Annotated in this window: 52 protein-coding genes, 3 tRNA genes and 2 pseudogenes (2 of these 57 cut by a window edge); 28 read left to right on the plus strand and 29 right to left on the minus strand. The window is 61.5% G+C overall.

Annotated features, from left to right (window positions below; translation table 11 throughout):
• The 3 genes from LOY69_RS19660 to LOY69_RS19670 all read left to right on the plus strand — a co-directional run.
• Positions 1–415 carry the 3' end of a 2-aminoethylphosphonate--pyruvate transaminase gene (locus LOY69_RS19660; protein WP_265073464.1) on the plus strand. Its footprint begins 695 nt before the window's first position, so 415 of the gene's 1,110 nt are visible here — the last part of the coding sequence; the start codon falls outside the window, past its left edge; the stop codon is at positions 413–415.
• A gap of 102 nt (positions 416–517) precedes the next feature.
• On the plus strand, positions 518–1,345 hold the full coding sequence (gene phnX / locus LOY69_RS19665; protein ID WP_110652855.1) for a phosphonoacetaldehyde hydrolase: 828 nt from the start codon (positions 518–520) through the stop codon (positions 1,343–1,345).
• A gap of 198 nt (positions 1,346–1,543) precedes the next feature.
• On the plus strand, positions 1,544–2,098 hold the full coding sequence (locus LOY69_RS19670; protein ID WP_265073465.1) for a cytochrome b: 555 nt from the start codon (positions 1,544–1,546) through the stop codon (positions 2,096–2,098).
• Here the strand turns inward: LOY69_RS19670 and LOY69_RS19675 are convergent.
• Both LOY69_RS19675 and LOY69_RS19680 read right to left on the minus strand, forming a co-directional pair.
• Positions 2,089–3,018 carry a 1-aminocyclopropane-1-carboxylate deaminase/D-cysteine desulfhydrase gene (locus LOY69_RS19675; protein WP_265074913.1) on the minus strand — a complete coding sequence of 310 codons (930 nt, stop codon included), beginning with the start codon at positions 3,016–3,018 and terminating at the stop codon, positions 2,089–2,091. The genes LOY69_RS19670 and LOY69_RS19675 overlap by 10 nt on opposite strands.
• A 75-nt stretch (positions 3,019–3,093) precedes the next feature.
• Positions 3,094–5,133, minus strand: a complete 2,040-nt coding sequence (locus LOY69_RS19680) for an NADPH-dependent 2,4-dienoyl-CoA reductase (RefSeq protein ID WP_102881826.1) — start codon at positions 5,131–5,133, stop codon at positions 3,094–3,096.
• Between the two features lie 209 nt (positions 5,134–5,342).
• On the opposite strand from LOY69_RS19680, the gene LOY69_RS19685 reads away from it, so the two are divergent.
• Both LOY69_RS19685 and LOY69_RS19690 read left to right on the plus strand, forming a co-directional pair.
• Complete coding sequence (locus tag LOY69_RS19685; RefSeq protein WP_265073466.1) at positions 5,343–6,473, plus strand: carbon-nitrogen hydrolase family protein; 1,131 nt, start codon at positions 5,343–5,345, stop codon at positions 6,471–6,473.
• A 3-nt stretch (positions 6,474–6,476) separates the two neighbouring features.
• Positions 6,477–7,517 carry an AraC family transcriptional regulator gene (locus LOY69_RS19690; RefSeq protein WP_102864660.1) on the plus strand — a complete coding sequence of 347 codons (1,041 nt, stop codon included), beginning with the start codon at positions 6,477–6,479 and terminating at the stop codon, positions 7,515–7,517.
• Positions 7,518–7,866: 349 nt separating this feature from the next.
• Here the strand turns inward: LOY69_RS19690 and LOY69_RS19695 are convergent, their stop codons facing one another.
• On the minus strand, positions 7,867–8,718 hold the full coding sequence (locus LOY69_RS19695; protein ID WP_265073467.1) for a DUF2242 domain-containing protein: 852 nt from the start codon (positions 8,716–8,718) through the stop codon (positions 7,867–7,869).
• 92 nt (positions 8,719–8,810) lie between these two features.
• Positions 8,811–9,710, minus strand: a complete 900-nt coding sequence (locus tag LOY69_RS19700; protein ID WP_265073468.1) for a LysR family transcriptional regulator — start codon at positions 9,708–9,710, stop codon at positions 8,811–8,813.
• A 123-nt stretch (positions 9,711–9,833) separates the two neighbouring features.
• Here LOY69_RS19700 and LOY69_RS19705 point away from each other — a divergent pair, with 123 nt between their 5' ends.
• Positions 9,834–11,039, plus strand: coding sequence for an MFS transporter (locus LOY69_RS19705; protein ID WP_265073469.1), 1,206 nt, complete (start codon positions 9,834–9,836; stop codon positions 11,037–11,039).
• 58 nt (positions 11,040–11,097) lie between these two features.
• Here LOY69_RS19705 and LOY69_RS19710 read toward each other — a convergent pair whose 3' ends face one another.
• On the minus strand, positions 11,098–11,976 hold the full coding sequence (locus tag LOY69_RS19710; RefSeq protein ID WP_265073470.1) for a sterol desaturase family protein: 879 nt from the start codon (positions 11,974–11,976) through the stop codon (positions 11,098–11,100).
• Between the two features lie 66 nt (positions 11,977–12,042).
• Here LOY69_RS19710 and LOY69_RS19715 point away from each other — a divergent pair, with 66 nt between their 5' ends.
• Positions 12,043–13,008 carry an AraC family transcriptional regulator ligand-binding domain-containing protein gene (locus LOY69_RS19715; RefSeq protein WP_265073471.1) on the plus strand — a complete coding sequence of 322 codons (966 nt, stop codon included), beginning with the start codon at positions 12,043–12,045 and terminating at the stop codon, positions 13,006–13,008.
• Between the two features lie 69 nt (positions 13,009–13,077).
• Here LOY69_RS19715 and LOY69_RS19720 read toward each other — a convergent pair whose 3' ends face one another.
• The 9 genes from LOY69_RS19720 to LOY69_RS19760 form a co-directional block, all read right to left on the minus strand.
• The gene (locus LOY69_RS19720) at positions 13,078–14,949 is read right to left on the minus strand and encodes a SurA N-terminal domain-containing protein (protein WP_265073472.1); all 1,872 of its coding nucleotides are present in this window, start codon (positions 14,947–14,949) and stop codon (positions 13,078–13,080) included.
• A 226-nt stretch (positions 14,950–15,175) separates the two neighbouring features.
• Positions 15,176–15,448 (minus strand): HU family DNA-binding protein, encoded by a 273-nt coding sequence (locus LOY69_RS19725; protein WP_011062271.1) that lies wholly within the window; start codon positions 15,446–15,448, stop codon positions 15,176–15,178.
• A gap of 148 nt (positions 15,449–15,596) precedes the next feature.
• Positions 15,597–17,993 carry an endopeptidase La gene (gene lon, locus LOY69_RS19730; protein WP_102864652.1) on the minus strand — a complete coding sequence of 799 codons (2,397 nt, stop codon included), beginning with the start codon at positions 17,991–17,993 and terminating at the stop codon, positions 15,597–15,599.
• A 162-nt stretch (positions 17,994–18,155) separates the two neighbouring features.
• Positions 18,156–19,439 (minus strand): ATP-dependent Clp protease ATP-binding subunit ClpX, encoded by a 1,284-nt coding sequence (gene clpX / locus LOY69_RS19735; RefSeq protein WP_102864651.1) that lies wholly within the window; start codon positions 19,437–19,439, stop codon positions 18,156–18,158.
• Positions 19,440–19,551: 112 nt separating this feature from the next.
• Positions 19,552–20,187 (minus strand): ATP-dependent Clp endopeptidase proteolytic subunit ClpP, encoded by a 636-nt coding sequence (gene clpP / locus LOY69_RS19740; protein WP_011062274.1) that lies wholly within the window; start codon positions 20,185–20,187, stop codon positions 19,552–19,554.
• A 92-nt stretch (positions 20,188–20,279) separates the two neighbouring features.
• A complete protein-coding gene (gene tig, locus LOY69_RS19745; RefSeq protein WP_115580527.1) occupies positions 20,280–21,590 on the minus strand; it encodes a trigger factor in 1,311 nt (436 codons plus the stop codon).
• Between the two features lie 412 nt (positions 21,591–22,002).
• Positions 22,003–22,087 (minus strand) — tRNA-Leu (locus LOY69_RS19750).
• Between the two features lie 57 nt (positions 22,088–22,144).
• Positions 22,145–22,220, minus strand: a tRNA-His gene (locus LOY69_RS19755).
• A gap of 32 nt (positions 22,221–22,252) precedes the next feature.
• A tRNA-Arg gene (locus LOY69_RS19760) sits at positions 22,253–22,329 on the minus strand.
• A gap of 280 nt (positions 22,330–22,609) precedes the next feature.
• Between LOY69_RS19760 and folD the strand changes: the two genes are divergently transcribed.
• Together folD and pbpG are read left to right on the plus strand one after the other, a co-directional pair.
• The gene (gene folD, locus LOY69_RS19765; RefSeq protein ID WP_102864649.1) at positions 22,610–23,464 is read left to right on the plus strand and encodes a bifunctional methylenetetrahydrofolate dehydrogenase/methenyltetrahydrofolate cyclohydrolase FolD; all 855 of its coding nucleotides are present in this window, start codon (positions 22,610–22,612) and stop codon (positions 23,462–23,464) included.
• Between the two features lie 292 nt (positions 23,465–23,756).
• A complete protein-coding gene (gene pbpG, locus LOY69_RS19770) occupies positions 23,757–24,695 on the plus strand; it encodes a D-alanyl-D-alanine endopeptidase (RefSeq protein ID WP_102881833.1) in 939 nt (312 codons plus the stop codon).
• A 50-nt stretch (positions 24,696–24,745) separates the two neighbouring features.
• Here the strand turns inward: pbpG and LOY69_RS19775 are convergent, their stop codons facing one another.
• Complete coding sequence (locus LOY69_RS19775) at positions 24,746–25,420, minus strand: PA2778 family cysteine peptidase (protein WP_265074914.1); 675 nt, start codon at positions 25,418–25,420, stop codon at positions 24,746–24,748.
• 224 nt (positions 25,421–25,644) lie between these two features.
• Between LOY69_RS19775 and LOY69_RS19780 the strand changes: the two genes are divergently transcribed.
• Positions 25,645–25,815 carry a hypothetical protein gene (locus LOY69_RS19780; protein WP_162884075.1) on the plus strand — a complete coding sequence of 57 codons (171 nt, stop codon included), beginning with the start codon at positions 25,645–25,647 and terminating at the stop codon, positions 25,813–25,815.
• A gap of 79 nt (positions 25,816–25,894) precedes the next feature.
• Here LOY69_RS19780 and LOY69_RS19785 read toward each other — a convergent pair whose 3' ends face one another.
• Positions 25,895–26,650 (minus strand): TerC family protein, encoded by a 756-nt coding sequence (locus LOY69_RS19785; RefSeq protein ID WP_102881835.1) that lies wholly within the window; start codon positions 26,648–26,650, stop codon positions 25,895–25,897.
• Between the two features lie 30 nt (positions 26,651–26,680).
• On the minus strand, positions 26,681–26,929 hold the full coding sequence (locus LOY69_RS19790) for a hypothetical protein (protein WP_102881836.1): 249 nt from the start codon (positions 26,927–26,929) through the stop codon (positions 26,681–26,683).
• A 134-nt stretch (positions 26,930–27,063) separates the two neighbouring features.
• On the opposite strand from LOY69_RS19790, the gene nhaR reads away from it, so the two are divergent.
• Positions 27,064–27,969, plus strand: coding sequence for a transcriptional activator NhaR (gene nhaR / locus LOY69_RS19795; RefSeq protein WP_265073473.1), 906 nt, complete (start codon positions 27,064–27,066; stop codon positions 27,967–27,969).
• On the opposite strand, the gene LOY69_RS19800 is transcribed toward nhaR, so the two are convergent.
• On the minus strand, positions 27,970–29,127 hold the full coding sequence (locus LOY69_RS19800; protein ID WP_110596159.1) for an MFS transporter: 1,158 nt from the start codon (positions 29,125–29,127) through the stop codon (positions 27,970–27,972).
• A gap of 350 nt (positions 29,128–29,477) precedes the next feature.
• Between LOY69_RS19800 and sstT the strand changes: the two genes are divergently transcribed.
• Positions 29,478–30,710: a serine/threonine transporter SstT gene (gene sstT / locus LOY69_RS19805; protein ID WP_102881839.1), complete on the plus strand. Its 1,233-nt coding sequence runs from the start codon at positions 29,478–29,480 to the stop codon at positions 30,708–30,710.
• A 91-nt stretch (positions 30,711–30,801) separates the two neighbouring features.
• On the opposite strand, the gene LOY69_RS19810 is transcribed toward sstT, so the two are convergent.
• Together LOY69_RS19810 and LOY69_RS19815 are read right to left on the minus strand one after the other, a co-directional pair.
• Positions 30,802–31,311 (minus strand): DUF1993 family protein, encoded by a 510-nt coding sequence (locus LOY69_RS19810; protein WP_102864642.1) that lies wholly within the window; start codon positions 31,309–31,311, stop codon positions 30,802–30,804.
• Between the two features lie 71 nt (positions 31,312–31,382).
• Positions 31,383–32,411, minus strand: coding sequence for an AraC family transcriptional regulator (locus LOY69_RS19815; RefSeq protein WP_102881840.1), 1,029 nt, complete (start codon positions 32,409–32,411; stop codon positions 31,383–31,385).
• Positions 32,412–32,588: 177 nt separating this feature from the next.
• On the opposite strand from LOY69_RS19815, the gene LOY69_RS19820 reads away from it, so the two are divergent.
• Together LOY69_RS19820 and LOY69_RS19825 are read left to right on the plus strand one after the other, a co-directional pair.
• Positions 32,589–35,108, plus strand: coding sequence for a flavin-containing monooxygenase (locus tag LOY69_RS19820; protein ID WP_265073474.1), 2,520 nt, complete (start codon positions 32,589–32,591; stop codon positions 35,106–35,108).
• Positions 35,109–35,329: 221 nt separating this feature from the next.
• Positions 35,330–35,980, plus strand: coding sequence for a YceH family protein (locus LOY69_RS19825; RefSeq protein ID WP_110596161.1), 651 nt, complete (start codon positions 35,330–35,332; stop codon positions 35,978–35,980).
• A gap of 39 nt (positions 35,981–36,019) precedes the next feature.
• Here LOY69_RS19825 and LOY69_RS19830 read toward each other — a convergent pair whose 3' ends face one another.
• On the minus strand, positions 36,020–36,838 hold the full coding sequence (locus LOY69_RS19830) for a shikimate 5-dehydrogenase (RefSeq protein ID WP_110652863.1): 819 nt from the start codon (positions 36,836–36,838) through the stop codon (positions 36,020–36,022).
• 255 nt (positions 36,839–37,093) lie between these two features.
• On the opposite strand from LOY69_RS19830, the gene LOY69_RS19835 reads away from it, so the two are divergent.
• The 3 genes from LOY69_RS19835 (at position 37,094) to LOY69_RS19845 (ending at position 38,186) form a co-directional block, all read left to right on the plus strand.
• Positions 37,094–37,453, plus strand: a complete 360-nt coding sequence (locus LOY69_RS19835) for a hypothetical protein (RefSeq protein ID WP_102864638.1) — start codon at positions 37,094–37,096, stop codon at positions 37,451–37,453.
• Positions 37,454–37,700: 247 nt separating this feature from the next.
• Entirely contained in the window at positions 37,701–37,895 is a 195-nt protein-coding gene (locus tag LOY69_RS19840) for a hypothetical protein (RefSeq protein WP_102864963.1), read from the plus strand.
• A gap of 108 nt (positions 37,896–38,003) precedes the next feature.
• Positions 38,004–38,186, plus strand: a complete 183-nt coding sequence (locus LOY69_RS19845; RefSeq protein WP_102881843.1) for a hypothetical protein — start codon at positions 38,004–38,006, stop codon at positions 38,184–38,186.
• Here the strand turns inward: LOY69_RS19845 and LOY69_RS19850 are convergent.
• The gene (locus tag LOY69_RS19850) at positions 38,183–39,244 is read right to left on the minus strand and encodes an AI-2E family transporter (RefSeq protein ID WP_102881844.1); all 1,062 of its coding nucleotides are present in this window, start codon (positions 39,242–39,244) and stop codon (positions 38,183–38,185) included. The genes LOY69_RS19845 and LOY69_RS19850 overlap by 4 nt on opposite strands.
• Before the next feature lie 158 nt (positions 39,245–39,402).
• Here LOY69_RS19850 and yegQ point away from each other — a divergent pair, with 158 nt between their 5' ends.
• Positions 39,403–40,728: a tRNA 5-hydroxyuridine modification protein YegQ gene (gene yegQ / locus LOY69_RS19855; protein WP_102881845.1), complete on the plus strand. Its 1,326-nt coding sequence runs from the start codon at positions 39,403–39,405 to the stop codon at positions 40,726–40,728.
• Between the two features lie 48 nt (positions 40,729–40,776).
• Here yegQ and LOY69_RS30610 read toward each other — a convergent pair whose 3' ends face one another.
• The 3 genes and pseudogenes from LOY69_RS30610 to LOY69_RS19865 all read right to left on the minus strand — a co-directional run bounded on the left by LOY69_RS30610 (position 40,777) and on the right by LOY69_RS19865 (position 43,949).
• Positions 40,777–41,598, minus strand: coding sequence for a methyl-accepting chemotaxis protein (locus LOY69_RS30610; protein WP_372342511.1), 822 nt, complete (start codon positions 41,596–41,598; stop codon positions 40,777–40,779).
• Between the two features lie 84 nt (positions 41,599–41,682).
• Positions 41,683–42,456: pseudogene (locus LOY69_RS30615) on the minus strand (cache domain-containing protein); the annotation flags it as partial.
• Between the two features lie 176 nt (positions 42,457–42,632).
• Positions 42,633–43,949, minus strand: coding sequence for a Na+/H+ antiporter family protein (locus tag LOY69_RS19865; RefSeq protein ID WP_170003402.1), 1,317 nt, complete (start codon positions 43,947–43,949; stop codon positions 42,633–42,635).
• A 1,487-nt stretch (positions 43,950–45,436) separates the two neighbouring features.
• Here LOY69_RS19865 and LOY69_RS30620 point away from each other — a divergent pair.
• Positions 45,437–45,583, plus strand: a pseudogene (locus tag LOY69_RS30620) (HAMP domain-containing protein); the annotation flags it as partial.
• A 102-nt stretch (positions 45,584–45,685) separates the two neighbouring features.
• Positions 45,686–46,441, plus strand: coding sequence for a methyl-accepting chemotaxis protein (locus LOY69_RS30625; protein WP_372342512.1), 756 nt, complete (start codon positions 45,686–45,688; stop codon positions 46,439–46,441).
• A gap of 296 nt (positions 46,442–46,737) precedes the next feature.
• On the opposite strand, the gene LOY69_RS19875 is transcribed toward LOY69_RS30625, so the two are convergent.
• Genes LOY69_RS19875 through LOY69_RS19890 form a run of 4 tightly spaced genes read right to left on the minus strand, consistent with a single transcriptional unit; the run spans position 46,738 to position 49,338 of the window.
• On the minus strand, positions 46,738–48,051 hold the full coding sequence (locus LOY69_RS19875; protein ID WP_110596166.1) for a sensor histidine kinase: 1,314 nt from the start codon (positions 48,049–48,051) through the stop codon (positions 46,738–46,740).
• Complete coding sequence (locus tag LOY69_RS19880; RefSeq protein ID WP_102864630.1) at positions 48,048–48,716, minus strand: response regulator transcription factor; 669 nt, start codon at positions 48,714–48,716, stop codon at positions 48,048–48,050. The genes LOY69_RS19875 and LOY69_RS19880 overlap by 4 nt, the downstream gene beginning before the upstream one ends.
• A complete protein-coding gene (locus tag LOY69_RS19885; RefSeq protein ID WP_102864629.1) occupies positions 48,716–49,030 on the minus strand; it encodes a PepSY domain-containing protein in 315 nt (104 codons plus the stop codon). The genes LOY69_RS19880 and LOY69_RS19885 overlap by 1 nt, the downstream gene beginning before the upstream one ends.
• Complete coding sequence (locus tag LOY69_RS19890; protein ID WP_123394635.1) at positions 49,030–49,338, minus strand: PepSY domain-containing protein; 309 nt, start codon at positions 49,336–49,338, stop codon at positions 49,030–49,032. The genes LOY69_RS19885 and LOY69_RS19890 overlap by 1 nt, the downstream gene beginning before the upstream one ends.
• A gap of 161 nt (positions 49,339–49,499) precedes the next feature.
• Here LOY69_RS19890 and LOY69_RS19895 point away from each other — a divergent pair, with 161 nt between their 5' ends.
• From LOY69_RS19895 to ddpC, 8 genes are all read left to right on the plus strand, one after another.
• Entirely contained in the window at positions 49,500–50,579 is a 1,080-nt protein-coding gene (locus LOY69_RS19895; protein ID WP_123394636.1) for a patatin-like phospholipase family protein, read from the plus strand.
• 128 nt (positions 50,580–50,707) lie between these two features.
• Positions 50,708–51,064, plus strand: coding sequence for a 6-carboxytetrahydropterin synthase QueD (gene queD, locus LOY69_RS19900; protein WP_011062303.1), 357 nt, complete (start codon positions 50,708–50,710; stop codon positions 51,062–51,064).
• A gap of 35 nt (positions 51,065–51,099) precedes the next feature.
• Positions 51,100–51,606 carry a nucleoside 2-deoxyribosyltransferase gene (locus tag LOY69_RS19905; protein WP_123394637.1) on the plus strand — a complete coding sequence of 169 codons (507 nt, stop codon included), beginning with the start codon at positions 51,100–51,102 and terminating at the stop codon, positions 51,604–51,606.
• Between the two features lie 141 nt (positions 51,607–51,747).
• Complete coding sequence (locus LOY69_RS19910) at positions 51,748–52,608, plus strand: MurR/RpiR family transcriptional regulator (RefSeq protein ID WP_110596169.1); 861 nt, start codon at positions 51,748–51,750, stop codon at positions 52,606–52,608.
• A gap of 32 nt (positions 52,609–52,640) precedes the next feature.
• Positions 52,641–53,198 carry a D-alanyl-D-alanine dipeptidase gene (gene ddpX, locus LOY69_RS19915; protein ID WP_102881853.1) on the plus strand — a complete coding sequence of 186 codons (558 nt, stop codon included), beginning with the start codon at positions 52,641–52,643 and terminating at the stop codon, positions 53,196–53,198.
• 149 nt (positions 53,199–53,347) lie between these two features.
• Positions 53,348–54,925 (plus strand): ABC transporter substrate-binding protein, encoded by a 1,578-nt coding sequence (locus tag LOY69_RS19920; RefSeq protein WP_123394638.1) that lies wholly within the window; start codon positions 53,348–53,350, stop codon positions 54,923–54,925.
• Positions 54,926–55,043: 118 nt separating this feature from the next.
• The gene (locus LOY69_RS19925; protein WP_102881855.1) at positions 55,044–56,060 is read left to right on the plus strand and encodes an ABC transporter permease; all 1,017 of its coding nucleotides are present in this window, start codon (positions 55,044–55,046) and stop codon (positions 56,058–56,060) included.
• Position 56,061: 1 nt separating this feature from the next.
• A protein-coding gene (gene ddpC, locus LOY69_RS19930; protein ID WP_102881856.1) for a D,D-dipeptide ABC transporter permease crosses the window boundary here: on the plus strand, positions 56,062–56,637 show its 5' portion. It continues 324 nt past the right edge of the window; 576 of the gene's 900 nt are visible here — the first part of the coding sequence; its start codon is at positions 56,062–56,064; its stop codon lies beyond the right edge, outside the window.

The following is a 56,637-nucleotide window of genomic DNA, read 5'->3' on the forward strand; positions in this document are numbered from 1 at the left end:
GGCCAAGACCGGCCAGTGGCGCTTCACCCCACCGACCCACGTGGTCGCTGCGTTACATGAAGCCCTGCTGCAGTACAACGAGGAAGGCGGCCTGCCGGCACGCCATGCGCGCTACGCCGACAACTGTCGGACACTGCTGGAAGGCATGGGGAACTTGGGCTTGCGCAGCTTTCTGCCGGAAGCAATCCAGGCGCCGATCATCGTCACCTTCCATGCCCCGCAAGACCCGCGTTACCAGTTCAAGGATTTCTATGAACGGGTCAAGGCCAAGGGCTACATCCTCTACCCGGGCAAGCTGACCCAAGTCGAAACCTTCCGCGTGGGCTGCATCGGTCACGTCGACCGCCGCGGCATGCAGGCCGCCGTCGCCGCCATCGCCGAGGTACTGCAGGAAATGGAAGTCGAGAACATCTGACTCCCCGCCGTGCCTGCAGGAGCGAGCTTGCTCGCGAAACAGGCGATGCGATCCCGAACCTTTTTTCGCGAGCAAGCTCGCTCCCACACAGGCATTGAAACCATGAACTACAGCAACCCTTCTCAGCTGCAAGCGGCGATCCTCGACTGGGCCGGCACCGTGGTGGACTTCGGCTCCTTCGCTCCGACGCAGATCTTTGTCGAAGCCTTTGCCGAATTCGATGTGCAGGTGTCTATCGAAGAAGCCCGCGGCCCCATGGGCATGGGTAAGTGGGACCATATCCGCACCCTGTGCGACCTGCCGGAGGTGGCCGAGCGCTACCGCAAAGTCTTCGGCCGTACGCCCACCGATGCCGACGTCACAGCCATCTACGAGCGCTTCATGCCATTGCAGATCGAGAAAATCGCCGAGCACTCGGCACTGATTCCTGGCGCCCTGGAAGTGATTGCCAAGCTGCGCGAGCAAGGCATCAAGATCGGCTCCTGCTCCGGCTACCCCAAGCAGGTGATGGACAAGGTGGTGGCCCTGGCCGCCAGCAACGGCTACGTCGCCGACCATGTAGTGGCCACCGACGAAGTGCCCAACGGTCGCCCCTGGCCGGCCCAGGCCCTGGCCAATGTGATCGCCCTGGGCATCGATGATGTTGCCGCCTGCGTGAAGATCGACGACACCGTGCCAGGGATTCTCGAAGGCCGGCGCGCCGGCATGTGGACCGTGGCCCTGATCTGCTCGGGCAACGCCCTGGGCCTGAGCTATGACGGCTTCCGTGCCCTGGCCAGCGACACCCTGGCCAGCGAGCGCAAGCGCATCCATAAACTGTTCGAGGCTTCGCGCCCGCACTACATGATCGACACCATTGCCGATCTGCCTCAGGTCATCGCCGACATCAACCAGCGCCTGGCCCGAGGAGAGATGCCCCAGAGCCACTGATCAGGCCCCAGCTCCACAACTAAACGGCGGCGCTCCTGGCACCGCCGTTTTTTTATCGGGCATTGCCCCGCCAGGGCCCTGGCAAGGGCGATAAAAGCCCCTGTCGACTCAGGCAAACCCTCGGATAGCGGATTACAGTTACAGCACTCCGTCATGCAAGAACGGAGGCTTCAGACCTGATGACCGAGGATGTCCCGTATGCTCTGGAAAAACACTGAGTCTCGCTACAGCAGCATGACGATCACCCTGCACTGGTTGATGCTGGTGCTCTTGGCGGTGGTTTACGCCTGTATCGAATTTCGCGGCATCTTTCCCAAGGGCAGCGGCGCTCGCACGCTGATTGTCGAAGCCCACTTCATGCTCGGCCTGACGGTGTTCGTTCTGGTCTGGCTGCGGCTGTTCGCGCGCACCCAGGGCGTAGCACCGAAGATCGTGCCCAACCCGCCGCAGTGGCAAAGGCTGCTGGCGACGCTCATGCACTGGGCGCTCTACCTGTTCATGATCGCCATGCCGCTGCTCGGTTGGCTGACCACCAGCGCCAAGGGGCATCAAGTGATGTTCTACGGTTTCGATCTGCCGCTGCTGGTGGCAGAGGACAAAAACCTGGCCAAACAACTCCAGGGCTGGCACGAACTGCTGGGTACCTTCGGCTACTGGCTGATCGGACTGCATGCCCTGGCCGGGCTCTATCACCACTACGTGATGCGCGATAACACCCTGCAACGCATGTGGCGCAAAGCGGATCAGGCCTGATCGGCGAATCCACGGCGGCCTTGCAAGCCGCCGGTATGCACGAAGATCAACCGGCTACCCGCGGCAAAGCGCCCGGCCAGGACCTGCGCCTGCAAGGCCAGCAGGGCCTTGCCGGTGTACAGCGGTTCCAATGGCAAGCCGCTGTATCGCTCACTCAGTTGGATGAACTCCCGCAACTCTGCGTCGACCTTGGCAAAACCGCCACGACTGCTGTCCAGCAGCTCATAACGGCCACTGTTCAGCCCGGCCTCCTGCAAAATATCCGCAACCTGCTGCGCCACCCCGTGATCCGCAGGCACCGCCAGTGCGCCATACACCGGGTGCGCGCCAGCCTCCGCCAGCACCAGCCCGGCCAGGGTGGTGCCAGTACCGACGGCCAGCCACCAACCGTGATAGTCGCTCCAGCCCAAGGCCGGTAACTGTTGCTGCACCTGTTGTAGCAACGGCCGGCAGCCTGAAGCCCCCGCCAGGCCACCGCCCCCTTCGGGCACCGGATACAGCTCGGGGTACTGCGCCTGCCAAGGCGCCCAGAAACCGGGGGCATGGCGCTCCCGGTAACCGGCGTAACCCAGCCAGTGCACCTGCATGCCGAAACGCTGCAGGTCGCGCACGGTCGGGGTGTCTTGTGGATGGCCGCGCAACAGCCCGACCGTGGGGAAGGCAAAACGCCGACCGGCAGCGGCCAGGGCGTGCAAATGATTGGAATGGGCACCGCCCAGGCTGATGATGCCGGCGGCACCACACTGGCGTGCGGTTGCCAGGTGTCCGGTCAGCTTGAACCACTTGTTGCCGCTGATCAGCGGATCGATCAGGTCCAGGCGCAGCACCGCCACCTCGACCCCGGCTTGAGACAGCCAGTCCAGGTCCAGCCGTTGCAGCGGTGCCTGGGGCAGCCAATCGAAGGAATCGGGAAAGGACATCGGCGTCAGGTTCAACATGCAAAGAGGCGCAGTCTACCAGTGCGCCTCTTTGCCCGCTGCGTGTCGCTGACGCCGTTACAGCTGTGCCGCCAGGCGCGAGCCCTGATTGATGGCACGCTTGGCGTCGAGCTCCGCGGCCACATCGGCGCCGCCGATCAAGTGCACATTCTGCCCGGCGGCCAGCAGGCCGTCCTGCAGCTCACGCAGCGGGTCCTGACCGGCGCAGATGACGATGTTGTCGACCGGCAGCACCTGGGGTTCTCCTGCCTCGCCAATGCGGATATGCAGACCGGCGTCGTCGATCTTCAGGTACTCGACGCTGTTGAGCATCTGTACCTGCTTGTTCTTCAACCCGGTGCGGTGAATCCAGCCGGTGGTCTTGCCCAGGCCGTCGCCGACCTTGGTTTTCTTGCGCTGCAGCAGGAACACTTGGCGGGCCGGTGCATGGGGCTCAGCCTTGATTCCCGCTACGCCACCACGGGCTTCGAGCTGGGTATCGATGCCCCATTCCTTCCAGAACGCTTCACGGTCCTGGCTGGTGGCCACGCCCTGGTGCACCAGGAACTCGGAAACGTCGAAGCCAATGCCACCGGCACCGATCACTGCCACGCTCTTGCCGACCGGCTTGCGCTCGAGCAGCACGTCCAGGTAGCTCAGGACCTTGGAATGCTCCACCCCGGGAATCGCCGGCACACGCGGGGCGATACCGGTGGCCAGGATGATTTCGTCAAAACCGCCGGCCACCAGTTGCTCCACATCCACCCGAGTGTTCAGGCACAGCTCGACATGACTGGTCTGCAGCTTGCGCTTGAAGTAACGCAGGGTTTCATAGAACTCCTCCTTGCCCGGCACCCGCTTGGCGATGTTGAACTGGCCACCGATCTCGCTGGCGGAGTCGAACAGGGTCACCTGATGGCCACGTTCAGCGGCCACGGTCGCGGCGGACAGGCCTGCCGGGCCGGCCCCCACTACGGCAATCTTCTTGATCTGCGTGACCGGCAGGTAGTTCAGCTCGGTCTCGTGGCAGGCACGGGGGTTGACCAGGCAACTGGTGAGCTTGCCGCCGAAGGTATGGTCCAGGCACGCCTGGTTACAGCCGATGCAGGTGTTGATCTCGTCGGCGCGACCGGCGGCGGCTTTATTGACGAAGTCTGGATCGGCGAGGAACGGCCGAGCCATGGAAACCATGTCGGCATCGCCCTCGGCGAGGATCTGCTCGGCGATTTCCGGGGTGTTGATGCGGTTGGTGGTGATCAGCGGAATGCTCACCGAACCGCGCAGCTTGGCCGTGACTTTGCTGAATGCGGCGCGAGGCACCTTGGTGGCGATGGTGGGAATTCGCGCTTCGTGCCAGCCGATCCCGGTATTGATGAGGGTGGCGCCGGCCTGTTCGATGGCCTGGGCCAGTTGCACGATTTCTTCCCAGGTGCTGCCGCCTTCCACCAGGTCGAGCATCGACAGGCGGAAGATGATGATGAAGTTCGGACCGACCGCCTCACGCACCCGGCGAACGATTTCCACCGGCAGGCGCATGCGGTTTTCGTAGCTGCCACCCCAGCGGTCGGTACGGTGGTTGGTGTGGGCCGCCAGGAACTGGTTAATGAAATAACCTTCCGAGCCCATGATTTCGACGCCGTCGTACTCGGCTTTCTGGGCCAGGGTCGAGCAGGTGACGAAGTCGCGGATCTGCTTCTCGATGCCTTCCTCGTCCAGCTCCTTGGGCTTGAACGGGTTGATCGGCGCCTGGATCGCGCTGGGGGCGACCTGCTTGGGGCTGTAGGCATAACGCCCGGCGTGGAGAATCTGCATGCAGATCTTGCCACCCGCCTCGTGCACCGCACGAGTGACGATCTGGTGCTTGAGGGCCTCTTCCTCGGTGGTCAGCTTGGCGGCGCCGGAATACACCCCGCCCTCGTCGTTGGGACCGATACCGCCGGTGACCATCAGGCCCACACCGCCGCGGGCACGCTCGGCAAAATACGCCGCCATGCGCTCGAAACCGCCGGGCTTCTCTTCCAGACCGGTGTGCATGGACCCCATCAGGGTACGGTTGCGCAGGGTGGTGAACCCCAGGTCGAGGGGGGCCAGCAAGTGCGGGTAAGGTGCGGCAGCCATGGTGTCACTCCAGATCGGGCAATCACGGAAAGTGTGGAAGCTCTGCGTCTTCCATCGGTAGTGCTCCACAGACTAAGAGCACAGTACCCGGTGCTCAATGACCGTAACTGACAACTTATTGATCCAAACGCACAGCGCCCCTTGGCAAGCGTCGGCCCGGGCCCTACCCTAGTCGACGACTCCTGCACACGGCCGCTGACTGTTTCCCCATGCGCAAACTTCTCTACATCATCCTCACTCTGGCCCTGCTTGCAGCCGCCACCCGCTACGCAATCTGGACTCGCGACCGTCCAGAGGCGCACTACCTGTCGGACCTGCGCATCCAGCTCGCGGTAGATCAAGGCGTGCCAGCCGATCATGGCAACCTGCTGGCGATTCAGCCTGAGCTGTTCCCCACCGACTACCAGAACATCGAACGCCTGCATCGCAAGCTGGCGGCCTACTTGCAGCAAGCCACTGACAAAGGCCTGGTCAACGCCAAGACCATCGTCGTGCTACCGGAGCATATCGGCACCTGGCTGATGGTCAGTGGTGAAAAGAACGAGCTGTACCAGGCCGCCTCCTTGAAAGAAGCGATGAACTGGCTGGCCGTGAGCAACCCCTTGCCGTTTCTCAAGGCGCTGATCAGCGCCAGGGGCGACAGTCGCCTGGACGATGCGTATCTGCGCATGAAGGCGAAGAAAATGGCCAAGGACTATCAGTGGCTGTTCGGCGGCCTGGCCAAGGAGTTCCAGGTGACCCTGGTGGCCGGCACCATCATTCTGCCGGAGCCCAGTGTCAGTCAGGGCACCCTGCAGATTGGCAGCGGCGCCCTGTACAACAGCAGCCTGGTGTTCGGCAGCGATGGCCTGCCCATGGGCCAGCCCCAGCGGCAGATCTATCCGACCTATGCCAAAAGCGGCTACCTGAAGGGCGATACCGATACAGCGCTACGGGTGATCGATACCCCCGCCGGACGGCTCGGCGTACTGATCGGCAGCGACAGCTGGTACCCGGAAAACTATCGCAAGCTCAATGAGCAGAGCACTCAATTGGTGGCGGTTCCGGCCTTTGTCATGGGCCGCGACGGCTGGGACAAACCCTGGCGCGGTTACAAGAGCATCGCCACCCCCAGTGAAGTCAGCCTCAAGCCCGAGGAAGCCAGCGAAGGCGAGGCCTGGCATCGCCTGACCCTCACTGCCCGCCCGCCCAGCAGCCTGGCCAGTGCCGGGGTCAGCGTGTTCCTGCGTGGCCAGTTCTGGGACCAGCGCAGCAGCGGCCAGAGCTTTATCAACAGCAATGGCCAGACCTTTGCCGACGAGGGCACCCAGGGTGCTCGCTTGCTGAACATCTGGTTGTAGTCGATGAAGACGCCGCCGATGCGCCTGGGAGACCTCTCGGTGGGGTTCGTCCACAGCCTGGTGGACGCGGTACGCAGTCATGGGCTGGACCCGACACCGTTGCTGGAACAATACGCACTGGACGCCGCCAGGCTGGGGGAAGCCGGAGCACGCTTGTCGATCCCCCGCTACATGCGCCTGGGCCACGGGGCGATCCAGCTGACCGGTGACCCGGCACTGGGTCTGCGCATGGGCCGCCTGAGTCGCCTGAGCCAGATGGGCCTTGCTGGGGTGACTGCCGCGCAAGCCCCTACCGTGCGCGAAGCGGCTCGCTGCCTGACCCGTTTCGAGGCCTTGTACGGCTCCAACTATCGCGGCCAGTCGAGCTTTCACGAAGACGCCAACGGTGCCTGGCTGCGCTTTTACTCCATCAGCCCCTACAACGCCTACAACCGTTTCGTCGTGGACTCGATCATGTCCGGCTGGCTTCAGCAGCTGTCGAGCCTTTGCGGCCAGGCCATTCATGCCGAGCAGATCGACATCGAGTTCGAGCGCCCGGACTATCACGACGCCTATGCCCTGCTCGGCCCAACGCCCATCCAGTTCGGTGCTGAACAGAACCAGCTGCGCTTGAGCCAGGCCAACCTGGCCCTGCGCAATCCGGAGCATTGCCCCAGCACCTGGCGGCATCTGGTGCAGCTATGTGAAAGAGAACTGGAACAGTTGACCCGGACCCGCAGCCTGCGCGAACGCATCATTCAGCTGTTGGGCCCTCTGCTCAACGGTGGCCGTGAGCCGGACCTGGAAGAAGTGGCGATGCGCCTGAAGCTGCCGACCTGGACCCTGCGGCGCAAGCTGGCGGAAGAAGGGACGCAGTTTCGAGCGATTCTCAACGACACTCGCCGCGACCTGGCCATGACCTATATCCGCGATACCGAACTGGCATTCGGCGAGATCGCCTATCTGTTGGGCTTTGCCTCAGCCGAGGCATTTCAACGGGCTTTCAAGCGTTGGAACGGGCAGACCCCGGGGGAATTCCGGCGCAGCCACCGACAATTCGGCTAAAAAAAAACGCCACCGGCGTTACAGCTCGGTGGCGTCTTCTGCTGGTTCCAGGGGATCGAGCTCGAAAGCTTGATACTCCAGCAGTTCCTCTTGGTATTCGTCCATGGCGGACTCCTTTTCCGTTGATTGAATAACCCTGTGCCTAATGACTGTCGGGACCAGCATAAAGTGCCGGGATGACAGAAAAAATACTACCCCTCCGGTCAAGATTTATGTCGTTAAAACGTAACAGCCCGTGAGAAATTTAAGCTGTGGATACCTACGCAACGGCAATGATTGCAGTCGAAGGCGAGCGCGATGTAAACATCGGGCCGACTTTAAAGAGTCGGCCCGAGCACCCTAGAACCGATCAGTGCCCGCTGCCCGGCAGAGCGGGAATCGGCTCGGTCGGCGGCGGCAGACTGCTGGCGGGGGGCGCAGTGACGGCTTGATTGGCAGGCGCCGGCTCGCTGCTGGCAGCCGGCACAATCGGCGCGACTTCCGCTGGTGGAGCCACGGGCTGGGAGAACGTTGGCTCAGGCTCATTGGCGGGCACCAGCGGCGCGACCACAGCACTCGGCTCGATCACTGGGCTCTGTGGCTTGGACTCAGGCTTGGGTTCCGCCTCGGGCTTGTTTTCAGGAACCCCCAGATCAGCCTTGGGCTTCTCTTCGATATGTGCAGCCTTCTTCACTTCCTGGGGCAAAAACAGCTCGACCAGGGCGAAGTAGCGCTCATAGAACTTGGCGGACGACACCGTCTCACTGGCCACCTTGACCATGGAATCGTCGGTGGAACCGATCGGCATTGACACCGAACCCAGCACTCCGACGCCCAGGCTCGCCGAGTTGTTCACCTTCTTGAGTGCATAACGGTCCTGCAAGGCGTTGGCAAACACCGTCGAACGTTGGTCGCCGCTGCCATCCTGGGCACAGACCACATTGAAGCTGATCTCCAGATGGGTCTCACCGGTCTGCTGGAAGCTCTTGTGGCCACTGACCAGCTTCGGGTCGTTGCTGGTGATGATGTAGCCCTGGCTCAGCAGAGCCCGGCGTGCGGCTTCACAGGAAGCGGTATCGCTGACCGGGTAATTGCGCGAAAAAGTGCCGGAATCATCGAAGCTTTCATGCTCGTAGATAGCGGTCTTGTGCGTCGAACAACCGGCGACAGCGGACAGCAGCAATGCCGTGGCTGCGGCGCGCAGATGAAATGATCTAAACATCGAAAATCCTGAGGAAAACGCTCCGGCGCGTATTGTGCAACAGATCAATGCCACACCGCGCAGGTAATTGGTGTCTTAAATTTCACACAAGTTTACTGACCGTTGTTTGCCGGAAAAAGTCGCTCGCTCAAGTGCTCGATCAACACCCTCAGCTTGGCCGCTGCATGCCGGCTCGATGGCCACAGCACCCAGAACGTGCCGCTGTGTTCCAGGTACTCGTCGAGCACTGTCTGCAACGCTCCCCGGCTAACCGCCGCCTGAACCATGAAATCCGGCAAACAGGCGATACCCAAACCGCTGCGGGCAGCGTGTTCCACAGCCTCGATGGAGCTGCTGGTCAAGCGGGTCGGCAGCAGCGGTTCCGGTAAGTAGGCCTGGGGCTTGAACGGCCAGGGCTCAAGTTTGCCGGTGTGGTGAAAGGTGTGCCGCAGGCAGGCGTGCTCGCGCAGTTGCTGGGGGCATTGCGGCAAGCCGCGCTGCTTGAAATAGTCGGGACTGCCCACCAGCACCATATGAAAGCGCCCCAATTGTCGGGCCAGGAGCCGGGAGTCCTTGGGATTGCCCGTGCGCACTACCAGGTCAAACCCCTCCTCCACCACGTCCACCATGCGATCGGAAAGGTCCACGTCCAGCTCGATCTGTGGATAGAGCTGCATGAACTCCGCCAGTACCGGCATCAACAGCCCGTGAACTTGGGGAGCGCTGATCCGCAACTTACCTACAGGCGCACTGGAGGAATCGCACAGCTGGAACTCCGCAGCCTCCGCTTCGGTAGCTATCCGGCGGCAGCGCTCGAGGAACCCGGCCCCCTCGGCGGTCAGGCTGATACTGCGGGTGGTGCGATGGAACAGGCGCGTCTCCAGACGCTCCTCAAGCCGCGCGATGCTCTTGCCCACGGCTGAAGAGGACACTCCCAATAGCCGCCCCGCTTCGGTAAAGCTACGTGTCTCGGCCACCTGCATGAACACCGGAATACTGCCCAGCCAGTCCATTCTGCCTCCTGCGATTAAGGACTTCTGTGTCCGATAAGTTCGGAACCTTAGCCTATTTTTCCGCCATGAACAGAACCCTACCCTGTGAGCTTCATTTCTGCCCCTGCACAACGGTGCCCGACCATGAGCAACTCCGCCAATGCCTGTGAACTGCTACAAGCACCCGCCGAGACCCGCGAACGCCTGCCTGTCGGCGGCCTGCTGGCTCTCGCCAGCGCCGGTTTCATTACCCTGATGACCGAGACCCTGCCGGCCGGGCTGCTGCCACAAATGAGTGCCAACCTTGGCGTCTCACCTGCACTGATTGGCCAGCTGGTGACCTTCTATGCCCTGGGTTCGCTACTGGCCGCCATCCCGCTGATCATCCTCACCCAGGGCTGGCGGCGGCGCCCCTTGCTGTTGCTGGCCATCGCCGGCTTTGCCCTGGTCAACAGTGTTACCGCTCTCTCCAGTGACTACAGCCCGATTCTGGTGGCACGCTTTTTCGCCGGGGTCTTCGCCGGCCTGCTCTGGGCCTTGCTGGCCGGGTATGCCAGCCGTATGGTGGCGCCCCACTTGCAAGGACGGGCAATCACGCTGGCCATGCTCGGCGCGCCGGTGGCTCTGTCGGTGGGAATGCCCGCTGGAACCTGGCTGGGCAACCTGGTGGGCTGGCGCATGAGCTTTGCTGTCATGACCTTGCTGACCCTGGGGCTAATTGGCTGGGTACTGGTTCAGGTGCCGGACTTCCCGGGGCTGCGCGCACAGAAGCGCTTGTCGCTGGCTCGAGTCCTGGCCTTGCCGGGAATCCGACCAGTGCTGTTCGTGACTTTTGCCTATGTGCTGGGACACAACATTCTCTACACCTACATCGCGCCCTTTCTTCAGCCGGTCGGGCTTGGTGAGCAGATCGAGCGGGTGTTGCTGGTATTTGGCCTGGCCGCATTGTTGAGCATCTGGCTGGTTGGCCTGCTGATCGATCGCTGGCTGCGTCAACTGGTACTAGTCAGTTGCCTGCTGTTCATCGGCTCGACCCTGATGCTGGGGCTGCTGGGTGACTGGCCAGTGGCGATCTATGGGGCGACCGCTATCTGGGGGCTGTCCTTCGGCGGCATGGCCACCCTGCTGCAAACCGCACTGGCCAAGGCCGCAGGCGAGCACGCTGACACCGCGCAGTCGATGCTGGTCACCCTATGGAACCTGGCGATCGCCGGTGGCGGCCTGGGTGGCGCCTTGCTGCTGCAAGGGCCGGGAGTGGCGATCTTCCCCTGGGTGATCGCCGCGCTGTTGCTGATCAGCCTGGTGGTGGCGGTGAACGCCCGGCACCAGGGCTTTCCAGTCAGACGCTGATCCTCGACCCAAGCCTTGGCAACCGGGCGTTCTCGCGGCAACAGAGCCTGCCAGGTCGCTAGCCTTCAGCCGAAGCGCCAGTCTGCAAAGCAGTATCCACTTTTGCGTGCGCAGCGGATCGGGCTTTGCGACTGCGTACCAACGGCCAGAACAGCTCCTCCTTCCAGCTCACCGACGCCAAGTGCTCGATACCGAAGGTAACGGGCCGGCGGCGGGTGATCTTCGCGGTGCCAAACAGCACATCCCAGAGGAACAGCAAGTTACCGAAGTTGCCCTTGTAGTGGGTCACGCCATCCTCGGCGCTCAGGCCATGGTGAGCCGAATGGGTCGAAGGTGTTGAAAAGACTCGCTCAACCAGCCACGTCAGTGGCCGGAGAAAACCGATGCGGTACAGCTTGTCGTCCCAGGCCACGCTGCTGTGTGCGGCGAAGATCACCGTCATCTTGAGAATCAGGTAACCGTAATAGACCGGCGCCAGCCCCAGGTAGATCAGCACCCCGGAGAACCAGATTCCGGGCATCAGCAGGTAATAGAAGCTGTTGTTGCGATAAACGATGCGAATGCTCATGTAGGGCGCTGAATGGTGAGCCCGGTGCAGCGCATACAGCGCGGGGAGACGATGGGTCAGGCGGTGCCACCAGTATTGGGTCATGTCATCGAAGATCAGGAACAACAGCAGACCAAGCACCCAGGGCGTATCCGCCAGCATGCCCTTGGCTTGTGGCAGTGCCAGGCCCATGAGCGCACCGCTGGCCCACATCACCAGGGGAAAGGTCACGCCGAGCAACAGGCTTGAGCCCACCGCCTCGATCAGCACGTCGCGGCGCTGGCCACGGGGTTGGCGAAAGGCTGAACAAGCTATTTCCAGGAGGATGAAAAACACAAAGATCGCCGAAACGATCAACAGGGGGTTGTTGGTCATCAGATCGTGGTTCATGGCATTCTCGCTCTTATCCTTATGGGCAACGCCCGACCATTAGAGATCAGCAAGGCAGCCCTCTCTATGCGCGAAATGGACAGAATCCAGCGAGATCCGGCCAACCGAGCGGCCCCGCGCTTTCATCGAGGACGCCTCGGTGAAGTCTTGCAACGCTTCCTCAATGACCAGAGCGCCGCCACGCACCAGGACTACAACCTGCTGCACCTGGAACAGCTATGGCGCGCGGCGGCGGCGTTGGAGCCGGCCATAGGCCTCAAACTGTTCGAACGCTTCACGCCCCAGGACTGGCACGTTATTGCCCATGCCAGCCTCTACTGCCCGGATGTTGCCGCGTCCATGGCATTCTGGGTTCGCTATGCGCCGTTGGGCTCGGACACCGATCGCGTGCAACGGGTGACGGATGCCCGAGGTTCTGGTGTTGAAATCCATATCGACACCTCGGCGGAGTTGAGCCGTTACCTGATCGAACACTATGGAGTCATGTCCATCACTCAACTGCGGCGTGGCACTGGTCTTGCGGTTCGGCCCGTGCTGGCCTGCTTCAGCCATTCGCGTCCCGACTATCACGCGCAATACCAGCATTGGTTTGGCGACCGTATCGAATTCGATTGCCGGGCCAACCGTTTCTACTTCGACCCGCACAGCCTGCAACTGCCACTGCAGACCCGCCACGCCGGCATGCTCGACCTGTTGAGCGAAGAGCTGGATCGACGGGTGGCCCTGCACCAACGGCTGAGCGGTTGGGCAGCCAAGGTGGCCAGGGCCTGTCGTCAGGCCCTGGCGGCGGGCCATCCAGTAACCCTGGAAAGCCTTTGTGCCCATCTGCATCAAACCCCACGCACGCTGCGGCGACGTCTCGCGGAACAGGGGCTGAGTTTTCGCCAGTTGCTGGACCAGACCCGCGCCGAGCTGGAAATGCATCTGGAATTGCAAGGCGAATCCCGGACGCAGATTGCGCTACAGCTGGGCTACAACGATCAGGCGGCCTATCTGCATGCGCGCAAGCGCTGGCACACCACCGGCACCTGAGGTTTATCCGAGCTCAAAAAAAGACCCCGGCATTGCGGCCGGGGTCTTTTCAACACTGCGGTTCAGGCATTAGTAACGCTTGATGTCCGCCTGGTTTTCCAGCTGCTTGCGGTAGGCGGCAAAATCTTGCTGCCCTACCCGCGAGGCCAGGAAGCGACGGTATTGAGCCTTCTCTTCCTCGGTCGGCGCAGCGGCTTCATTGACGGCATTGAGCTGCAGCACCAGCAGATTGCCGTTAGGCAGGGTCACGCTAGTGAAGGTCGGTTTGTCCTTGGACTCAGGCTTGCTCATGCGGAACAACGCCTGCAGAACAGTTGGATCGATACCATCCTGACCACGGGTCACCGCTTGTGCGACTTTCCAATTCTGGCCATCAACCGGCTTGTTCAGCGCGGTCTTGCCATCACGCAAGCTGGCAATCAGCTCTTCAGCCTTGGTCTTGGCCGCAGCACTGGCGTGCTCCTTGGCCAATTGCGTGCGAATGGCACTGGCGACGCTTTCCAGAGGCAGTTGCTCAGGTTTGCGATGCTCTTTGGCTCGCAGCACCACGACAGTTTCCGGGTCCAGTTCGATGGCGGTGCTGTTGGAACCCTCGTCGAGGACTTCGGTGCTGAACGCTGCTTGCACCACTGCACGGTTGGCAGCGATACCGTCGCCACCGTCACGGCCGAACGGCGCGGAGGTGTGAACAGTCAGCTTCAGCTCCTGAGCCGGTTGTGCCAGATCGGAGGCTTCGAACGAAGAGTCCTCCAGCTGCTTGGTCGCCTCAACGAAACGCTGCTCGACCTGCTGAGTTTTCAAGTCGCGGGTCAGCTTGTCCTTGAGACTGGCGAAGCTCGGCACTTCCGGTGCTTCGATGCCCAACAGCTTGATCAGGTGGAAACCGAAGTCCGTACGCACCGGAGCCGAGACCTGATCCTTATTCAGCGCATACAGCGCCTTCTCGAAGGTTGGGTCATAAACACCTGGACCGGCGTAGCCCAAGTCGCCACCGTTATTAGCCGAGCCTGGATCCTGGGAGAATTCCTTGGCCAGTGCCTCGAAGCTTTCGCCTTTGGCCAGACGCGCCTGGATCTCTTCGACCTTGGCCTTGGCCTGAGCCTCGTTCACCTTGTCGTTGACTTCGATCAGGATGTGCGCGGCACGACGTTGCTCGGACAGGTTGGCGATTTCCTTCTGATACAGCGCCTGCAGGTCCTCGTCCTTGACACTGACCTGATCAAAGAAGGCAGCCTTCTTCAGCTCGATGTAATCAATCACCACTTGGTCGGGAGTCATGAACTCCTTGGCGTGCTGATCGTAATAGGCCTTGACCTCGTCATCGGTCACTTTGATCGCTGCCGGATCAGCCTTGATGCTCAGTGAAGCGAAATCTCGGGTCTGTTTTTCCAGACGAGCGAACGCCAGTACCTGAGCATCGGTCACGAAACCACTGCCCGCCAGACCGGCACGCACCTGACCGATCAGCATTTCCTGAGCCAGCATCTGGCGGAATTGCAGACGGGTGTAGCCCAACTGACGAATCACCTGATCGAAACGCTCAGGGCTGAATTTGCCTTCAACCTGGAATTCCGGCGTTTGCAGGATCACCTGATCCAGCGCGCCCTCGGAGAAGGCAAACTTGGAATCCTGTGCACCTTGCAGCAACAGTTTGCGGTCGATCAGCCCTTTCAAAGCGGCTTCGCGCAGCATCTTCTCATCCAGCAGGGAGGCATCGAAATCTTTGCCCAACTGTTGCATCAGTTGACGACGTTGCATGTCGACGGCCTGGCTCAACTCGTTCTGAGTGATTTCCTCGCCGTTGACCTTGGCCGCGTCCTGGTTATGGGTAGTGGCCTGGAAAATGGCATCGAAACCGGTCAACGCCAGCAATGCGACGATGACCCCGATGATGGTTTTGGCAATCCAGCCTTGTGAGTTGTCCCTGATATTCTGCAGCATGCGTCCCCCAGAAACGGCTGTACTTCAATTTAAGCAACCGTGGAGTGTGGGTAGAGTCCGGATAGAAGAAAGGCGCATCCGAGGATGCGCCTTCTCGTAACTGGCGGAGCGGACGAGAGCTGAACCTGCGACCCTCGGCATTGGCCGGTGATGCACCGGCCTACTGGCGCCCCGCTGCCAGATCAGGCATGACCCCGACCCGGATGGGCAAAGACCCTGAAGAAACTTAGTTTACGGCTTCTTTCAGTGCTTTACCGGCTTTGAAACCTGGCTTTTTAGCAGCAGCGATTTCCAGAGTCTTACCGGTCTGTGGGTTGCGACCGATACGAGCTGGACGATCCGTTACGGAGAAAGTACCGAAACCAACCAGAACAACAGAGTCACCGGCCTTCAGAGCGCCAGTAACGGATTCGATTACTGCGTCCAGCGCACGGCCAGCAGCAGCTTTCGGGAGATCAGCAGATGCAGCGATAGCATCAATCAGTTCCGACTTGTTCACTCTAAGTCCCCTTACATATCTATGAGTATGATTCTAAGTTTTTTGGTGAAAGCAAAAACGAGTGCTGAATGGCCTACAGACACTTAAGAGCCGCTTTATAACAAGGGCTCTAAAAAGCTGTCAAGGAAGCCCCCCAGGCTAATGCGTACTAATGCGTGCTAATTCTTTCCTTAGAGTCAGACTCGCGTTTTTCGTCCTTTGCAACTATCTCGGGAGCCACATCCGGCAAGGGCTCCGGCGCGTATTGCAGCGCAATTTGCAGGACTTCGTCAATCCATTTAACTGGTTTAATCTGCAGATCCTGCTTGATATTGTCAGGAATTTCTTTCAAATCGCGAACATTCTCTTCAGGAATGATCACCGTCTTGATTCCACCCCGATGAGCTGCAAGTAATTTCTCTTTCAGCCCGCCGATGGCCAATACCTGACCGCGCAGGGTGATTTCCCCTGTCATCGCTACATCAGCCCGCACCGGAATGCCGGTCAGCGCCGAAACCAACGCCGTGCACATGCCTATGCCCGCGCTAGGGCCGTCTTTAGGGGTAGCCCCTTCCGGCATGTGGATGTGGGTGTCGCGCTTCTCGTGGAAGTCCAAGGGAATACCCAGGCTCTTGGCACGACTGCGTACCACGGTCAGCGCGGCAGTGATCGACTCGACCATGACATCGCCCAGGGAGCCGGTCTTGATCAACTGACCCTTGCCTGGAACCACAGCGGCTTCGATCGTCAGCAACTCACCGCCTACCTGAGTCCAGGCCAGGCCGGTCACTTGGCCGATCTGATCCTGCTGCTCGGCCAGGCCGTAGCGGAATTTACGCACGCCCAGGAAGTGTTCCAGCAGATCGGAAGTGACCTTAACAGAGAAGCGTTTTTCCATCGCATGCTCTTTCACCGCCTTGCGGCAGACCTTGGCGATCTGACGCTCGAGGCCCCGCACACCGGCTTCGCGGGTGTAGTAGCGGATGATGTCGCGAATCGCATCGGGGTCGAATTCCAGCTCGCCTTTCTTCAGTCCATTGGCCTGAATCTGCTTGGGCGACAGGTACTTGACCGCGATGTTGATCTTCTCGTCCTCGGTGTAGCCAGGCAGACGAATCACCTCCATCCGATCCAGCAATGCTGGGGGAATATTCATCGAGTTGGAGGTGCAAAGGAACATCACATCGGACAAGTCGTAATCAACTTCCAGATAATGATCGTTGAAGTTGTGGTTCTGCTCAGGGTCCAGAACCTCCAGCAACGCCGACGCCGGATCACCACGCATATCACTGCCCATCTTGTCGATTTCGTCGAGCAGGAACAGCGGGTTGCGAACGCCAACCTTTGTCATCTTTTGAATCAATCTTCCTGGCATCGAACCGATGTAAGTTCGACGATGTCCACGGATTTCCGCTTCATCACGTACGCCACCCAGCGCCATACGCACAAACTTACGGTTGGTCGCATTGGCGATCGACTCCGCAAGAGAGGTCTTACCTACCCCAGGAGGACCGACGAGGCACAGCACCGGACCACGAATCTTCTTCACGCGCTTTTGTACGGCGAGGTATTCGAGAATCCGCTCTTTGACCTCTTCCAGACCATAGTGATCGGCGTCGAGAATATCCTCGGCACGCGCCAGGTCGAGACGCACCTTGCTCTGGGCCTTCCAAGGCACTTGAACCAGCCAATCGATATAGGAGCGAACCACCGTAGCCTCGGCAGACATCGGCGACATCTGCTTGAGCTTGTTGAGCTCGGCCTGAGCTTTGGTCATCGCATCTTTTGGCAGGCCGGCTGCATCGATGCGCTTTTTCAGCTCTTCGATTTCATTGTGACCCTCGTCACCATCACCCAGCTCCTTCTGAATGGCCTTCATCTGCTCATTCAGGTAGTACTCGCGCTGGCTGCGTTCCATTTGCTTTTTGACGCGGCCACGAATGCGCTTTTCAACTTGCAGCAGGTCGATCTCGGCGTCCAGCAATGCCAGGACGTGCTCGACCCGCGCAGACAGATCAATGATCTCGAGGATTTCCTGTTTCTGCTCGATCTTCAACGCCATATGCGCGGCCATGGTATCCACCAGGCGGCTTGGCTCGTCGATACTGTTGAGGGAGGACAACACCTCGGCAGGAACTTTCTTGCCCAGTTGCACATACTGCTCGAACTGGGACAGCAGACTGCGAACAAACACCTCTGACTCACGATCAGGAGCATCTACTTCGTCAATCAGGGAGACTTCGGCACGGCAATGACCATCAACTTCACTGAAGCGTTCGACAGCGCCGCGTTGCTCGCCTTCAACCAACACCTTGACGGTGCCATCAGGCAACTTGAGCAACTGCAAGACAGTTGCAATGGTACCTACGCGATAGAGTGCATCTTCACCGGGATCGTCATCAGCAGGGTTTCTCTGTGCCAGCAAGAGAATCTGCTTGTCGCCCGTCATCGCTGCCTCGAGGGCTTCGATCGACTTCTCGCGCCCCACGAACAGCGGGATAACCATGTGCGGATAAACCACAACATCACGCAATGGCAGGAGAGGCAATTCGATGGTTGTCTTCATGATTTCGCCTCTACGGCGGCCGTACGGCCGTAAACAGATGGAAGTAAGCTTGAAACCAAGATGGGGGCTGCCTGTAAAAAAAACAAGCTTAAAGACAGCACTTTAAGACGCTAAAAGCAAAGGGGCCCGAAGGCCCCTTCTTTCAATCCAACAGCGCGACGCTTACGCGTCTGGCGCCGCCTTGGCCGTCGGCTCACTGTTTTCATAGATGTACAGTGGCTGGGACTTGCCTTCAATGACGCTTTCATCGATCACTACTTTACTCACCTCGGATTGCGAGGGGATCTCGTACATAGTGTCGAGCAGAACACCTTCGAGAATCGAACGCAGACCACGAGCACCTGTCTTGCGTTCAAGTGCGCGCTTGGCGACTGACTTCAAGGCGTCAGTGCGGAACTCCAGATCAACACCTTCCATCTCGAACAACTTGGCGTACTGCTTGGTCAAGGCATTCTTCGGTTCAGTGAGAATCTGAATCAATGCAGCTTCATCCAACTCATCCAGGGTCGCCAGGACTGGCAGACGGCCAACGAACTCCGGGATCAGACCGAACTTGACCAAATCGTCAGGCTCGACTTCACGTAGGGACTCACCAACCTTCTTGCCCTCTTCCTTGCTACGCACTTCAGCATTGAAACCAATGCCGCCACGGGTAGAGCGGTTTTGAATAACCTTTTCCAGCCCGGAGAACGCGCCACCACAGATGAACAGGATGTTACGAGTATCGACTTGCAGGAATTCCTGCTGCGGGTGCTTGCGACCACCTTGTGGCGGAACGGAAGCAACCGTGCCTTCAATCAACTTCAACAGGGCTTGCTGAACACCTTCACCGGAAACATCCCGAGTAATCGAAGGGTTGTCAGACTTGCGGGAAATCTTATCGATTTCATCGATGTAGACGATGCCCATTTGAGCTTTTTCTACGTCGTAATCGCACTTCTGCAGCAACTTCTGAATGATGTTCTCGACGTCCTCACCCACATAACCAGCTTCGGTCAGGGTGGTTGCATCGGCGATCGTGAACGGTACATTCAACAGACGGGCCAGGGTTTCCGCCAGCAGCGTCTTACCCGAACCTGTAGGGCCGATCAGCAAGATGTTGCTCTTGCCAAGCTCGACGTCGTCACTTTTCTTGTCACGCTGATTCAGACGCTTGTAGTGGTTGTACACCGCTACAGCTAGAACCTTTTTTGCACGTTCCTGACCAATCACATATTGATCAAGGATGCCGCTGATTTCTTTAGGCGAAGGCAGTTTATGCGCGCTGCTCTCGGCCTGTGCTTCCTGCACCTCCTCACGGATGATGTCATTGCACAAGTCGACGCACTCGTCGCAGATAAAGACCGAGGGGCCGGCAATCAATTTGCGTACTTCATGCTGGCTTTTGCCACAGAAGGAGCAATAAAGCAGTTTGCCGTTGTCCTCGCCGTTGCGGGTGTCAGTCATTCGTTCGATCCAAATCCGATAGGCTTGCAACACAAGATGAAGGCTATTGCGGGCTTTTTCAAGCCCGCCACTGATCAGAACAACTGACCAAGCCTATTTTGAGCTGCTTATTTTAAGCGGGGCGCTGGTTGATTACTTCATCGATCAACCCGTACTCACGCGCTGCTTCGGCGCTCATGAAGTTATCACGATTGGTATCGCGCTCGATTTCTTCCAGAGTGCGCCCGCTATGCTTGGCCATCAGCGTGTTGAGACGCTCACGGATGAAGAGGATTTCCTTGGCATGGATTTCTATATCCGACGCTTGGCCTTGGAAACCGCCCAGGGGCTGGTGAATCATCACTCGGGAGTTTGGCAGGCAGAAACGCTTGCCAGGGGCACCGGCCGTCAGCAAGAAGGCACCCATGCTGCATGCCTGACCAATACAGGTGGTTGAAACGTTAGGCTTGATGAACTGCATGGTGTCGTAGATCGACATGCCAGCCGTTACCGAGCCGCCCGGGGAGTTGATATAGAGATGGATGTCCTTGTCCGGGTTTTCCGCTTCAAGGAATAGCAGTTGCGCACAAATCAGGTTGGCCATGTAGTCTTCTACAGGACCTACCAGAAAGATCACTCGCTCCTTGAGGAGGCGCGAGTAGATGTCGTAGGCGCGCTCGCCACGAGCGGACTGCTCGACAACCATCGGGACCAGGCCGCCTGCGGCCTGGATATCAGAGTTCTGCTGAATATACGAATTACGGAACATGCTCTGCAGTCACTCCCAAATAGTCACGTCTTGAATACGCATAAGCCAGCGCGAAGGCTGGCTTATGGTGTGTGCTTCGAACGAGAAGAAAATCAGTCGGCTTGAGGTGCTTCTACCGGCTTGACCGCTTCTTCGTAAGAGACCGATTTGTCGGTCACGCTAGCTTTCTGCAGAACAGTATCCACAACTTGTTCTTCCAGCACAACCGAACGGACTTCGTTCAATTGCTGCTCGTTCTTGTAGTACCAGGACACGACCTGCTCAGGCTCCTGGTAAGCCGAAGCCATTTCCTGAATCAGCTCGCGAACGCGGTCTTCATCAGGCTTCAGATCGAATTGCTTAACAACTTCAGCAACGATCAGCCCCAGCACTACACGGCGCTTGGCTTGCTCTTCGAACAGCTCGGCAGGCAGCTGATCCGGCTTGATGTTGCCACCGAATTGCTGGACAGCCTGAACGCGCAGACGATTAACTTCGTTGTCCAGCAGCGCCTTTGGCACTTCGATCGGGTTGGAGGCCAGCAGACCGTCCATTACCTGATTCTTCACTTTGGACTTGATGGCCTGACGCAGCTCACGCTCCATGTTCTTGCGAACTTCGGCACGGAAACCTTCCAGGCCGGCTTCCTTGATACCAAATTGAGCAAAGAACTCTTCAGTCAGCTCAGGCAGCTTAGGCTCGGAAACGCTGTTAACAGTCACGGTGAACTCGGCAGCCTTGTTGGCCAGATCCAGGTTCTGATAGTTCTCAGGGAAAGTCAGGTTCAGGACACGCTCTTCACCAGCCTTGGCGCCAACCAGACCGTCTTCGAAGCCAGGGATCATGCGGCCGGAGCCCAGTACCAACTGAGTGCCTTTAGCCGAACCGCCTGCAAAAGCTTCACCATCAACCTTACCCACGAAGTCGATGTTCAGTTGATCATCGTTCTGCGCAGCGCGATCAACAACTTCAAAGCGAACATTCTGCTTACGCAGGATCTCCAGCATGTTGTCCAGATCAGCATCAGCTACGTCAGCGCTCAGACGCTCAACAGCGATGCTTTCGAAACCGGCAACCGTGAACTCTGGGAAGACTTCGAAAGTGGCAACGTATTCCAGATCCTTGCCCTTCTCCAGCACTTTAGGCTCGACCGAAGGAGCGCCAGCTGGGTTCAGCTTCTGCTCAACAACGGCCTCATAGAAGGAAGCCTGGATCACATCACCCACTGCTTCTTGGCGCGCATCAGCCTCATAACGCTGACGAATCACGCTCATTGGAACCTTGCCAGGACGGAAGCCCGCAATTTTGGCCTTTTGGGCAGTCTGCTGCAGACGCTTGTTGACCTGGCTCTCGATGCGCTCAGCCGGCACGGTGATGCTCATGCGGCGCTCAAGAGCAGAAGTATTTTCAACAGAAACTTGCATGGATATTCCTCGTTGCACAGACGTTAGCCGGCCGTTTTCCGACCCCAGAATCAAGGGCATGCATTCTAGTGGGTCAAACTCAAGAAGTCACCCTACTGAAAACGGGTAAAAAACGGCCGACAATGTGAAGGCGAGGACAAAGGGTTGAGCCTCGCCATGAGAGCAAATACTACGAATCCAACCAGAGCCTCTACGCCAACCCTTCTATATATAGAAGGAGCCGGCCAGAGCTTCCCTGACAAACACCAACCAATAGCCAAGATCCCAGCATCCAGCGACCAAAGGCCAACCATTGCCCAACCCAGCCGCCCCACCGCTCGTGGAAACACCAGACATATCGGACCCAGAAACGAAAACGGCGCAGCCCTTTTCAGGTGCTGCGCCGTAATATGCTATTAACTAGCTACTTTATTGGTGCGGACGAAGAGACTCGAACTCTTACACCTTGCGGCGCTGGAACCTAAATCCAGTGTGTCTACCAATTCCACCACGTCCGCTTAACAATCTTTTAAAGCAAAGGCGCCAGACTATTAATCTGGCGCCTTCTTCGAATATGGGGTGGACGATGGGGATCGAACCCACGACAACAGGAGTCACAATCCTGTGCTCTACCAACTGAGCTACGCCCACCATATTGCGTTACTTGTGCCAAAGCTGCCTAATGGCGCACCCGGCAGGACTCGAACCTGCGACCATCCGCTTAGAAGGCGGATGCTCTATCCAGCTGAGCTACGGGCGCCTTATTAATCTGTATTCTTTAACGATTACAAACTAATTGCTTTCAGTCGTTATGAGCTAAACATCAACTCTGCCCGACTTTCTTAACCAGTGCTAGGCTGTGCCCGACAAGTGCGACGAATGTTATAGGCGAGCCTTTAGGTCGTCAACTCTTTTTTGAAAAAAATTCATTTAATTAAAGGAGTTAGGGGAATTTGCAGACCAAGCGCCTTTGCCCTCACGTTCCGACATGCGAGAATACGTTCTCTTTTTCTCTCCCTCTCGATGGTTAATCACGCGTCATGACTGCACAACTAATCGACGGCAAAGCGATCGCCGCTAGCCTGCGCCAGCAGATCGCCAAACGTGTCGCCGAGCGTCGCCAGCAAGGCCTGCGTACTCCGGGCCTCGCGGTGATTCTGGTCGGCAGCGACCCGGCCTCTCAGGTTTATGTCTCGCACAAGCGTAAAGACTGCGAAGAGGTCGGCTTCCTTTCACAAGCCTATGACTTGCCCGCCGACACCACTCAAGAAGCACTGGCGGGCTTGATTGATCGCCTCAATGATGACCCGAACATCGACGGTGTCCTGCTACAGCTGCCACTCCCTGAGCACCTGGATGCCTCTCTACTACTAGAACGCATTCGTCCGGACAAAGACGTGGATGGCTTCCATCCTTATAACGTTGGTCGTTTGGCCCAACGCATTCCCCTGCTGCGCCCCTGCACTCCCAAAGGCATCATGACCCTGCTGGAAAGCACCGGTGCCGACCTGTATGGCATGGATGCAGTAGTGGTCGGCGCATCCAACATCGTTGGGCGCCCGATGGCCATGGAGTTGCTGCTGGCTGGCTGCACCGTGACCGTCACTCACCGCTTCACCAAGGATCTGGCTGGCCATGTCGGCCGGGCCGACCTGGTTGTCGTTGCTGCTGGCAAGCCAGGCCTGGTCAAGGGCGAGTGGATCAAGGAAGGCGCTATCGTCATCGACGTCGGCATCAATCGCCAGGAAGACGGCAAGCTGGTGGGCGACGTGGTTTATGAAACCGCCCTGCCCCGCGCGGGCTGGATCACTCCAGTGCCTGGTGGCGTAGGCCCCATGACCCGCGCCTGCCTGCTGGAAAACACCCTGTACGCCGCAGAATCGCTGCACAGCTGAGTTTTCGACAGCGCACAAAAACCCGCCAATGGCGGGTTTTTTTATGCGCCAACGCTACAACGTCCCGGCGCTCTTTATCGCCCCTGAATCTTAGCGTTCAGGACCCCGCTCAGCCTATTCTGAAACCGCAGTAGCGCTCAGGAAAAAACGGTGTTTTTTCTTGGTTTTTAAGGGTTTTCGACTGACCGCTGAAGAACAATCGACAGTTCTTCAGCCATACTCATAAAATGTAACGCTTTTCCGAAAAAGCCCGTTGCCAAACGGCATATCCATTATTATCGAGTCCGCCCGCGTGAAAATTCGTCTCTCCATCCTCAGCTTATTGTTTGCTGTGTCCGGCACCTTGATCGCGCACAGCGTCGACGCCAGCGAAACCACCGCGGCGCCAAGAGACACTTCACAATTGCATATTGCATCCGGCAGCGCCCTGCTGCTGGACCTGCAAACCAACAAAGTCATCTATTCCAGCAATCCGGACGTTGTGGTGCCCATCGCTTCGGTGACCAAACTGATGACCGCCATGGTGGTTCTGGACGCCAAGCTGCCGCTGGACGAACACATCTCCATGAACATCAGCGACACCCCGGAAATGAAGGGCGTGTTCTCCCGGGTCAAGCTCAAAAGCGAACTAAGCCGTCGAGACACCCTGCTGATTGCCCTGATGTCCTCGGAAAACCGCGCCGCGGCCAGCCTGGCCCATTATTACCCGGGAGGCTATCCGGCCTTCATCGCCGCCATGAACGCCAAGGCCAAGTCACTGGGAATGACCCACACCCGCTATGTGGAACCCACCGGCCTGTCGATCCATAACGTTTCCACGGCTCGCGACCTGAGCAAATTGCTGGTGGCTGCCCGCAAGTACCCTCTACTGAGCGAGCTGAGTACCACCAAGGAAAAGACCGTGGCATTCCGCAAGCCCAACTACACCCTGGGCTTTCGCAACACCAACCACCTGGTCAACAAGGAGAAATGGGACATCAAGATCACCAAGACCGGCTTCACCAATCAGGCCGGTCACTGCCTGGTGCTGGTCACCAGCATGGGCAATCGCCCGGTAGCCCTGGTGATTCTCGATGCCTTCGGCAAGTACACCCACTTTGCCGACGCCAGCCGCATCCGCAACTGGGTAGAAACCGGCAAGAGCGGCTCGGTACCGGACGTTGCCTTGCGCTACAAGGCCGATAAGAACCTCAAGAACCGCCAGACTGCAGCCCCTCAGGCCTCGCACTGATACTCAAGCACAACAACGGCGCCCAATGGCGCCGTTGTTGTCTGCAGGCTTCAGTGGCTATCGAGCGCTTTGCTGGCCCTGGCTGCTGCTTGTTCCTGACCGGCCTGCCCCAGTTCATTGGCCGCTTTCAACCAGCGCTGGCGATCGACCTTGGCTGGCAACTGGTTGGGCGCCTGAATCAATACCGCAAAGCTCCCGGCGCTCTTCCAGGACGACTCGAACTCACGAAAGCTCATCAGTTGCCGACGGCTTTTCGCTCCACGCAGCAACACGGTTTGCTTGTCCCGGTTGTAGCCGGCCAACACCGCATAACGCGGCTCAGCCCAGAACGTCGAACCTTCGGTAAAGCGCACCAGTACCGGATAACCTGCCGCCACCTGGGTCAGCAGGGACGCTAGATGATCGTCCAGGGGATAGACCACCATGCCGTACTCACGCGCCAGGCTTATCATGTTCTGCTGCAATTGCGCCTCGGCGCCAGGCAGGTGCAAGGGTTTGTCCAGCAACCCCGGAGTAATCACGACGCCCTGTTGCGACAGCATACCGGCCAAGGCTGCGGGGCCACTTTGGTACATCTCTCCACGGAAAAACGGCACGCTGTTGAGCTCCACCCGCTCCGGCAGGCGCTGGATCTCGGGTTGCACGCTGCCAGCACAACCGACCAGGCTCAAGACACAGGCGCTGACCAGCAACGCCGCTCGAAATCGAGGAAATACCCGCACCATCATCGCTCTCTATATTCAAACGCCGGACGACCCGGTCCCGGCTGGGGCCTTGATCATAGGGCGCTCACGGGCGAGGGTATAGCGTTAGGCGGCAGTTAATTGAAAACCATAGAGCGAAGTGTTCGAAGACTCTCGACTATTGGTCAATAGCCTGAAACACAGAGACTACTAGACTAACCATTGGTAAGAGTGTGTGCCCTGGACAGGGCATCAAGGAGGCACTTATGAGCCTGACAACGACGATAGTGATGCTGATCCTGAGCTGGCTGGCCGTAGCCGCCGCAATGCTCTGGGGCGTGCTACGCATCACCCGCCGTCACCATCATCGGCCCCAGCAGTCCACCCCTGACATCAAGACTGGAAAAGCCGCCCGGCGCCCAGCCACTGCTCACTGATCAACATTCCCGCCCTGCCGAAAACAACACGGCCGCCTGACTCCAAGGAGTACAGACGGCCGTTCGTCATGGTTGTGAGTCAGCCCTCGGCCTGCGCCGCCTGACGCTTCTGGCGGACCCGACGGGCCAGTATGTTCAGGCTTTCAATGGCAGCCGAGAACGCCATCGCCGCATACACATACCCTTTGGGTACATGGGCGCCGAAACCTTCGGCGATCAGGGTCATGCCGATCATGATCAGGAAGCCCAGGGCCAGCATCACCACGGTCGGGTTGTCATTGATGAACTTGGCCAACGGCTCGGCAGCCAGCAGCATCACCAGTACCGACGCCACCACGGCAATGATCATGATCGGCAAGTGCTCGGTCATGCCCACGGCAGTAATGATGCTGTCGATGGAAAACACCATGTCCAGCAACAGGATCTGGCCAATCGCAGCAGCAAAGCCGATCGCCACGCCCGATGTCTGAGTTTTGTCCGCCTCAGGCTCCGGAGTCATGCTGTGGTGAATCTCCGTGGTGGCTTTCCACACCAGGAACAGGCCACCGGCAATCAGGATCATGTCCTTCCAGGAGAAGCTCTGCCCCATGACGTCGATCACCGGCTCGGTGAGCTGGACGATGAAGGCGATGGTGCTGAGCAGCGCCAGACGCAGGAACAACGCCATGCCAATACCAATGCGCCGCGCCTTGGCCCGATGCTTTTCCGGCAACTTGTTGGTGAGGATGGAAATAAAGATCAGGTTATCGATGCCGAGCACGATTTCCATCACCACCAGGGTGGCCAGGGCGACCCAAGCAGTGGGGCTAGCAGCGAGTTGTAAGAGGTAATCCATGGGTCAATCCTGAATCGGTTGTATGAAAGATCAGATTTCCTGGGACGACTCCGGCTTCTTCGCCGCGTCTTCCTGTGGTTTTTCCTTGCCGGTCACACTTTGCGTGGCGTCACTCAACGCTTGCTCTGCGGCCTTGTGAGTATCGTCGATGGCTTGCTTGGCAGTCTCGGCCGCCTTGTCCAGCACCTGTTGCGCGCTTTTTTCCGCCTGATCGCAAGCTGCCAGGGTCAGCATAGACAGTGCCAGCAGCGACGCTACACCCAGTTTTTTGAATGACATACCGTATTCCTCGATAGAACGGGCGTGGCCAAGTGGGGCCCCGTCGATAGCGGGGCATTCTAAGGAGAGTAATACTTCAGGAAAATTCGTATTTTTAGCAGTTATACTTCGATTTTCACGAACTGATAGTCGCCATGCTCAACTACCGACAACTGCATTATTTCTGGGTTGTAGCCAAGACCGGCAGCATCGTCCGCGCCTGCGAGCAGCTCAACCTGACTCCACAAACCATCAGCGGCCAGATCAGCCTGCTGGAGCAGACCTATGGCATCGAACTGTTTCACCGGGTCGGACGCCAACTGGAACTGAGCGAAGCCGGGCGCCAGGCCCTGCCCTACGCCGAACAGATGTTCCAGCTCGGTGGTGAACTGGAAGCCATGCTTCGGGCCAGACCCGACGAGCAACAGATCCAATTCCGCGTCGGCGTGGCAGACGTGGTGCCCAAGTCCATCGTCTATCGCCTGATCGCGCCCACCATGGAACTCAGCGACCCGATTCGCCTGACCTGCCGCGAAGACAAACTAGAGCGCCTGCTGGCAGACCTGGCCATCCAGCGCCTGGACCTGGTGATCTCCGACAGCCCCATGCCCTCGCATCTGGACATCAAGGGCTACAGCCAGAAACTCGGAGAATGTGGCGTCAGTTTCTTCGCCACCGAGGAACTGGCGCGATTGCACGGCACGGACTTTCCCCGGGGCCTGCACGGCGCCCCGCTGCTGATCCCGGGCCAGGAAACCGTGGTCCGCAGCCGCCTACTGCGCTGGTTCGCCGAACAGCAATTGCAACCGCGCATCATCGGCGAATTCGATGACAGCGCTCTGATGCAGGCCTTCGGCCAGTCCGGCAGTGGGATCTTTATCGCCCCCAGCGTGATTGCCGATGAGGTCCGGCAACAGTACGGCGTGCATCTGATTGGCCAGACCGATGCCGTGACCGAATCGTTCTACGCCATTTCCGTGGAGCGCAAGGTCAAGCACCCCGGCATTGTCGCCATTACCGAAGGCGCCCGACGGGAACTGTTCACCTCCATCAACCACTGATCAGGAAGGACAGGCGTGCGGCGCCTTGAGCTTCATCAGCAGCAACGCCAGGGCAATGGACAGCACAATGAAGCAGGACGCTGCAAATCCCAGGCTACCCAGCCCCAAGGTGTCGATCACCCGACCGCCGACCATAGCCCCCAGGCCGATCCCCAGGTTGGCCCCGGCGATGTTCAGCGACGCAGCGAACGCCGGCGCTTGCGGCGCCGCCTTGATCAGCCGCACATGGCTGACCAGGAACAGGGCTGCCTGGGTCACGCCCCAGACACCCATGGCTGCCGCCAACCCCAGGGTCGAATGAATGCTCGGCACCAAGGCCAGCATGCCGCCGATCATCAACCCACAGAACACCATGGAAGCGATCAGCGGATGCCGGTCCACAGCCCGGCCGCCCAGGGAATTGCCGATCAACCCCACCGCGCCAAAGCCCATCAGGCACCAGCCCACCACGGTGCCGTTAAAGCCCGCCAGGCGCTCGAGAATATCCGCCAGGTAGGTATAGGCAGTGAACATGCCGCTGAACACCAGAATCGACAGCAGTACATGCCCCTGCATCAGCGGGCTGCGCAGGATGCGAAACTGCGAACGCAGGCTTGCCTGTTGGTTATGCGGCTTGGTTGTCGGCAGGTAGACCCACAGCAGCAAGGCCTTGCCGAAGGCCACCACAGCGAGGAGGCCAAAGGCGCTGCGCCAGCCAAAGGCATCGGCGATCAGGGTGCCCACGGGAATCCCGAACACCGTGGCGCAAACAATGCCGAAGCCGATCTTGGCAATGGCGCGCCCGGCATAGTCCGGGCCGACGATATCCACTGCCGTTTCGCTGGCCAGGGCCCAGAACACCGGCAACCCCAGGGCCGGCACCAGTCGCGCCAGGGACATCACCCAGATATTCGGCGCGAGCGCCGCCAGGGTATTGGCCAGGCCAAACATCAACAGCACGCTGATAAACAGCTGCTTGCGCGGAAAACGCGCGAAGTAGGCGGTCAGGAAGGGCCCGAAAGCGGCGACGGTGAATGCGAACAGGGTCACCAGCAAACCGGCCTGGGACACGCTGACCTGCAAGTCCCGGGCAATCGACGGCAACAGGCCGACGATGATGAATTCCGTGGTCAGCACGGTAAAACCCGCGGCCGACAACAGCAGGATGGGCAACAACATCAAGAACTCCAGAAACGGCGACAGCAGCGATAGCCCGAAGGGCCCGCTGACTGGATAGGAAAAGGGGGTGGCGAATGTTAACAGAGTGAGTACGGGTCAGGGCAACCGCCACGTCGCCGCTTTTCTTGCTGCGCCAAGTGGCAGATCGTCACATCGACGCGGGAAGCACTGGCTGCTGTGATAAAGTCCGCCCCCTGCCAAAAACAGGCCTGATCGCGCACAGCCACTCAAGTCGCCCGATCGCCGGTTGCCATTGACCACCGCAGCCATGGGTGCCGCTGCAGCCCGGGCCACTTTAGGCCCGGGGTACCCGGCATGCACTGCACATTAAAATAAACAGAGATACCGCTATGAGCGCTTCCCCCCCTTCCTTTCTGCAATCCCTCAAACGCCTCAGCCTGGTCACGCAGATCGTTATCGGCCTGATTGCCGGTATCGCCCTGGCCCTGCTGGCACCCGAGGCCGCGAAGTCCACCACCTTCATTGGCAAGGTCTTCGTCTCGGCGCTCAAGGCCGTGGCGCCGATCCTGGTGTTCGTGCTGGTGATGGCCTCAATCGCCAACCACAAGCACGGCCAGGAAACCCATATCCGGCCGATCCTGGTGCTCTACCTGCTGGGCACCTTCGCTGCCGCCGTGGTAGCCGTGATCGCCAGCAGCCTGTTCCCTTCCGCCCTGGTGCTGTCGACCCAGGACGTCGCCATCACCGCTCCCGGCGGCATCAGCGAAGTGCTGCAAAGCCTGCTGCTGAGTGTGGTGGACAACCCGGTCAGCGCCCTGATGAACGCCAACTTCATCGGTATCCTGGCCTGGGCCATCGGCATGGGCGTGGCCATCCGCCACGCCGGCCAGACCACCCGCACGGTGCTCGACGACCTGTCCAACGGGGTCACCGTCATCGTGCGTGTGGTGATCCGCTTCGCACCCCTGGGGATTTTCGGCCTGGTGGCCTCGACCCTGGCCACTTCAGGCTTCGATGCGCTGCTGGGCTACCTGCACCTGCTGGCGGTACTGATCGGCTGCATGCTGTTCGTGGCCCTGGTGATGAACCCGCTGATCGTGTTCTGGAAGATCCGCCGCAACCCCTTCCCACTGGTACTGACCTGCCTGCGCGAGAGCGGCATCACCGCGTTCTTCACCCGCAGTTCGGCGGCCAACATTCCAGTCAACCTGGAGCTGAGCAAGCGCCTGGGCCTGCATGAAGACACCTATTCGGTGTCCATCCCCCTGGGCGCCACCATCAACATGGCCGGCGCGGCGATCACTATCACCGTGCTGACCCTGGCCGCCGTGCACACCCTGGGCATCGCCGTCGACCTGCCGACCGCCGTGCTCCTCAGTGTGGTGGCAGCGATCTGCGCTTGCGGCGCTTCCGGTGTCGCCGGTGGCTCGCTGCTGCTGATTCCACTGGCCTGCAGCCTGTTCGGCATCCCTAGCGAAATCGCCATGCAGGTGGTGGCCGTGGGCTTCATCATCGGCGTGCTGCAGGACTCGGCGGAAACTGCGCTGAACTCCTCCACCGACGTGCTCTTCACCGCCGCCGCGTGCATGGCCCAGGAAGACAAGGCGCAAGCCTCAGCCTGATTCACGGCCACTAAAAAGCCCGGCCAGGGTCAACCTGGCCGGGCTTTTTTATGCGTGCTGAAAGGCTCGTGCCGCTCTTCAGCAGGACGCCTTAGAACGCGCCCATGTAGTCGCGCTTGCCCACTTCCACACCGTTGTGACGCAGGATCGCGTAGGTGGTGGTGACGTGGAAGAAGAACTGCGGCAGGCCGTAGGTCAGCAGGTAGGACTGGCCACTGAAGCGCTTCTCTTTCGGAGTGCCCGGACGGGTGACGATCTCGATGCCTTCCTTGCCGTCGATCTGCGAAGGCTGGATGCCTTCGATAAAGGCCAGGACCTTGGCAATCAGCGCCTGCAGGTCGGCGAAGGTGACTTCAGTATCGTCGTACTTGGGCAGCTCGACCTCGGCCAGGCGAGCCGACACGCCCTTGGCGAAGTCCACGGCGATCTGCACCTGACGCACCAGCGGGAACATGTCCGGATACAGGCGCGCCTGGAGCAGGGCATTGGGTTCGATATTCTTCGCCGTGGCGTGAGCTTCGGCCTTGTGCAGTACATCGCTCAAGGCGTTGAGCATTTGCTTGAAGACAGGAACGGAAGCGGCGTACAGGGAAATAGTCATGACAGTCTCGACATGGATGGCGGAAATACAACGAGCAGGGATTATAGCCACAGCGGCCGACCCCGGGGCCTTTATCCCGGCGGCCCTTGGCGATAGGCGCTGGGCGCGACGCCAAACCAGCGCTTGAAGCTCTGGGAAAAACTCGACAGGTCGCTGAAGCCCAGCCGCTCGGCGATCTGCGTCAGGCTCAAGGCCGGGTTGCCCAATAGCTCCAAGGCCCGGGCGCTGCGGTGCTGGCTCTGTAATTGCCGGTACGACGTGCCCTCCTCCTGCAAACGACGCTTGAGGGTGCGCACGCTGGTCCGACTCAACCGCGCCATGCTCGGCAGGTCCGGTACGCTGCCGGAGGGGGCGGCCTCAAGATACTGGCGCACCAGGGCCGTAGCCCCCTGAGGCGCTGAACGACGCTCCAGCAACTGTGCACACATCTGCTCGCACATCGACACCGTCAGTGGATTGGCCTGGGGCAAGGCCCGGGTCAGGAAGCGCCGGTCGAAGGCCAGGCCATGCTGCTCGGCCCGATAGGCGGGACTCAGGCCCAGGATCTGCTCCACCTCCCCCGTGCTGCGCGCCACAGGACGGCCATTGCACCGGGTAAACCGCGTCAGGCGAAAGTCCGGGCCCACAATCTCCTTCATCAATACCGCCGCAGCGGCCATGTCCCGCTGCAGCAGAAACTCCCGTACCGCCGGGTCCGCCACCGCAGGCTCAGCAAACGTCAGCACGCCCAGCTCCTGCTCCACTCGATAGCCGATCGTGGCAAAGGCATAAGTCAGGGGTAAGAAGCGCAAGGCCAGGTTCAAGGCATCCGCCGCGGTCGTACTGCTGATCAGGCCATAGCCAAACAGGCCGTAGCTGGAGAAGTGATAGCGCGCGCCCACGACGTAACCCAAGCCCCGGGGATTGCCCAGCAAACCCAGCAGATTGCTCACCAGTTGCAGTTCCTGAGCCGCCGTCAACAGGCTGTTGGGGTCCTGCAACTGCTCCAGGGACAACCCCGAACCGGCCAGCAAACTCGCCACTGGCAAGCCCTTTTCGCGGCCGAAGCTCACCAGCAGCAAGGCGCTGGAAGGTCCTCGGGTGTAGGTCTGGATACTCATGGGCCGGACTCATGAACCGCTGATTTGGCCCAAATACTAAAGCACTTGTCCCGTTACAGCATGGGGCCTGCACTTTATTCCCTGCATGCTTCACTGATCGGGGCTGCACCACAGAAACAAGGACGTGGCCTCGGGAGGATCAACCCAGTGCCGCACAACAATAACAACGAGGTCGTCATGCCCCAATCAGCACCTGCCTGTACCCCACCCTCCAGCTCAACCGCGCCCCTTGAGGCCCTGATCATCGGCAGCGGCTTCGGCGGCCTGGGCATGGCCATCGCCCTGCGCAAGGCCGGGGTCGATCAGTTCATCCTTCTTGAGAAAGGCCAGGACGTTGGTGGCGTCTGGCGCGACAACACCTACCCCGGCGCCGCCTGCGACGTGCCTTCGCACCTGTACTCGTTTTCCTTCGAGCCCAACCCGAACTGGTCCCGGGTTTTCGCCCCCCAGGCAGAGATCCACGACTACCTGCAGCATTGCGCCCAGCGCTACGACCTGCTGCGCCACATCCACTTTGGCAGCGAAGTGCGCCACGCCCGGTTCGATGAAACCAGCAGTTGCTGGCAGGTCATCTGCCGCGATGGCCAGGCGCACTTCAGCCGCCTGCTGATCAGCGCCACTGGCCAACTGAGCCGCCCCGCCCTGCCCAATCTGCCGGGCCTGGACAGTTTCCAGGGTCATGTATTCCACTCCGCAGCCTGGGACCATCACTACCCTCTGGCCAACAAGCGGGTGGCGGTGATCGGCACCGGCGCCTCGGCCATCCAGTTCGTTCCGCAGATCGCCGATCAGGTGGCCGCGCTCAAGGTCTTCCAACGCTCCCCGGCCTACATCATGCCCAAGGCCGACCGCGCCTACCGCCCGGAGGAAAAACAGCGATTCGCCCGCCATCCGCTATGGGCCAAACTGGTGCGCGCCGCCCACTACCTGCATTTCGAATCCCGGGCCCTGGGCTTTACCCGCCTCAAGAGCCTGACCCAATGGGTGGTCGGTATTCCTTTTCGCAAGCTGCTGAATGCCTCGGTGCCCAACCCCGAACTGCGCCAGCGCATGACCCCGGACTATCCCATCGGCTGCAAACGCATCCTGCTGTCCAACGACTACCTGAAAACCTTCGCCAAGCCCCATGTCGAGCTGTTGACCCAGGGCATCGAGCGCATTACCGAGCACGGCATCACAACCCTCGACGGCCAGCAGCACCCGGTGGACGCCATCATCTATGGCACCGGCTTCGCCGCCACCGAATTCCTTTCGCCGATGCGCATCAGCGGCCGCGGCGGGGTCGACCTGAACCAGGCCTGGCAACATGGCGCGGCAGCCTACCTGGGGCTCAGCGTGCCCGGCTTCCCCAACTTCTTCATGCTCTACGGGCCCAACACCAACCTGGGCCACAACTCCATCATCCACATGCTGGAAAGCCAGATATCCCACGTGATCAAGGCCCGCCGGGCGCTGCTCAAAAGCGCGGCGAAAACGCTGGAGGTGGACGAGTCGCCCTACCAGCGTTTTCAGTGGCGCATCCAGCGCCGCCTGGCCACCTCGGTGTGGAGCGGCTGCCAGAGCTGGTATGTCGACGCACAGGGGCACAACAGCACCAACTGGCCCGGTTTCACCTGGAGCTACAGATGGCTGACCCGCTATGGCGGACTGTCCGCCTACCGATTTGCCAGCCCCCTGGACGCGCCGTTTTCGCCCAGCGATGGACAGCGAGTGGCCCCACCCGGGGATTGGCTGGAACGGTGCAACGCGGCTTTCTTGCGGCTTTTCCTGAGAGCCAGTTTCAGGACCCTGATCGGCCCGCCGCGGCAGCTGGTGAGCCAGCGCAAGCTCGTCAACGCTCTCTCCTGGCTGATGCCCGGCGGCCTGGGCGTAACCCGCAAGCGCACGAGCCTGGGTCAGTTGGCGGTGCAGTGCGTCGAGCCCAAGGCCCGGACCTCGAACGCGGTCATCCTCTACCTGCACGGCGGCGCCTTCTGCCTGGGCAACCCGGACACCCACTACAGCGTCACCAGCCGCCTGGCCAGGGAGACTGGCTGCCGCGTCTGGGCGCCCGACTACCGACTGGCACCGGAGCATCCCTACCCGGCCGCGCTGGACGACTGCCTGGCCTGTTATGACGCGATCCGTGCCCAGGGCTGCGCGGCGCAACAGCTGCTGATTGCCGGTGACTCTGCCGGGGGCGCCCTGGCGCTGGCACTGGCGCTGACCTTGAAGCAACGCGGCGAGCCGTTCGCGGCCGGGCTGATACTGCTCTCGCCGGTTACCGATCCCGACCTGGGCGCAGACCGCCTTCAATCCCGAACCGCGGTCGACCCGATGATCCGCCGCGACTGGCTGGAGCAGGCCCTCAAGGCCTACGCCGTCCCTGCGCAGACGCTTTCACATCGCCCCCTGGAAGCGGACCTGCGCGGCCTGCCGCCGATGCTGGTCCAGGTCGGCGACCAGGAACTGCTGCTGTCCGACTCCCTCCGCCTGGCCGAACGGGCACGGGCGTCCGGCGTACCCTGCCAGCTGGAAATTCACGACGGGCGCTGGCATGTCTTCCAGTTGCAGGCCTTCTATCTGCGCTCTGCCAGGAACGCCCTGCGCAGCATCGCCCGGTTTGCCCAGCGGTGCCTGGAACCCGTCACCAGTCCCCCTGCGCCGTCCACGCCGCGGACCGCAGCCGAACCGGCACAAGCTGCGCAATCCAGCTGAAACCTGCCGCCGCGCCGACTGCGCGGCGGCCTTGCCTTGCTTGAACGCCGCAACCCGATCTCCGCCCCACCAAGTTCTGATGGTCAGAACCGGCTTGTGAAGGTAAAACAGAGCCCCTCGAAGAAGGCCGACTCGGCCACGGAAAACTCAAGACCGCCCTAGCGCGCCCTGCACCGGGTTTTCCACGACCTCATCCATCAGTGACCAAGGGACCAGCACTTATGAGCAACGAGCACGACACCCCCAACGAAGCACTGCGCCTGAGCAGTACCGACATCCGCGTTCTGGGTTCGTTGATCGAAAAGCAGGCCACCAGCCCGGAAACCTATCCCCTGACCCTCAATGCCCTGGTGATCGCCTGCAATCAGAAAACCAGCCGCGAACCGGTGATGAACCTGACCCAGGGCCAGGTCGGCCAGAGCCTGCGCGCCCTTGAGGCCCGGGGCTTCACTCGGTTGGTCATGGGCAGCCGCGCCGACCGCTGGGAACAGCGCCTGGACAAGGCCCTGGAACTGGTGCCGGCGCAGTTGATCCTGTGCGGCCTGATGTTTCTGCGCGGTCCGCAGACGGTCAACGAACTGCTGACTCGCAGCGGGCGCATGCACGATTTCGAAGACAGCGAGCAAGTCCTGCACCAGCTCGAACGCCTGATCGCCCGGGGCCTGGCCCTGCACATCCCGCGTCAGGCCGGCCAGCGCGAGGACCGCTACACCCACGCCCTGGGCGACCCGGCGGATATCGAAGCGATCCTCGCCGCCCGCGGCAACCCGGTGGAGCGCAGCGCCGGCGGCGCGGTTTCAGTGGAGCGCATCGAAGAACTGGAAGCGCGGATCGCCGCCCTGGAAGAACGTCTGGCCCAGCTCGAAGGCTGAGCTGACGCGTCCTCATGGGCCGCTGACGACAATGCCGGCTCAAGCCCGAGCGAAGGCCACCGCCTTGTGGAACTGCTCCTCGCTCGGGCGCACGCCGGTATACAGCACAAACTGCTCCAGGGCCTGAATCGCAATCACCTCCAGCCCGGTGATGACCTGCTTGCCTTCGGCCCTGGCCCGCAAGATCAACGGCGTCTCCGACGGTACGGCCACCACATCGAACACCCGGTCCGCCGCAGCAATCGCCTCGGCCTCGAACGCCAGCTGCTGCGCTTGCGGGCCACCGCTCATGCCGATCGGGGTCACGTTGATCAGCATCTGCGGCCGCAGGCTGCCCAACTCCGCCCGCCACTCATATCCCAAGGCACTGGCCAGGGCGCGCCCGGTGACTTCATTGCGCGCGACGATCACGCCCTGGGCATAACCGCCATCACGCAAGGCACTGGCCACCGCCTTGGCCATGCCGCCGCTGCCGCGCAGGGCGAAAGTCGATTCCCGTGGCACGTCGTGCTCGGCCAGCAACTGAGCCACGGCAATGTAATCGGTGTTGTAGGCCTTCAGGTGGCCATCGGTGTTGACGATGGTGTTGATCGAAGCGATGGCCCTGGCCGAGGCATCCAGCTCATCCACCAGGGCGATGCAGTCCTCCTTGAACGGCATGGACACGCCGCAGCCGCGAATCCCCAACGCACGTATCCCCCGCACCGCACCGGGCAGGTCCTGACTGCTGAAGGCCTTGTAGTAGAAATTGAGCCCCAACTGCTCGTACAGATGATTGTGAAAACGCAGGCCGAAGTTCCCCGGACGCCCGGACAGCGACATGCACAACTGGGTGTCTTTGTTGGGGTTCATTTGCATATTCATCTCCTCGCTGGGCACTTTCGGATAGACGGGCTTGGTCAGCCAAGCCCCTTGTGCCTGATCATATCGGCGCTGGTTTGCAGGCCCCTGCAGCGCCCAGGGATGACGGTAAAGAGGCCGGTACAGACCTTACACAATATTTACTCAGCGGCTGTGCAGATTTTCCAGAAACCGCTGTCTTAGCAGTATCCCCGCGTCAGTTCTTGAGTCTGGTGCAGACCATAAACGCAGGGGTTGAACCGAGGACCAACCATGATTTCCAAAATCCCCAAGATTGCCCTGCTCATAGGTGCACTGGCTGTCGCCGGCCAGGCATCGGCCCACGGTGGTGGCTGGGCCGGCCCCGCGGCACTGGGCGCAGTTGTCGGTGCAGCCGTTGTGGGCTCGGTGATCGCCAATCAGGATCGTCCGGTCTACGTGCAGCAGGCGCCGGTGTATGTGCAACCCCAGCCGGTGTATGCCGCGCCACCACCGCCGGTCTACTACCAGCCGGCACCGGTCTATGTCCAACAACCGGTCTACTACCGCCCGGCGCCGGTGTACTACGGCCCGCCACGGGGCTACTACGGCCACCCTCATTACTACTACGGCCCACGTCCCGGCCGCTGGTAACCGTCCACTGAAACAGCCACAGGCCCCGCCCTCGAAGCGGGGCCTGTTGCATTTTGCCATCACCCGGATGTCTGAATAATCCCGAACAATGTCGCGACTGGAACAGTATTTGCCTGCAAATCCGGGAATAGTGTGCTGATCCCACGACGGCCCTGAGCAACGCGGGACTGTCATGTTTGTGTCATTCAAGGACTGCAAGATCGATCCAGTCCGCTCGCCACAGGCCCATAACAACAAGGACGACCCCATGCCCACGCAAAACCCCCACCGCGTCGAAGGCCTCTGCACCTCCAGCCGGGTGTACGACGCCCTGACCGAACTCAAGCATCTGGAAGGCCATCGCTGCGCCAAGTTTCTCTCGCTGCTGGCCCAGAACCTGGTGCGCAAGGGCCTGCTCAATGAGCAGGAAGTGCTGCACATGCTCGATCAGGTGGTGGACTGAACCACCGCAACCGCTAGCACCGGCATCAATGTCCACTATCAGACTGGGTGATTTTTCGTAGCACTTGAGGCTTTGTAAGGTAACTCCTCGCCCATCGAGGAGGTTGTCATGCCCAAGGTCCAGATCATGTCCGTCATCGGCAGTGCCGTCCCCGCGTCGCTCAGGGAACTGGGCTTGCTGGCCTGCTGGTACCTGGTACGCGACGGCGAAGCCGTCAGCGGCCCGCTGACCTCCCTGCCCGCCGCCCAGGCCCTGTCCAGGCAACTCGATCTGCACAGGGCCCACTGCTAAGGCAACTGCACCCGAGGCCGGGTTTCGACGAACAGCGCCCAACTGGACATGAACAGCGCGGCGATCAAGGGCCCGATGACAAAGCCGTTGAGGCCGAAGATCGCCAGCCCGCCCAGGGTCGAGATCAGGATCAGGTAGTCCGGCATCTTGGTGTCCTTGCCCACCAGGATGGGTCGCAGCAGGTTGTCCACCAGGCCGATCACGAACACTCCGAACACCCCCAGCACTACCCCTTGCCAGATCGCTCCGCTGATCAGGAAGTACGCCGCCACCGGCCCCCAGACAATCCCCGCCCCCACCGCCGGCAGCAACGACAGAAATGCCATCAGCACCGCCCACAACAGGGCACTGGGAATATCCAGGAACCAGAAGATCATTCCCCCCAGGGCGCCCTGGGTCACCGCCACCAGCACATTGCCCTTGACCGTAGCCCTTACCACCCGATTGAACTTCAGTTGCAGCCGGCGTTTCTGGTACTCGGCCAGGGGCACGGCGGTGCGGATCTTGCGCGCCAGTTCGGCGCCATCACGCAAAAAGAAGAACAGCAGGTAGAGCATGATGAAGAAGCTCACCACGAACTCGAAGGTGCCCTGACCGAAGCTGAACGCCTGGGTCGCCAGGTACTGACTACCCTGCATCGCGCTCTTGACCGTCTTCTCCTGCAAGCCCTTGAGCTCGCCAAGGCCCAAGCGATCCAGCAGGTGCTGAAAGTAGGGTGGCAGGCTGTGCTTGAACTGGGCCAGGTAGCCGGCGATGTCCAACTGACCGCTTTCGATCTTCTTGTACAGCTCGGCCCCTTCCTGGACCAGCAACACACTGGTGATGATCACCGGCAAGATGGCGATCACCAGGCAGATCAGCAGGGTGCACAAGGCCGTGAGATTGCGCGGCCAGCCGAACTTCAATTGCAGGCGGCGCTGCAAGGGAGCAAAGACGATGCCCAGGATCACCGCCCAGAACAGTGCTCCGTAGAACGGCAGCAAAATCCAGATGAACGCCACCGTCACCAGGACCAGTAACAGCAGCAGGCTTTTGTTTTGCAGGTTGTTTTGATTCATGTCCGATCCAGATCAGTCAACGCCCCATCACGGCGTCCTGAGGTTAGTCCGCAGCCGTGATGCCGAGTGCGTTTTTTTCTGCATCAGACATAGATCCAGATCAATGAATGCCCGCCAGCACTGGCTTACCCTCGCGACCTTTTGCGACCGACAGCCCCATGACGCTCCTCGCCAAGCCCGAACTCCTGGCCCCCGCCGGCACCCTGAAAAACATGCGCTACGCCTTCGCCTACGGCGCCGATGCGGTGTACGCCGGCCAACCGCGCTACAGCCTGCGGGTGCGCAACAACGAATTCGACCACGCCAACCTGGCCCTCGGTATCCGCGAGGCCCAGGCCCAGGGCAAGCGTTTCTACGTGGTGGTCAACATCGCCCCGCACAACGCCAAGCTCAAGACCTTTCTCAAGGACCTGGAGCCTGTCATCGAGATGGCCCCGGATGCGCTGATCATGTCCGACCCGGGGCTGATCATGCTGGTGCGCCGGCACTTCCCGGCCATGCCGATCCACCTCTCGGTGCAGGCCAACACGGTGAACTGGGCCAGCGTCGAATTCTGGCAACTGCAAGGGCTGACCCGGATCATCCTGTCCCGGGAACTGTCCCTGGAAGAAATCGAGGAAATCCGCCAGAAAGTGCCGGCCATGGAGCTGGAAGTCTTCGTCCACGGCGCCCTGTGCATGGCCTATTCCGGACGCTGCCTGCTCTCGGGCTACATGAACAAGCGCGACGCCAACCAGGGCACCTGCACCAACGCCTGCCGCTGGAAATACAAGGCCGAAGCAGCCACCGAGAACAACCTCGGGGACATCGTCCAGACCTTCCAGCCAGAGCCGACCCTGGGCCTGGGGGCGCCCACCGACCAGGTGTTCCTGCTCCAGGAAGCCAATCGCCCGGACGAGCTGATGCCGGCCTTCGAGGACGAGCACGGCACCTACATCATGAATGCCAAGGACCTGCGGGCGGTGCAGCACGTGGAGCGCCTGACCCGCATGGGTGTGCACTCGCTGAAGATCGAGGGCCGGACCAAATCCCACTTCTACTGCGCGCGCACCACCCAGGTGTACCGCCGGGCCATCGACGACGCGGCGGCCGGGCGCGAGTTCGACCGCAGCCTGATGAACGATCTGGAGTCCCTGGCCCAGCGCGGCTACACCGAAGGCTTCCTGCGCCGCCATGTACATGACGAGTACCAGAACTACCAGAACGGCAGCTCGGTGTCGGAACGCCAGCAGTTCGTCGGCGAACTCACCGGCGAACGCCGTGACCGTCTGGCAGAAGTGAAGGTGAAGAACCGTTTCGCCCTGGGCGATCACATGGAACTGATGACCCCCAAGGGCAACTTCCATTTCGATCTGCACGAACTGCAGAACGCCAAGGGCGAAACCATCGAAGTCGCCCCGGGGGATGGCCACACCGTGTACCTGCCGATCCCCGATCAGGTGGACCTGCGCTTTGGTCTGTTGATGCGCGACATCAGCGCCTGAGGGGCAGCGCTCTTGCCAGCCGCCCCAGGCGGCTGGCTGAGCACAACATCAGATCCGGAACTGCCCCACCAACCGACCCAGGCGCTGCCCCAGGTCCGCCAGACTGCGTGACGTCTGGGCGCCGCGCTGGGTTTCATCGGCCACGCTGTCCACCGCCACGGCAATCTGGTGCACGCTGCGGTTGATCTCCTCAGCCACCGCGGTCTGCTCCTCTGCCGCACTGGCGATTTGTGCGTTCATCGAATTGATGGTGCCAATCAGCTGGGCCATGGTGTCCAGCGAAGCACCGGCCTCGTTGGCTTTCACCGAGGTGCCATCGCCGGCATCGCTGGAGCGGCGCATGGCGTCCACCGCCACCCGAGTACCCTGCTGCAGACGATCAATCATGCCCTGGATTTCCTGGGTGCTTTGCTGGGTACGGCTGGCCAGGGCCCGCACTTCGTCGGCGACCACGGCAAAACCACGCCCGGCCTCCCCGGCCCGGGCCGCTTCGATGGCCGCGTTCAAGGCCAGCAGGTTGGTCTGCTCGGCGATTGAGCGGATCACATCCAACACGCTGACGATCGACGCCACGTCCTGCTGCAAGCTGTCCAGGGAAGTGCCGCTGTTGCGAATATCGCTGACCAGGGCATGGATCTGCTGGATGCTGCCATCCACCACGCGCTTGGCCGCCTGGCCTTCCTCATCGGTCTGTTGCGCCGCCACCGCCGCCCCCTGGGCACTGCGCGCCACTTCCTGGGCAGCCGAAGACATTTCATTGATCGCCGTGGCCACCTGATCGGTCTCGTGACGCTGACGCTCCATGGCCTGTTCCGAACGCTGGGCCTGATCCGAAACCTGGGTCACCAGCTCGGTGAGCTGCCCGGTCATCTCGGTGATCTGGCGCACCAGACCGTGGATCTTGTCGACAAAACGGTTGAACGAACCGGCCAGTTCCCCCAGTTCGTCCTGGCTGGTGATCGCCAGACGCCGGGTCAGGTCGCCTTCGCCGGCGGCGATGTCATCCAGGTTGGCCTTCATCAGGTTCAGCGGCCGCAGCATGGTGTTGGCCACCAGCAGGCCCAGGGCCGCAATCACCAGCAGCACCACCGCGGCGATCCCGAGGATGCTCAGGACCATGCCTTCCATGCGTTGGTTGACGCTGTCCTGGACTGCCGCCACCTGGGCGTCGATGCCGTCGAGATTGACCGAGGTGCCCAGCACCATGTCCCACTTGGGCAAGTACTCGGTGTAACCCAGCTTGGGCACCAGCACGTCGCTACCCGGCTGAGTGGAGCTGTATTGCACGTAATGACTGCCGTCCTTGCCCACACGCACCAGTTCGCGGTTGACGTAAACGCCGTTGGGGTCGCGATTGTCCTTGAAGCTCTTGCCCACGCCGTCCGGGCTGTTGCCCTTGAACAGGCGCACGGTCTCGGAGTCGTAGCCAAAGAAGTAGCCGTCCTTGCCGTAAGTGATGTTCGACAGCAGCTTGACCACCTCGGCCCGGGCTGCCTGATCCCCGGGCGCCGCCGCGTCATACAGGGGTTTGACCGTGTTCAGGGCGACTTCGACATAGCTCTGCAGCGTGGTCTTGGCCTCGCCCAGCAGACGACTACGGGTTTCCTCAACCTCTTTCTGGGCCTGCTGGCGCAACATGAACACCGTGCTCAGGCTGATCACCAGCGCGAACAGCAGTACCGGGAGTACCGCCAGGGACAGGACTTTGGCCTTCAGGCTCAAGCGCATAGTGGGCTCACTCTTGGTTTTTTATTGGCGTGATAACCGCGTTAACGGCACGCCAAAACAAAAGTTGAGCCCGACCTCACAGGAGCGGGCCTGCCGGTTAGAGGGCCGGCAGACCCTGCAGCGCCTTGAAGGACGCCTTCACCGGCAAACCGTCTCCGGCATAGAGAGGGATGGAATCAGAGGACCATGGCCGCGACCCAGCCAAAGGCCAGCAGCGGCAGGTTGTAATGCAGGAAGGTCGGGACCACGGTGTCCCAGATGTGATGGTGCTGACCGTCAATGTTCAGCCCCGAGGTCGGGCCCAGGGTCGAATCCGAGGCCGGCGAGCCTGCATCCCCCAGCGCCCCGGCGGTGCCCACGATGCAGACAATCGCCAACGGGCTGAACCCCAGCTGCACGCACAAGGGCACGAAGATCGCCGCCAGGATCGGCACCGTGGAAAACGACGAACCGATGCCCATGGTCACCAACAGCCCCACCAGCAACATCAGCAAGGCGCCCACGCCCTTGCTGTGGCCGATCCACGCCGCCGAGGCTTGCACCAGGGAGTTGACCTCGCCGGTGGCCTTCATCACTTCGGCGAACCCGGAGGCGGCGATCATGATGAAGCCGATCATGGCCATCATCTTCATGCCTTCGGTGAACAGGTCGTCAGTCTCGCGCCAGCGCACGATGCCCGACACCGAGAAAATCAGGAAGCCGCACAAAGCCCCGATAATCATCGAGTCCAGCAGCAACTGGATCACGAACGCAGCGACGATAGCCGCCCCCGCCACCAGCAGGGTCCGCGGGTTGTACTGCACCGCCACCTGCTCGACTTTCTCGATCCGATCCAGGTTATACACGCGCTTCTTGCGGTAGCTGACAAAGGCCAGCAGCAAGCCGCAGAGCATGCCCAGGGCGGGAATGCCCATGGCGTGGGTGACGTTGACCTGGCTGATATCCACCCCGCTGCGGGCCACGTTGGCCAGGAGGATCTCATTGAGGAAGATGTTGCCGAAGCCCACCGGCAAGAACATGTAGGGGGTGATCAGGCCGAAGGTGATGACGCAGGCGATCAGCCGCCGGTCCAGTTGCAACTTGGTCAGTACATAGAGCAGCGGCGGCACCAACAGTGGGATGAAGGCAATGTGGATCGGCAGAATGTTCTGCGAAGCAATCGCCACCACCCACAACAGGCCGATCAGCAGCCATTTGACCTGGCCGCCGCCGTGGGCGTCCTGGCGATCCACCAATATCAGGATCTTGTCCGCCAGGGCATGGGCCAGGCCGGACTTGGCGATGGCCACGGCGAAGGCGCCAAGCAAGGCGTAGGACAGGGCCACGGTGGCACCGCCACCCAGACCACTGTTGAACGCCTTGAGGGTAGCCTCGATCCCCAGGCCACCCGTCAAACCGCCCACCAGGGCACCAATGATCAGGGCGATCACTACATGCACGCGGGACAGGCTGAGCACCAGCATCACGCCAACCGCGGCAATTACTGCGTTAATCATCGTTACCTCATTACTGCGCCGCTAAAAAAGGCGCAAAAGCCTGTGACCGACCGGAAGGCAGCGGGCTGCCGACATCGAGATGAAAGAGGTTCTTATTAGAGGGCGCGCACTTTGCAGCAGCGCAACCAGCTTGTCAAAACCCGCACCCCGCCGCCCGCAGGAGCAAGCTTGCTCGCGAAGCACCCAAGCCCCCCGTACCCGTGGCGAGGGCGCTCGTTCCCGTCGGGCTGCAGGGCAGCCCCAGAGCCTCACGGCTTATTTCGAACAAGCGTTTAAAGAACGCCGTTCGTCGGCCGTTACAGTGCAAAGTCTCAGATATTTATCGAATAAAGGACGCCTCCATGTCGCTCAGACAACTTTCCATCCAATGGAAGATCACCCTGCTGGCCGGACTCTGCCTGTTGGGCATCGTGTCACTGTTGGTGGGGCTTTCGCTGTATCGCATGGAGCACAGCTCCGAGCTGGTGAAAGCGTCGAGCATGGAGATGCTCAACGAAGCAGCCCAGGCGCGGATCGAAGCCCAGGGTGAAGTCCAGGCACTGGGCATTCGCCAACAGTTCATGGACGCCTATCAATACGGCCACGGCTTTTCCCGCCAGGTGCTGTTCCTGCGGGAACAGGCCGAGAAACGCTTCCTCGACGCCTTCGACCTGCGTGAAGACCTGACCCGCCAGGTCAAGTCGGCGCTGCAGGCCAACCCCGACTTGCTGGGCCTGTCCCTGGTGTTCGAAGCCAACGCCCTGGATGGCAAGGACGAGTTGTTCAGCGGCCAGAGCGAATTGGGCAGCAACGAAAAAGGCCGCTTCGCCCTGTACTGGTCCCAGCCCACCCCGGGCCAGCTGACCTCCATGGCGTTGCCGGAAAGCGACATGAGCGACACCCGCAGCGGACCCAGCGGCCAACCGGCCAATGCCTGGTTCACCTGCCCGCGCAGCACCCTCAAGCCCTGCGTGATCGAGCCCTACTTCTATGACATCGACGGCCAGAAGGTGCTGATGACCAGCATCGTCTTCCCGCTGCTGGTCAACGGCAAAGTCATCGCCTCGCTGTCGGTGGACATCAACCTCAACAGCCTGCAGGCCATCAGCCGCGATGCCAGCCAGAAGCTCTACGCCGGCCAGACCAGCGTCAGTATCCTCAGCCCCGCAGGCCTGCTGGCCGGCTATAGCCCGGATGCCAGCAAGCTCAGCCAGCGCCTGGACAGTGTCGACAGCGTCAACGGCGCCGAACTGATCCGCCAACTGGCCGATAGCACCCAGACCCACAGCCTGCACAGCCAGGAGAAACTCAAGGTCCTCGCCCCCTTCACCCCGATCCCTGGCGGCAAGCCCTGGGGCGTGCTGCTGGATGTGCCGGAAAAGGTCCTGGTGGGTCCGGCCGAAGCCTTGAAAAGCGAACTGGACGCCAGCAACAACAGCGGCACCCTGATGGAGCTGGGCCTGGGCCTGCTGGCTGCCGTGGTGGGCCTGCTGCTGGTGTGGCTGATGGCGCGCAGCGTGACCCGGCCGATTCTCGGCGTGGCCCACATGCTCGAAGACATTGCCAGCGGTGAAGGCGACCTGACCCGGCGCCTGGCGTACAACAACAAGGACGAGCTGGGGCAACTGGCCGGTTGGTTCAACCGTTTCCTCGACAAGCTGCAACCGATCATTGCCGAAGTGAAACGCTCGGTGCAGGACGCCCGCGGCACCGCCGACCAGTCATCGGCCATCGCCACCCAGACCAGCGCCGGCATGGAACAGCAGTATCGTCAGGTGGACCAAGTGGCCACTGCTTCCCACGAGATGAGCGCCACCGCCCAGGACGTGGCCCGCAGTGCGGCCCAGGCGGCCCAGGCGGCGCGGGATGCCGACCAGGCCACGCAACAGGGCCTGACCGTGATAGACCGCACCACCCGCAGCATCGATCAACTGGCCGCCGACATGAGCGCCGCCATGACCCAGGTCGAAGGTCTGGCCGCCAACAGCGAACAGATAGGCACGGTACTGGAAGTGATTCGTTCGATTGCCGAGCAGACCAACCTGCTGGCCCTCAACGCTGCCATCGAAGCGGCCCGCGCCGGAGAGGCCGGGCGCGGTTTTGCGGTGGTCGCCGACGAGGTGCGCAACCTGGCCCAACGCACCCAGGAATCGGTGGAGGAAACCCGCCAAGTGATCGAGCAACTGCAAACCGGCACCCGGGACGTGGTGGGCTCCATGAACAGCAGCCACCGCCAGGCCCAGGGCAGCGTCGAACAAGTGGGTCAAGCCGTGACCGCCCTGCGCCAGATCGGCGACGCGGTGACGGTGATCAGCGACATGAACCTGCAGATCGCCAGCGCCGCCGAGCAGCAGAGCGCAGTGGCCGAGGAGATCAACAGCAACGTGGCGACCATCCGAGACGTCACCGAATCGCTGTCGGAACAGGCCAATGAGTCGGCGCGGGTCAGCCAGTCCCTCAACAGCCTGGCCAACCAGCAACAGAGCCTGATGGACCAGTTCCGCGTCTGACCTGTAGCCGCTGCCGCAGGCTGCGATGGCCCCCAAGAGGGGGTCGCCCTTGAGCACGCCGAAGGCCCTTCGGGCCTTGTCGCAGCCTCGCCGTTATAGATCGGGGTCGAACCGGGTTGGTGTAGCCGCTGCCGCAGGCTGCGATGGCCCCCAAGAGGGCACCGCCCTTGAGGACGCCGAAGGCCCTTCGGGCCTTGTCGCAGCCTCGCTGTTGCTCGGCAGCGGCTACAGAGGGCGCCAAGGTTCGACGGTTGATCGACAGCCGTCACGGGCGCCGAACCTAGCGCCCGGCGCGTTCAGCGCTTGGGCAGTTCGACCTCCACCCGCAAGCCGCCCCACTCGCTGTCCCCCAGGCTCAGCGTGCCGCCGCAAGCATCGACTATGTCGCGCACGATGCCCAGGCCCAGCCCGTGGCCATCGGTTTGTTCATCCAGCCGTGCGCCACGACTGAACACCTCGTTACGCCGCGCTTCGGGAATGCCCGGGCCGTCGTCCTCCACCCGCAGGCAAAAGCCCTGCGGCCGCTCCTCGACGCTCAGGCGCACCTGGGCATCGGCCCATTTACAGGCGTTGTCCAGCAGATTGCCCAGCAGCTCCAGCAGGTCTTCCCGGTCCCAAGGCAGGCGCAGCCCCGGTGGCGCCTGGTAACTCAAGTCCAGGTGCTCGCCATGGATCATGTTCAAGGTCGCCAGCAAACCCGGCAGTTCGGCATCGCATTCAAACAGCACCCCGGGCAGTGCATCCCCCGCCAGCCGCGCGCGGTTGAGTTCGCGATTGAGGCGTTGCTGCACTTGCTGCAATTGCTCCAGCAGCACCCTGCGTACCTCGGGGTGGCCCTCGAGCTTGGGCCCCGAAGCCAGACTCAGGAGTACCGCCAGAGGGGTTTTCAAGGCGTGGCCAAGGTTGCCCAGGGCGTTGCGCGAGCGGTTCAGGCTGTCTTCGGTGTGGGCCAGCAAATGGTTGATCTGCGCCACCAGCGGCTCCAGTTCAACCGGCACCTGGGCGTCCAACTGCGAGCGCTGGCCCTGCTGCAACTGGGCGATCTGCTCCCGTGCGGTCTCCAGGGGACGCAAGGCGCGGCGCACGGTAATCCGCTGCAGCAGCAGAATCAGCAGCAACCCGGCCAGCCCCAGGCCAAGACCGACCTGACGCATGCGCTGGAAGCTCTCGCGCACCGGGGTGTAATCCTGGGCCACGCTGATGGAGATCGATTGCCCGAGGCGCTTGTAGTCGCTGCGCAGCACCAGCAGTTGCTGGCCTTCCGGCCCCAGTTGCAGGTCGCTTTGCAGGCCGGCGCGCTGCAGCTGCGGCAGCTCCTGATCCCACAGGGAACGGGAACGCCAATGCACATCAGCGAAATCGATACGGAAGTAATGCCCGGAAAAGGGCCGTTGATAGGCAGGCGACAGACGACGCTCGTCCAGTTGCAAACCTTGAGGACCACGGACCAGCGCCAGCAGCAGGCTTTCACTGTCTTCCTGAAGTCCCGCCTCCAGGTAACGCTGCAGGCCCACCTCAAACAGCCAGAGGCTGGTCTGCGCCAATACCAGGCCGACCACCAGCATCACCGTGATCAGGCCCAGACTCAGGCGCCGCTGGATCGACCTCACGAATCACTCCCGCCGAACAGGTAGCCCTGGCCGCGGCGGGTTTCGATCACGCTGCGCCCCAACTTGCGCCGCAGGTGATTGACGTGGACTTCAAGGACATTGGAGTCGCGTTCGGTTTCACCGTCGTACAGGTGCTCGGCCAGATGGCTTTTGGACAGGATCTGCTGCGGGTGCAGCATGAAATAGCGCAACAGGCGAAATTCCGCGGCGGTCAGCAACACGTCCTGGCCATCACGGACCACGCATTGGCGACCTTCATCCAGGTGCAGCCCGGCGGCCTGCAAGGTCTGCTGATTGGCCTGGCCGTGGGAGCGACGCAACAGCGCCTGCACCCGCAGGTGCAACTCCTCGGGGTGAAAAGGCTTGCTCAGGTAATCGTCGGCGCCAGCCTTCAGGCCCTCGATGCGCTCGGCCCAGGAGCCGCGGGCGGTGAGGATCAGCACCGGGGTCGCCAGGCCACCGGCGCGCCATTGACGCAGCACCTCAAGCCCCGGGACCCCGGGCAGGCCAAGGTCGAGAATGATCAGGTCATAGGGTTCACTGGCACCCTGGTACAGGGCATCGCGGCCGTCGGCCAGCCAGTCCACCGCGTAGCCCTGGAGTTTCAGGCCCTCCAGCAGTTCATCGGCCAGGGATACGTGATCTTCCACCACAAGCAGGCGCATCAGTCGTCTTCCTCATCTTTCAACAGGCGCCCAGTGGCGGCATCCAGGTCCAGCTCGCGGACCACGCCGTCCAGGGTCAACAGCTCAACCTCATAAATGTACACATCATGTTTTTCTTCCAGTTCGGCTTCCAGCAACTTGGCGCCGGGATAGCGGTCCATGGCTTGCTGCAGGAGTTGCTCCAGGGGCAGGATCACCCCCCGCTGGCGCAGGCGCAGGGCCTCGTCCTGGTCCAGGTCACGGGCCACTGCCAGGGAGCAGAATAGCAACAGCGCCAGGGCCACCCGGCTGCCGGCGCGCATCGTCGAGTTCATTAAGTGTCCTGATGATCCTTGAGTACCTGGCCGGTCACGGCGTCCAGCTCCAGGTCCCACTCCAGCCCTTGCGGGTCACGCAGTTCAACCTGGTAGATGTACTTGCCGTACTCCTCTTCCAGCTCGGTTTCACTGATGCTCGCCCCAGGATGCCGGGACAGGGCCGTGGCATTGAGTTTTTCAAAGGACACAATGGTACCAGCGTCGCGCAGCCGCAGGGCTTCGTCGGGACCCAGGTCGCGGGCATGGGCCAGGCTGGTGGTCAGAGCGATGAGGCTGGCGCTGAACAGCGCGGTCAGGGTTTTCATGACAGGTCTCCAAGGTCAGTGGCCAAAGGCCGATGGCGCCGACGATACCCAAGGCAACTTAATTGAAACTGAATCGCCATCATGGCCCTGACACAAGTTTCACTCGGCCCGAAGCGCCCGGGTTCTCTATACTCGGCGGCTGATTCAAGAGTGAGCCCGGTATGACCGCCATCCATATCAAGTTTCCCGCCCTGACCCTCAAGGCCGGCCCCCGCGCCCTGGCCCGCATCCGCCGCCAAGGCCTGCACGCCGGCGAAGTCGGCACCTTGCCGGGCGCCGCCGGCGGCCCCAAGGCCCTGGGCATTCAGGGCCTGGACCTGGCGCTGTTCGGTGAATGGCTGCCGGCGGTGCCCCGTGAGCGTTCGCTGATCGGCGCCTCGGTGGGTTCCTGGCGCTTTGCCAGTGCCTGCCTGCCGGACGCCGCCGAAGGCATCCGCCGCCTCGGTCAGCTGTACAACGCCCAGAGTTTCGCCAAGGGCGTGACCATGGCGCAGATCAGCCAAAGCTCCCTGCGCATGCTCGATGAGCTACTCGATGGCCGCGACGCGTCGATCCTCGACAACCCTCACTACCGACTGAACATCATGGTGGTCAAAAGCCACGGCCTGCTGGCAGACGATCACCGCGGGCGCCTAGGCCTGGGCCTGTCTTCGGTGATCGCCGACAACCTGCGCGGCCGCGCGCGCCTGTCGCGGCACTTCGAACGCCTGGTGCTGCATGACCCGCGCCTGGCACCGCCGCTACACGCCCTGGAAGACTTCCCTTCGCGCTTCGTGCCCCTGGACCGCAGCAACCTGCGCCAGGCGCTGCTGGCCTCGGGCTCGATCCCCATGGTCATGCAGGGCGTGCGCGAACTGCCCGGCGCCGGGGCCGGCACCTTCCGCGACGGCGGCCTGCTGGACTACCACCTGGACCTGCCCTACAGCGGCAGCGACATCGTGCTCTACCCGCACTTCACCGACCGGGTGATTCCCGGCTGGTTCGACAAGACCCTGCCCTGGCGCCGGGCCAGCCCGGAGCGCCTGCGCGACGTCCTGCTGCTGGCGCCGTCGAAGGAATACCTGGCGCGCCTGCCCTACGGCAAGCTGCCGGACCGCAACGACTTCAAGCGCTTCATGGGCGACGACGCCGGCCGGCAAAAATACTGGCGCAGCGCCATGGACGAAAGCCGGCGCCTGGGCGATGAATTCCTCGAACTGGCAGCGCAGAACCGCCTGGGCGAACGCCTGCAAAGCCTGTGAGGCTGCCCCAGGCCGCGCACTGACCCTTTAGTCAGGGTTTTTCCGCAGCCCGGGAGCCAAGCTGATAAACTCGCCGACTGCCTCAACTCGCCCGCGGGCGACGCCACCTGATAGAGCTGACCGACACTGTGGAAATCTTCAAAGAATTTACCTTCGAATCCGCCCATCGCCTGCCTTTCGTGCCCGAGGGCCACAAGTGCGGCCGCCTGCATGGCCACTCGTTCAAGGTGGCGATCCACCTCAGCGGCGAGGTCGACGCGCACACCGGCTGGATTCGCGACTTCTCGGAAATCAAGGCCATCTTCAAGCCGCTCTACGAGCGCCTGGACCACAACTACCTGAACGACATCCCCGGCCTGGAAAACCCCACCAGCGAAGTCCTGGCCAAGTGGATCTGGAACGAACTCAAGCCGCTGCTGCCGGAGCTTTCGGCGATTCGCATCCACGAAACCTGCACCAGCGGCTGCATCTATCGCGGCGAATAAGCCGAGCCATCTACAGGTCGCAAGGAAGCTGCCCCATGAGCCCACGTATCTACCTCGCCGGTTTCGATGTGTTTCGCGCCGACGCCCAGGCCCATGGCCAATACCTCAAGCAACTGTGCAGCGCCCAGGGCCTGCACGGTCTGTTCCCCCTGGATAACCAGGCCCCGCAGAAGCTCTCGCCAGAAGCCACCGCGCAGTGGATCTGCCAGCAGAACCTGGCCATGATCCGCGACTGCGACGCCCTGCTGGCCAACCTCAACGACTTTCGCGGCCTGGAGCCGGATTCCGGCACCGCCTTCGAAGTGGGCGCGGCCATCGCCCTGGGCAAGCCGGTGTGGGCCTACTTCAGCGGCCCCGCGACCCTGCGCCAGCAAGTACCCCACGACGCCCAGGGCCGCGATGCCCAGGGCTTTGCGGTGGAAGATTTCAACCTGCCGCGCAACCTGATGCTGGCCTGCACCTGGAGCGGCCGTAGCACCTGTGTGGAAACAGCCATCCGTGACCTCGGGCACTGGTTGAACGCAGCCCCTGCGGCCCACTGAAGATAACCAGCAGCGTCACTTTCTGCCGAAAACGACCCCGTCGGACAAAAGCCTTGTTTTGTCGCGAAAGCCGATGTTATGTTTCTAACACGAATTACAAAAATGAAACTTCAATAACATTTTCCGCGAACGCCTGGCGAGATGGTCATGGACAAGAACAGTTTCCAAATCACCCTGGAACAGCAGTTTGCAAGCCTGACGCCCACCGGCAAGCGCATCGCCACCTACCTGCTGGCCAACCTCCAGCAGTTGCCTTTCGAAACCGCCGACAGCATCGCCCAGCAAGCCGGCACCACCGGCATTTCCGTGGGGCGCTTCCTGCGCTCCCTGGGCTACCGCAACCTGGATGACGTCAAGCAAGGCCTGCGCGGCGATGCCCCGGCCTCCTGGCTGATCACCGACCGGCTCGGCGCCTTTCGCAGCGAAGCCCATCAGGACGACGCCCTTGAGCGCTCGATGCACCGCGAGATCGAGGCCATCCAGCACGCCTACGGCCTGGCCCGCAGCCAGGTGTTCGCCGACATCGTGCGGCAGATCGTCGAGGCCGACGCGGTGTTCATCATCGGCATCCAGTCGACCCGGGGCATCCTCAACGCCTTCCACAGCCACCTGGAATACATCCGGCCCAAGGTCTACTACGTCGATGGCCTCTCGGGCATCTATGCGGAAACCCTGAACTCGGGCTTCGCCAAGCCCTACGCGATCATTTCCGATTTTCGCGCATACTCCGCCGTCACCCAGACCTTCTGTGAAGTAGCCAACGCCAACGCCCTGCCCCTGGCCCTGGTCACCGACCTGCAATGCCCCTGGGCCCGGGACTACCCGCTGGACCTGCTGCAACTGAAAACCGATGTCGGCCAGTTCTGGGATTCCCTGGCGCCGTTGACCTGCCTGTTCAACCTGATGGTGTCCGCGGTGGCCGAGGGCTACGGCGAGCGCCTGGATGAGCGCCTGGCGAAGAACCGAGCGTTGCAGGAAGCCTTCGGCCAGTTCGAATCCTGACCTTCAAGCGTGCCCCAAGATGGAGTGAGTGAGTGAACAACAGCCCCCTTGTCGAAATCGACGCCCAGCGCCACCAACTGGAAATCGACCTGGTCTACGCCAGCGCCGACAACCTGGCCGGCCAGGTGATCTACCGCAACGCCCGCTGCCTGCTGCACAAGGACGCCGCGGCCTGCCTGTACAAGGCCAGCCAGCTGGCGCGCATGGCCGGCCTGGGCCTGCGCATCTACGACGCCTATCGCCCGGCCTACGCCCAGCAACTGCTGTGGCAGGCCCTGCCCAACCCGGACTACGTGCGCGATCCGCGCCTGGGCTCGCACCACACCCGCGGCGTGGCCGTGGACCTGACCCTGGTGGATGAAAGCGGCCAACCGCTGGACATGGGCACCGCTTTCGATGCCATGGAGCCCAAGTCGCACCAGTTCTACAGCGACCTGCCGCCCCAGGTGCAGCGCAATCGCCTGATGCTGCTGGGGATCATGCTCAGCGCCGGCTTCGAGGCGATCCCCACCGAGTGGTGGCACTACGAGTTGCCCAACGCCGAAGACTTCCCCCTGATCCAGGAGCACGACCAGCCCTTCGAACACTGATCTCCCGTTCCCCAGCCGGCCACAACAACAGGCAGCTCACTGCCCCAAGCCGGTCGTACTGCAACACCGCTTCAGCTCCAACTGCCCGGTTATAGCTTTTATAAAAAACCTGACGAACTTCCCAACATCGAATGATCAAGGAAACCGGCATGACCCCCAATCTGCGCAATAACCCTGATGTGCGTCTGTCCACCCGTGTCGCCCTGTCGCTGCTATGCGCCGCCCTGAGCCTGGGGGCCTGGCAGGCGGCCAGCGCCGCTGCGCCCAAGGACACCCTGATGATCGGCAAGGCCGCCGATCCGCAGACCCTCGACCCGGCCGTGACCATCGACAACAACGACTGGGCCGTGACCTACCCGGCCTACCAGAAGCTGGTGACCTACAAGGTCGAGAACGGCAAGGGCAGCACCGAAGTCCAGGGCGACCTGGCCGAGAGCTGGAGCACTTCCGCCGACAACCTGACCTGGGACTTCAAGCTCAAGCCCGGCAACAAGTTCGACGACGGCAAGCCGGTGGACGCCGCCGCAGTGAAGTTCTCCTTCGACCGGCTGATGCAGCTCAAGCAGGGCCCGTCCGGAGCCTTCCCGGATGACATGAGCGTGGCCGTGGTCGACCCGCTGACCGTGCGCTTCACCCTGAAGAAGCCCTACGCGCCGTTCCTCTACACCCTGGCCCACAACGGCGGCGGCATCATCAACCCGGACGTGGCCAACAAGGGCGAGGACGTCAACGCCTACCTCTCGACCCACACCGCCGGCTCCGGGGCCTTCCGCCTGAGCAACTGGCAGAAGGGCCAGTCGCTGACGCTGGAGCCCAATAGCTATTACGCCGGGCCCAAGCCGAGCCTGAACAAGGTGGTGATCAAGATCATCAGCGAGGCCTCGGTGCGCCGCCTGCAACTGGAACGCGGCGACCTGGACATCATCGAGGACATGCCCGAAGACCAGCTCGGCACCCTGGCCGGCAAGTCCGGGGTGGTGATCCAGACCTTCCCCTCGCTGCGGGTCAACTACCTCTACCTGAACAACCAGCGCGCGCCCCTGAACAACGTCGAAGCGCGCCAGGCACTGGTCCAGGCCATCGACTACAAAGGCATCGTCGACGGCATCCTCAAGGGCCAGGCCAAGCTGATGAACGGGCCGATCCCCGACGGCATGTGGGCCCACGACCCGAGCCTGCCGCTGATGCAGCAGAACCTCGACGGCGCCAAGGCCAGCCTGGCCAAGGTCCCGCAGAAGATCAGCAACCTGACCTACCTGTACTCGGACAAGGACGCCAACTGGGAGTCCATCGGCCTGACCCTGCAAGCGGGCCTGGCGCCCCTGGGCATCAACCTGAAGATGGAAAAACTGGCCAACGCCACCATGCGTGAACGGGTCGGCAAGGGTGACTACGACGTGGCCATCGGCTCCTGGAGCCCGGACTTCGCCGACCCCTACATGTTCATGAACTTCTGGTTCGACTCCAGCCTGCAGGGCTTGCCGGGCAACCGCTCGTTCTACAGCAACCCGGAAGTGGACAGCCTGATCCGTGAAGCGGCGGCCACCAACGACACCGCCCAGCGCATCGAGCTGTACCAGAAGGCGCAGAAGATCGTCCTCAAGGACAACGTCTACGCCTACCTGTACCAGAAGAACTACAGCCTGCCGATGCGCGATTCGGTGAAGGGCTACGTGTTCCATCCGATGCTGGAACAGGTGTTCAACATCGCCGAAATCAGCAAGTAGGACCGGCCCTGCGATCCCCGTCGCCGGCCCCTGAACCGGGCCGGCACCGGGTTGCCGTGTCCCCGCTGCGGGGCCGTTATTGCCCCTGCCGTTCGTCAAGCGTTAACGAGGTTGCCTCATGGCCTTCCTGAATATGTTGCGCAAACGCCTGCTCGGCCTGTTGCTGGTCGTGATCGGGGTTTCGCTGATTACCTTCACCATCTCGCACCTGATTCCCGGTGACCCGGCGCGGCTGATCGCCGGCGACCGGGCCAGCGATGCCATCGTGCAGAACATCCGCCACCAGCTGGGCCTGGACCTGCCGCTGTACCAGCAATATGGGCGCTACATGCTCGACCTGCTGCACGGCGACCTGGGCACCTCGATCCGCACCAGCCGCCCGGTGCTGGAGGACCTGCAGACCTTCTTCCCGGCCACCCTGGAGCTGGCTCTGGCAGCGCTGCTGCTGTCGGTGCTGGTGGGCGTGCCGCTGGGGGTGTTGTCGGCGGTCTATCACAACCGCTTTATCGACCAGATCGCTCGCACCCTGGCGGTCACCGGGATTTCCACCCCGGCGTTCTGGCTGGGCTTGGGGCTGATCCTGCTGTTCTACGGCAACCTGGGCTGGCTGCCCGGCAGCGGGCGCCTGGACGAAGGCCTGGAGCCGCCGCCAACCATCAGCGGCTTCTACCTGATCGACTCGCTGCTGGCCGGGGATATTCCGCTGTTCCTCAATGCCCTGCAGCACCTGATCCTGCCGGCGGTGACCCTGGGCTTCGTCAACCTCGGGGTGGTGGCGCGGCAGATCCGCTCGGCGATGCTCGACCAGCTCGGCGAGGACTACATCCGCACCGCCCGGGCCTACGGCCTGTCGCGCTGGGCGGTGATCCTGCGCCACGCCCTGCCCAACGCGCTGATCCCCTCGGTGACGGTGCTCGGACTGACCCTGGGCGATCTGCTGTACGGCGCGGTGCTGACCGAAACGGTGTTCGCCTGGCCGGGCATGGGCGCCTACGTGGTGAAGTCGATCCAGGCCCTGGATTTCCCGGCGGTGATGGGCTTCGCCATCCTGGTGTCGTTCATATATGTGCTGCTGAACATGGCGATCGACCTGTTGTACCGGGTGATCGACCCGCGCATTGGCGAGGTAAATTGAGATGTCCGCTCCCTTGATCGTTCCCCTGCCAGTCCCTGCGGCCCAAGCCAGCGGCTGGCGCGCGCGCCTGGCCTACCTGGGCTACCGCGTGCGGCAAAGTCCGCTGACCATCGCCGGGCTGTGCATGACCCTGCTGGTGCTGCTGTGCATGGCCTTCGCCCCCTGGCTGTCGAGCCATGATCCCAATGCCCTGAACCTGGCCCAGCGCCTGGCCGCCCCCAGCGCCGCCCACTGGTTCGGCACCGACGAAGTCGGCCGCGACCTGTTCAGCCGGGTGCTCCACGGCAGCCGCCAGTCGGTGGGCGTGGGCCTGTTTGTGGCCTTCGCCTCGTGCCTGGCCGGGGGCCTGCTGGGCTGCCTGTCGGGAATCATCGGCGGGCGCTTCGACAGCCTGATCATGCGCCTGATGGACATCATGCTCTCGGTGCCGTCCCTGGTGCTGATCATGGCCCTGGCAGCCGCCCTGGGCCCGAGCCTGTTCAACGCCATGCTGGCGATCACCCTGGTGCGCATTCCGTTCTACGTGCGCCTGGCCCGGGGCCAGGCCCTGAGCATCCGCCAGATGGGCTACGTCAAG

The organism is Pseudomonas sp. B21-059 (genome assembly GCF_026016285.1).
GTDB classification, from domain to species: Bacteria; Pseudomonadota; Gammaproteobacteria; order Pseudomonadales; family Pseudomonadaceae; genus Aquipseudomonas; species Aquipseudomonas danubii.

Coding starts and splice junctions, on each gene's coding strand:
- clpX (WP_102864651.1), bottom strand. CDS start 19,439: ATGACTGACACCCGCAACGGCGAGGACAACGGCAAACTGCTTTATTGC.
- tig (WP_115580527.1), bottom strand. CDS start 21,590: ATGCAAGTTTCTGTTGAAAATACTTCTGCTCTTGAGCGCCGCATGAGC.
- LOY69_RS19680 (WP_102881826.1), bottom strand. CDS start 5,133: ATGGCTGCCGCACCTTACCCGCACTTGCTGGCCCCCCTCGACCTGGGG.
- lon (WP_102864652.1), bottom strand. CDS start 17,993: ATGAAGACAACCATCGAATTGCCTCTCCTGCCATTGCGTGATGTTGTG.
- LOY69_RS19910 (WP_110596169.1), top strand. CDS start 51,748: ATGGTCATGGACAAGAACAGTTTCCAAATCACCCTGGAACAGCAGTTT.
- clpP (WP_011062274.1), bottom strand. CDS start 20,187: ATGTTCCGTAATTCGTATATTCAGCAGAACTCTGATATCCAGGCCGCA.
- LOY69_RS19710 (WP_265073470.1), bottom strand. CDS start 11,976: ATGAACCACGATCTGATGACCAACAACCCCCTGTTGATCGTTTCGGCG.
- LOY69_RS19675 (WP_265074913.1), bottom strand. CDS start 3,018: ATGTCCTTTCCCGATTCCTTCGATTGGCTGCCCCAGGCACCGCTGCAA.
- LOY69_RS19670 (WP_265073465.1), top strand. CDS start 1,544: ATGCTCTGGAAAAACACTGAGTCTCGCTACAGCAGCATGACGATCACC.
- LOY69_RS19845 (WP_102881843.1), top strand. CDS start 38,004: ATGCCCAAGGTCCAGATCATGTCCGTCATCGGCAGTGCCGTCCCCGCG.
- LOY69_RS19785 (WP_102881835.1), bottom strand. CDS start 26,650: ATGGATTACCTCTTACAACTCGCTGCTAGCCCCACTGCTTGGGTCGCC.
- LOY69_RS19920 (WP_123394638.1), top strand. CDS start 53,348: ATGACCCCCAATCTGCGCAATAACCCTGATGTGCGTCTGTCCACCCGT.
- LOY69_RS19880 (WP_102864630.1), bottom strand. CDS start 48,716: ATGCGCCTGCTTGTGGTGGAAGATCACGTATCCCTGGCCGATGAACTG.
- LOY69_RS30610 (WP_372342511.1), bottom strand. CDS start 41,598: ATGACCGGGCAGCTCACCGAGCTGGTGACCCAGGTTTCGGATCAGGCC.
- nhaR (WP_265073473.1), top strand. CDS start 27,064: ATGCTCAACTACCGACAACTGCATTATTTCTGGGTTGTAGCCAAGACC.
- LOY69_RS30625 (WP_372342512.1), top strand. CDS start 45,686: ATGGAACAGCAGTATCGTCAGGTGGACCAAGTGGCCACTGCTTCCCAC.
- LOY69_RS19840 (WP_102864963.1), top strand. CDS start 37,701: ATGCCCACGCAAAACCCCCACCGCGTCGAAGGCCTCTGCACCTCCAGC.
- LOY69_RS19895 (WP_123394636.1), top strand. CDS start 49,500: ATGACCGCCATCCATATCAAGTTTCCCGCCCTGACCCTCAAGGCCGGC.
- LOY69_RS19825 (WP_110596161.1), top strand. CDS start 35,330: ATGAGCAACGAGCACGACACCCCCAACGAAGCACTGCGCCTGAGCAGT.
- LOY69_RS19815 (WP_102881840.1), bottom strand. CDS start 32,411: ATGAGTATCCAGACCTACACCCGAGGACCTTCCAGCGCCTTGCTGCTG.
- LOY69_RS19775 (WP_265074914.1), bottom strand. CDS start 25,420: ATGGTGCGGGTATTTCCTCGATTTCGAGCGGCGTTGCTGGTCAGCGCC.
- LOY69_RS19780 (WP_162884075.1), top strand. CDS start 25,645: ATGAGCCTGACAACGACGATAGTGATGCTGATCCTGAGCTGGCTGGCC.
- LOY69_RS19790 (WP_102881836.1), bottom strand. CDS start 26,929: ATGTCATTCAAAAAACTGGGTGTAGCGTCGCTGCTGGCACTGTCTATG.
- LOY69_RS19885 (WP_102864629.1), bottom strand. CDS start 49,030: ATGAACTCGACGATGCGCGCCGGCAGCCGGGTGGCCCTGGCGCTGTTG.
- LOY69_RS19685 (WP_265073466.1), top strand. CDS start 5,343: ATGCGCAAACTTCTCTACATCATCCTCACTCTGGCCCTGCTTGCAGCC.
- LOY69_RS19700 (WP_265073468.1), bottom strand. CDS start 9,710: ATGGACTGGCTGGGCAGTATTCCGGTGTTCATGCAGGTGGCCGAGACA.
- LOY69_RS19890 (WP_123394635.1), bottom strand. CDS start 49,338: ATGAAAACCCTGACCGCGCTGTTCAGCGCCAGCCTCATCGCTCTGACC.
- phnX (WP_110652855.1), top strand. CDS start 518: ATGAACTACAGCAACCCTTCTCAGCTGCAAGCGGCGATCCTCGACTGG.
- LOY69_RS19850 (WP_102881844.1), bottom strand. CDS start 39,244: ATGAATCAAAACAACCTGCAAAACAAAAGCCTGCTGCTGTTACTGGTC.
- LOY69_RS19720 (WP_265073472.1), bottom strand. CDS start 14,949: ATGCTGCAGAATATCAGGGACAACTCACAAGGCTGGATTGCCAAAACC.
- LOY69_RS19695 (WP_265073467.1), bottom strand. CDS start 8,718: ATGTTTAGATCATTTCATCTGCGCGCCGCAGCCACGGCATTGCTGCTG.
- LOY69_RS19820 (WP_265073474.1), top strand. CDS start 32,589: ATGCCCCAATCAGCACCTGCCTGTACCCCACCCTCCAGCTCAACCGCG.
- LOY69_RS19800 (WP_110596159.1), bottom strand. CDS start 29,127: ATGTTGTTGCCCATCCTGCTGTTGTCGGCCGCGGGTTTTACCGTGCTG.
- LOY69_RS19810 (WP_102864642.1), bottom strand. CDS start 31,311: ATGACTATTTCCCTGTACGCCGCTTCCGTTCCTGTCTTCAAGCAAATG.
- LOY69_RS19925 (WP_102881855.1), top strand. CDS start 55,044: ATGGCCTTCCTGAATATGTTGCGCAAACGCCTGCTCGGCCTGTTGCTG.
- LOY69_RS19690 (WP_102864660.1), top strand. CDS start 6,477: ATGAAGACGCCGCCGATGCGCCTGGGAGACCTCTCGGTGGGGTTCGTC.
- folD (WP_102864649.1), top strand. CDS start 22,610: ATGACTGCACAACTAATCGACGGCAAAGCGATCGCCGCTAGCCTGCGC.
- LOY69_RS19905 (WP_123394637.1), top strand. CDS start 51,100: ATGAGCCCACGTATCTACCTCGCCGGTTTCGATGTGTTTCGCGCCGAC.
- LOY69_RS19830 (WP_110652863.1), bottom strand. CDS start 36,838: ATGCAAATGAACCCCAACAAAGACACCCAGTTGTGCATGTCGCTGTCC.
- LOY69_RS19835 (WP_102864638.1), top strand. CDS start 37,094: ATGATTTCCAAAATCCCCAAGATTGCCCTGCTCATAGGTGCACTGGCT.
- LOY69_RS19705 (WP_265073469.1), top strand. CDS start 9,834: ATGAGCAACTCCGCCAATGCCTGTGAACTGCTACAAGCACCCGCCGAG.
- LOY69_RS19715 (WP_265073471.1), top strand. CDS start 12,043: ATGCGCGAAATGGACAGAATCCAGCGAGATCCGGCCAACCGAGCGGCC.
- sstT (WP_102881839.1), top strand. CDS start 29,478: ATGAGCGCTTCCCCCCCTTCCTTTCTGCAATCCCTCAAACGCCTCAGC.
- yegQ (WP_102881845.1), top strand. CDS start 39,403: ATGACGCTCCTCGCCAAGCCCGAACTCCTGGCCCCCGCCGGCACCCTG.